The following is a 57671-nucleotide window of genomic DNA, read 5'->3' as shown; positions in this document are numbered from 1 at the left end:
TAAAAGGTCGTTTTTTCTCTTTAAAAGCTTACGATGTTTCCAACATTGGTTTCGATTTCGCTGTTTTAAAGAACTCAAATCGTCAGCTAAGTTTGGGAGGAAGAGTAAATAATCTTTTCGATAAAGCATATCAAAATATTGCATTCAGACCAATGCCTAATAGAAATTTCAATATTCAATTAAATTATAAATTCTAAAATTAAACACAATGAAAAACATTTTTTTACCTCTATTTGCTCTTTTGCTTTTAACCTTTTCGTGTTCTAGCGATGATGATGATGATACTATTTATGAAGAAGTAGCGCCATTAGGTGCATACGAGAATGGTATTTTAGTAAGTTCTGAAGGTGGGCCTTCATCAATTTCTTTTATTTCTGAAGATTTATCAGTTAGTGAAAATTCGATTTATTTTAATGTAAATAATGAAGATTTAGGCGTTTATTTACAATCTATCGGGTTCAATAATGATTTAGCTTATATTGTAACAGATTCGAATAATACAATTACTATTGTAAACCGTAATACGTTTGAAAAAATTGGAACAATCACAACGGGACTTGAGTTACCAAGATATATTTCGTTTTTAAATGGTAAAGGTTATGTTTCTAATTGGGGAGACCCTAATGATGCGACAGATGATTTCATCGCCGTAATTAACTTAACTACCAATGCTGTTGAAACAACTATTCCTGTAGTCGAAGGGCCAGAGAGAATTTTAGCAAACGGAGATAAATTATTCGTTTCTCATAAAGGAGGATATGGTTCGAATAATATTATTTCGATAGTAAATGCTATTTCTAATGTTGTTGAAACGATTACAGTTAATGATAATCCAGATGAGATGATTGTTAATACTGCCGGTGAATTAGTGGTGTTATGTGGAGGGAAGGAAGCTTGGACAGGAAATGAAACTGCTGGTTCAATCACAAAAATTAACACAACAAACCACTCGGTTATTTCTAGTTTTGATTTTGCTGATGGTGTTCATCCAAATTTAATGGATTACAGTAACGGTACATTATACTTCCAAACATCAAGTAATAAAATTTATAGTATGGCAGATAGTGATACTAGTTTACCAACAAATTCTATTTTAGATTTGACTACAAGTTACACTTACGGAATGGCTGTTAAAGACAATAGATTATTTGTAGCCGATGCCAGTTTTACAGCACAAAGTGAAATTTTAGTTTACGATTTATCTACAGCCACTGAAACACATTCTTTTAGCGCCGGAAGAGGAGCATCTAAAATTTACTTCAACTAAGAAATTAGAAAAATATTTTTTAAAAAAAAGCAGTAACTAATAATAGTTGCTGCTTTTTTTTATGAAGTTAAATCACAAAACCAAAAGCCGGTTTTCTCTCCTTCGGCATTGGGTGCATCGTATTCTCGATAGGTTTTTTCTCCAATAGTAAACTTAACGGGCGATTTAAAAATGGGCCCATCATAACAAAAGGTATGGAATTCACCATTTTCACCACAAGGATCTACATCGCTTGGTAGGCCTGCTATAAGGTCTTTAGTTAGTGTTTTACCTACAAAATCTTCATCGAAATATTTAGCGCTCGCGCAAATAACAACGGCTTTAAAGCCTAAGTCTAAAAACGTATTAATTACTGTTTTGGTATCTTTTTTCCACAAAGGGAATACGCCAGTTAATCCTACTTTTTCTAATTCTGTTTCGCGATACTGTTTTAAATCTTCCAAAAATATATCGCCAAACAAACTATGGGTATATCCTTCGTTTTGTAAACGCGTGGTGGTGCGTTTCATAATTTGGTTGTATTGATCCATTGATGGGTTTTCGGGCAACTCTATAGTCGTGCCTTTTATGCCAATAGCCTCCGTTTGTGCTTTTAGTAAATTTATAGGCAAGCCGTGCATTGTAACGCGTTGAAAATGCGAGTTCACAGAGGTCACTAGTTCTGTAACATCGTATTTGTTCTCTTTAAGCGTATAATGTAAAGCGAGCGCAGCATCTTTTCCGCTGCTCCAATTGCAATAAGTTTTATGTTTAGGCATATCGTGTTTGTAGTGTTAATCGATGTACATTTCTTTCGAAAAAGGCATTAAATCATTACTGTCTCCAACGGCTTCAAACGATTTACCTTCCGTTGTATTGGCGGTTCTGTTAGTATTTGAAATATGGTTTAAAGCTTCAGCTAAAAGGGGTTCGGTTTCAGTTCCTAGAATGCCTAAGTTATTTAGTTGCTCGTCATATTCTACTAAAGGAACTAATCCAGTTGATGGCACCCCTTCATCTAAAACATTGACCGTTGTTGCCACTAATGGTTGTAACGCATACGTATGTCTAGGATCGGCGTTGATACGACCAAAATCTGGAGAATCGTATAATGTTATTGAAGCTTGAGATTTCCCAGTTGTAATAGCCCCCACCTGCACTACGGTTATATAAGGTTTTAAACTATTAATCACCATTTCGCTTGCTGAAGCAGAGCTTTTAGAGGTTAACACATAGACTGTATTAAGATTTAAACTATTGCCTTGAGACGTAAAATTATAACTTGTGTTATTACTTTGTAATTGATAATTGTACTGTAGTTTAGAGAAAATATCACCATTAAAGTCTCCCGTAATAAGGCTCCCTAAAAGTGCAGCAGAAGTTACCGAGCCACCAGGGTTATACCGCAGATCGACAACCAGATGCTGCACTGCATTCCCTTTAAACACGCCAAAAGCAGCACTTAAAGCATCATTAAAATTAGCGACGAAACCATTGTACATTAAGTACCCCACGTTTTCACCTTCCACTTGCAAGACATCTGTTTTAAAAACGGGGTTTTCAGTGTAGGATACGGTATTTAAATCGATTGTATTTATTGTAGGATCAATAGTATCATCATCTGGAGTTGTGGTGGTGTTATCGTTGTATTCGGCTAAATTCAACGTAAACGAATATTGACCTAATAAACGTCTATAATTGGAGACCGTTAATGGTGTTCCGTTTACGGCATAAAACAAATCGCCACGCTGTAATCCAGCACTTTCGGCACTGGTATTGGGTAAAATATAACGCACGTAACCATAGATATCATTAGAACCTGAAGCATAACGCACTAAGCCAAATTCCATTCCAGTGGTTGTAGTGATACCGCTAAATTGTTGTTCTAATGCTAAATAATCGTCGGTTATCCAACTAAAACGGTCAATAGTAGTACGGTTGTAAATTAAACTTTCAAACAATTCTTGTGGCCGCGAATATTGCGATAAATAATTGTTGTAATCTGCACTCGACACTTTGTCTTCAACTAAAACAGGAACATCTTCTTTATAGAGATAATAGACATCCATTGCTTTGTATACGAAATCGTTAATATCGACGTTAGCAATAGGTTGGTCGTCTAAATCTTCAAAACAACTGGTTAATGCAATGGGTACTGCTAAATAGAGTAAGATTCTTGAGAGGGGTTTCATTATAATAGTTTTCTTTTTCAGTTTAAATGTACTTACTTTTATCGGGATTAAAAACAAATTGTAACAAAACCGAAAACCAATCGTCGTAATACTATAGAGCGATAAAAAGTGCTATAAACCAAACCACCAACCAAAGTAATATAATGACACAGTCAGATTTTTTAACTATTGTGACGCCTTTTAAAGACAAAGTGTTTCGTTTAGCAAAACGATTACTGGTGTCGACAGAAGAAGCTGAAGATGCCACACAAGAAATTTTAATGAAGCTGTGGAAGAATAAAAAAACTATAAAAAACTATAACAATGTTGAAGCGTTTTCGATGACGATGACAAAGAATTTTTGTTATGATAAATTGAAATCGAAACACGCTCAAAATTTAAAAATAGTTCATAATAATTACGAAGACACGCAAGTAGCCTTGCAAAAACAACTGGAAGTTAGTGACAGTTTAGAGTGGGTTGGAAAAATAATGAATACGTTACCCGAGCAACAAAAACTGATTGTCCAACTTCGAGATATCGAGCAATACGAGTTTAAAGAGATTGCAAAAATGCTGGATATGAATGAAACCGCCATACGCGTGAATTTATCTAGAGCCAGAAAAACAATTAGAGAACAATTAACTAGTACACATAATTATGGTATTAAATAATATAGAACAACTATTAGAAAAGTACGATAATGGGGAAACCACATTACAAGAAGAGCAGCAGTTAAAAGACTATTTTTCTCAAGAAACTGTAGCGCCGCATTTGGAAATGTATAGACCAATGTTTGCCTATTTTTCTAAGAGCAGCAAAGAACAATTTACCAAGCAAGTGCCATTAAAAACTAAAAGTGTTATACACTATAAATGGTTATCTGTAGCAGCGGTAGGCGTTTTAATGTTTGGGTTTTTCTTTAATTCATTTTTAAATGAGACCGACGACTATACCGAAACTGAGAAAGCACTCGCTTACCAACAAGTAAAAGAGTCGTTGCACTTTGTGTCTAAACAATTTAATAAAGGCACCGAAAAAGTAGGCTATCTAGAGGCTATAAACACAGCAGGAATACAAGTCGATTATTTAAAAGAATTTAATCACCCTTTAAGAAGAGTATTTAACAATTAAAAATAAAAAACATATGAAAACTATAAAAAACACCCCGTCAATCATAAAATTAAACACTATGAAAAATTCAATAATTTTATTTGCTTTAGCAGTTATTTTAATGCCATTAACCGCTTTAGCGCAAAACGATATATTTTCGAGATATAGCGATGATAGTAACGTAACTTACGTGTCTATTAAACCTAAAATGTTCCAGATGTTAGCCAAAATGGACATTAATTCAGATGATGCCGAAGCTAAAGAGTTTATGCAAATGGTAAATAGTATTACCAGTTTTAAAACGTTAGCAACCGATGATAAGGCAATAGCTGCTGATGTCTCTAAATGGGTGAAATCAAGATCTAATGTTTTAGAAGAATTGATGGAAGTAAAGGATAACGGAATGATCGTAAAGTTCTTCGTTAAGGAAGGTAAAGATGAAGACCATGTTGCAGAGCTGTTAATGTTCGTAAACGGATTGGACGCTGTAATGAATGATGCAGATATTAATATCAATGGGAAAAAGCGAAGCCTACAAACGGTTGTCGTTTCTTTTACGGGAGATATTAATCTGAATCAGATTTCTAAATTAACTAAGAAGTTTGACTTACCGGGAAGCGACGAATTAGAGAAGAAAAAGTAATTAAAGATTCTAAAAACCACCATCCATTATGAAACCATTAGTTAAACTATTTGCATTAAGCGCCTTATTTTTAGTAACACTTTTTAGTTGTACAAATGAAGAATCCATACAAACGTACTTTGTAGCGCATCAAGATGAGCCTGAGTTTTTAATGATTGATCTGTCTCCTAAAATGATAGATATTTCGCAAACCGAATGGGACGCCGAGCAACTAGAGGTTTACAATTCTTTTAAGAAGGTTAATATTTTAGGCTATAAAGTTGATAAAGCAAATAAAGCGTCTTATGTGTCAGAATTAGAGAAAGCCAAAACTGTTTTTAAAAATAAAGATTATAGCGAATTAATGGAGTTTAGCGATAATGGTATTAAATTTAGAGTAAGCACCATTGGAAATAATGATGAGATCGACGAGTTTATACTTTTAGCGAGCTCAGAAGCGGTCGGTTTCGCCGTGATTCGTGTTATTGGAGACAATATGCAACCCGAGAAATTAGTACACCTTATGGAAAAAATGAAAGATATGGATGTCGATGGCAACCAATTAGGTAAAGTTATGGACTATTTTAATAATTAAAGTTTATAGGTCATAAAACAAAAAAAGGATAGCGTGAGCTATCCTTTTTCTGCTTTAAAGGCTTTCTTGAAGGGTTTATAATTTAAACCGAACCGAAAATAAAAAATAACGTTCTAGCAATTTTTGCGACTGCAGTGTTGATGAATAATCGGAAGAATTTAATTCTATAAATTCTCTTTTATTAAGTAGATTATTAACCTGCAATGAATAGTCTATTTTTTCATTTTTTTGCTGATAATTAAAAGCAGCATCAATAAACGTAATGCTGTTATTGCGTGTTTTTAAATTGGGGTCGAAGTATTTTCCATCTACTGTAAAATAGAACCTGTTTTTAATATACTTTACAGAAAAGTGATTTTGAAAAATCGTAAATTGATTGCTATTATACCCTTTTGAAGAAAACGAATTATTTTGAAAAATCACTTTATTAGCAAAATTTAAATCCTTTTTAAACCCTGTTCTTACTTCTAATTGTAAATTTAAAGATTTGTTTTTGTTCTCCCGTATCTCTGTGTTATTAATAATATTCTTATAATTATTAATAGTATACGCTGTTTTTAAATCTAACGTAGATTTAATAAAATCAATATATTTTTCAGTGTCTATTCCTAGGCGATAATTGTTATTATCTAATTTTCGCAATTCAGAAATATTTAAGGTGTTATCATCGTCAATAAAAAGTGTGTTTAGATAATCATAGTCCACTTTAGAATAGTTGAAATAGGAATTAAATTGAAACAAATTATAAAAATCATTAATTCTGTAACCAAAAGAAGTATTTTTGTTTTGTATTAAGTTGAAATTAAATTTATTAGACAATAGATTTCGGTTATCCGTTTTAATTCGGCCAGAAAAGATTTTATTTAATTCTGGTAATTTGTTTACAATACTGTGTTTAGCATACAATACAGCGGCATTACTTAAACTGAAATTAACAGTAGCCGATGGATTATTTATAATTTTATGGGTCTTAAATAAAGCCGCATTATTATCAATTTTAATTGCAGATATTAACAACTCATTTTCTAGTATAAATTGCCAGCGATTCTTTTTAAACACATATTCTACATCCAAATACACCGAATTATCTTCAATAGTCGTAATATTTCTATTATATAAATTAGAAATAGTATCGAAGCTATTCGTTGAGGTTAGCGCGTTATTATGGTTGTAATATCCCAAAGCTATAGCGTAGTTCCCGTTTTTTAGTTTCGATAAAAATTTTGAAGCAACGTCTATAGTTTGGTGCTTAACTCTAATATCTTGTGCGGTAATAGTTGAGTTAATACTCGTAATATTATTAAAGTTTAAATATTGAGGAATGTCATTTTTCGAAAAATCTCCAGTAACCTGAAACACACTTTCCGTAGTTACTTTCTTTGTAAATTCTATCTGCTGCTTAATAAATAAGTCTTTACTGTTTTTATCCTCTTTAAAAAGCGAGTTGTTATTAGTGCTTAAAGCATCAATAGCAAGGGTGGTGTAATCTATTTTACCTTTAAAGCTTAAAGCAGATTTTAAACTTGGTTTTACTTTAAGTTCGTAGTCCAAAACAGTAACTACTGGCTTTTTCTCTAAATCGTAAGTGTTGCTAATTGTTAAATCACTTTCATCTAGATTATAAAGTGTTTGTGTGGCATTATTTAAATGCAATTTATCTCTAAAATGATTTAAATTAAGGCGTAGCGTTGTTTTATCTGATAGTTTATTTAAAGCATTTAAACTCCCGAAAAACGTATTGTTAGAGCCTGTGTATTTAGAAGGAAGGCTGGCGCTAAAAGTAGTGGCATCTGTAAAATTATAAGCTCTTTGTTTGCTTTCCTCAATTTTGGATAAATCGAAGGTGTTGGCATCAAAACGATACGGACTCATATTTTTGTTAACGTTATTATAGTTTACTAGAGCACATCCCTTTATTTTCTTCGATACCGAAAGCGCATTCCCATTTAAGCTATATACATTGTCAATGCCTAAACCCAAATCTAGATCTCCGGTAACGTCTGTTTCACCCTTTTTTAGTATTAAATTTAAAGCAACATCTTCAGAGTGTTTAACATCTTTTAATAGTGCGTTTTCTTGATACCCTTCAATAGCTTGGATTTCTTCAATAATCTCTGGATTGATATTTTTAGTACCAATAGTGTAATTATCATCAAACAAGTTATCGTTATCTAGCAATACGCGCGTTACTTGTTTTCCCTTAAACCTTATACTTCCGTTTTCGGCGATAGTTAGTCCTGGTAATTTTTTAAGAAAATCTTCTAAAACACGCTCCGTACCATCTTTAAAACTATTAGGCCTGTAAAATGTGGTGTCATTTTTAACTATAATGGGTTTTTTAGTTATAATGAAGACTTCCTCTAAGTCTGAAACTCTTAAGTCAAGTTTAAAATTTTGAATATAATTTTTATCTGAATCACTTTCTTTTGGAAGCTTAATTTTCTTTGAAATATGACTTATTATCGAGGTTTCAATAGTGCTATTTTTAACTGTATCTATAAACACAATAGAATAGTAACCATCTGTATTCGTCGTGTTAAAAGAGAGAATTGTATCGTCACTATCTCTTAAAAAAACACTTGCAAAGGCAATAGGTTCTTTGGTTTCGCTGTCTATAACCGTCCCTGAAATGGTGTTTTGTGAAAACACACTATTAAAACTACATGAATACAAAACTATAGCAAGTATGATTTTGAAATAAGTAGGGTTAATAACTATTTTCGATAGTTTTAAATTAGTTGTCGTCACTAATTATAGTTTCAATTAATTTTTTAGGAATGGAGAATCCACCACCATTTGGAGTTCTATAGTTTTTTAATTCGTTATATTTTTTATAATATATCTCTGTATATAAATTCCAGGATATAGGTTTTTCTTTAGATTCAGAAAAAGGGTTTGTTATATCAATCTGTTTCTTGCTTATGTTTATTTTATTAGCAATCATTTTAAATTCTCCATCATCCGATTCTACTTGTAATATAAGTCCTGGTAAACCGTAAAATTTCCAAGGCCCCGTTTGAAAAGGAATTTCGGTAGTAAAATAAGCTGTGTACTGTCTGCCGCGGTATTCAGTAGTCGCTTGCTGGCAAGTATAGCCTAGTATGTCTTTCTTCTCATTTTTAATGTTCCAGTTAAAAATATTCATCGAATCCTTCACTAAAAAAGGTTTCATACCAACCCGTTCTATACTATAAATATGTCTTGTTTTTGAGTCTTTATAAATGATTGGATTTTTTTTCGACTTTAAATTTAAAACAGAACCCCCGTTTACTCCAGCTTCTTCCTCAACAAGATTAAAGTTGCCTACAAAGTCCATTTCGTAATGCGAAAGCACACCGTTAGAAATTAAACGTGAATTTATTGTAGTTACTGAAGGAAGACTTTTAAACTGAATAGAATACGTGTAATCTGCAATTAATATGCTTTCTTGAGCGTGACCGAGACTTGCACAAAGTATGAATATTAAAAAGTAGAATTTATTTTTCATATAAGATATATTAAATTTATTTATGCTTGAGAATTAAATCCTATTTAAATAGTAATGCCCTAATAATCTTTTAAAAGAATGGATTCTGGATAGATTAATGTCTCTATTTTTTGTTTAGGTATAGATCGTCCCCCTCCATTTGGTCCTCTGTAACTTTGCAATTCTATATACTTTTTTTCATATTCTTTTATATAATCATCCCAAGACATCGGGTTTAATTCTAATGTAATAAGAGGGTTTTTAATAGTTACTTCTTCATTCTTCATACTAATAGCGTTTGCCATTAGTTTCAATACACCGTCATCCGATTCTACTTGTAATATAAGTCCTGGCAAGCCGTAAAATTTCCAAGGCCCCGTTTGAAAAGGAATTTCGGTAGTAAAATAAGCTGTTTATTGTCTGCCTCGGTATTCTGTAGTCGCTTGCTGGCAAGTATAGCCTAGTATGTCTTTCTTCTCATTTTTAATTTTCCAATTAAAAATATTCATAGAATCCTTTACCAAAAAAGGCTTCATACCAACCCGTTCGATACTATAAATATGTCTTGTTTTTGAGTCTTTATAAATTATAGGATTGTTTTTAGGTTTAATGGCGAGGATAGAGCCACCATTTTCCCCAGCTTGTTCTTCAATAAAATTAAAGTTGCCTACAAAGTCCATTTCGTAATGCGAAAGCACACCATTGGATGTTAATTTTGAATTTACTGTTGTTGTAGAAGGACTTGTTTTAGGCTGAATAGAGTACGTGTAATCGGCAATTAATATACTTTCTTGAGAGTGACCGAGACTTGCACAAAGTATGAGTATAAAAAAGTATAATTTATTTTTCATTTTGTAAATTTTAATCTGATTTTACAGCGAACGAAAGATCGTAATAGAAAGTTTAATATATGTTAAAATCCTCATCTGAATTATCTGCTATTTAATTATATAATGTTGCTAATATATTATTATTATTATTATTATTATTATTATGTTTTGAGGCGTAAATGCAAATAATTTTGAAAATAAAATAAATAGAAAGAGTTTTCTTTGGAACCCTAAAGTCATAAAACTAAAAAAGGATAGCGTGAGCTATCCTTTTTGTATTAAAAGAGTTTCTATACGAACTCACAATTTTATTTTTATATCCCAGTATAATTACTTGGTGTAATAGCTTTTAATTCTGTTTTAATAGCATCGCCAACTTCAAGCGTATCAATAAAATTAGCAATAGAAGTTTGCGTAATCGCTTCGTTAGTTCGTGTTAAACCTTTTAGAGCTTCATACGGGTTTGGGTATGCTTCACGACGCAATATTGTTTGGATCGCTTCGGCCACAACTGCCCAGTTGTTTTCTAGATCGGCAGCAAATTTACTTTCATTTAAAAGCAATTTATCCAATCCTTTTAATGTTGAAGCAAAACCAATTAATGTATGTCCAAAAGGCACACCAACATTACGTAACACCGTACTATCTGTTAAATCACGTTGTAAACGAGAAAGTGGTAATTTTGCCGATAAATGCTCGAAAATAGCATTAGCTAGTCCTAAGTTTCCTTCACTATTTTCAAAATCGATAGGGTTAACTTTGTGTGGCATTGCGCTACTTCCAACTTCACCAGCTTTAATTTTTTGTTTAAAATACTCCATAGACACATACGTCCAGATATCTCTATCTAAATCAATAAGTATCGTGTTTATACGTTTTAAACAATCAAACAAAGCCGCCATATGGTCGTAGTGCTCAATTTGAGTGGTTGGAAACGAGTGGTGTAATCCTAATTTATTATGGACAAAAGCACTTCCAAATGCCTTCCAGTCTATAGACGGGTAAGCCACTTTGTGCGCGTTATAATTTCCTGTTGCTCCACCAAATTTCGCAGCGCTTGGGATAGCGTTTAATAAATTAAATTGTTCCTGTAAACGCACAACAAAAACGTCTAACTCTTTGCCTAATCGAGTAGGCGAAGCGGGCTGGCCGTGAGTTCTAGCTAACATTGGTATGTCGGCCCATTCTGCAGCGAGTTCTTTTAAACGGTTTAATAATTTAGTGTATTCAGGAACGTAAGCCCCATTCATAGCGTCTTTAATACTTAACGGAATGGCTGTATTGTTAATATCTTGAGACGTTAAACCAAAATGGATAAACTCTTTAAACTTTGATAAATTTAAAGCATCAAATTTTTCTTTAATAAAATACTCAACAGCTTTAACATCATGGTTTGTTACACTTTCTATTTTTTTAATAGCTAGCGCGTCTTCCGTAGAGAAGTTTTTATATATAGCTCTTAATTCTTCAAAACGAGAGGAATCTACGCCGTCAAGTTGCGGTAATGGTTGTTCACAAAGTGCGATAAAATATTCTATCTCTACTAAAACACGGTATTTTATTAGTGCTTCTTCAGAAAAATAAAGAGTTAATTTATCAATTTTGTTTCTGTAACGGCCATCAATTGGAGAAATGGCATTTAATGTAGATAATAACATAGTGATTTTGTATTGTTTTTGAAAAAAAACAAAGATAGCTTTTTTGGACGATGATTACCGATTGTATTTTTAGGAATTTCTTAAAATATTGCTTTTTATAATTACTGTCTTTAACCCTTTTAACAGAACACGGTTTGTAACTTTATTAAAATAACACTTGGTGTTAAAAAAGTGATTTTAATGCGGTAGAAAGGACGCTTTTTAAATAAAGCATTGCTGTCTTTTAGAGTGTTACAATTAATTGTTGTTTCTTAATACTTAAAGTGAGGTGGCCTTATCGCACTTATCGGATAACAATTAATCGCTGCATTTTTTTTAGGATCTGTTGTGCTCTATCTTTAAAACCAATACTTTGCATTTGGTAATCGCGCTCTAAAATCAGTGAAGTTCCGGATGAAAGCAAGAGTATTCGTTACCAAATAAAAACAAACTATTCATAGTATAGGCTTTGGGTGCAATGCCGTCATCGTTTATCATCGAATCAAAACAAGACGCAATCATTTTTTCTTTGTGTGTTTCGTCTAAATGATGCTTGACTAGCGCATCGAGTTTAGAATAGTATGCCGTGTTATCTATGCGCCGACTTTTGCGGCAGGTCGCACAGCAGAATCAAGGTGCACAGTATGCATTTGGTTGATAAGCGTCTCTAAATAGGGGTGACAAGCCTCTAGTTTTTGCCCGCACTTAATAGCGGAAACCCACTCGGCTCGGCACGAAATAGGATCGTTTGGCGTAAACAGAATATTGAGTAATTGTGGGATTAAATTTGGGGTGTTAATGACCCGATTAGCATAATACAATTGTTTTTATCGCGCGTGATTTACCTAATTTAATTTGTCGTAGAGTTGCTGTAGTGTCCCTAGTTTTTTTACTTTTGAATTCTAATGTAATCAAAAACATGAAACTCCTAAAAAAAATACTAGTCGCTTTATTTATTTTATTTATTGTAGCTCAGTTTTTCCGACCAGAAAAAAATGACGGTAACTTAGAATCGGTCAACGCGTTTCTAGCTGAAACTAATCCGCCAGAAAACGTAAAAGCTATTTTGAAAGAATCGTGTTTCGATTGTCATACCAGCGCTTCACGATATCCTTGGTATAATGCGATTACGCCAGTTAATTACTGGTTAGCAGAACATATTAACGACGGAAAAAAGCATCTTGATCTCTCAAATTGGGAGGGTAATTCGGTAAAACGAAAAGACCATAAATTTGAAGAGATTATAGAAATGGTCGAACAAAAAGAGATGCCGTTACCCAGCTATATATGGACACATAGTGAAGCGCAATTAAGCGAGTCACAAATTCAAGCAGTTATAGATTGGGCAAACCAAGTGCGATTAGGCTATGCATTAGCGCCAAGGCCAGAATAGTATAATTATTTTAATGTGAAAAAAAACATACTTATTATCGGTTTTGTTTGGCCCGAGCCTAAAAGTTCGGCTGCTGGAAGTAGAATGATGCAATTAATTGCGGTGTTTCAAGCTCAAGAGTATACCGTTACATTTGCAACCGCGTGTGCTAAAAGTGCTAATGCTTTCGATTTAGAAAGTATTGGTGTTAAAACGGCCGCTATTGCAATAAACAGTGCGAGTTTCGACACGTTTATTTCAACTTTAAATCCTGAAATTGTGATGTTCGATCGGTTTAATGTCGAAGAACAATTTGGGTGGCGGGTTGCAGAACAGTGCCCAAAGGCGCTACGTGTTTTAGATACCGAAGATTTACATTCCTTACGACGCGGCCGTCATCAAGCCTATAAAGATAACGCTGAATTTAATACCCACTATTTGTTTAACGATACGGCAAAGCGTGAAATAGCGAGTATTTATCGCTGTGACCTTACCTTAGTTATTTCTGAAGCTGAAATGGCCTTATTAAAAGAGCAATTTAAAGTTAATGAGCGCCTACTGCTGTATTTGCCGTTTATGCTAGATTCCGTTTCGGTTGCTGCACAACAACAGCTTCCATCGTATTCTAAGCGCAAACATTTTGTAACCATAGGGAATTTTTTACACGAACCCAATTACAATTCTATTTTGTATTTAAAAGAAAGTATTTGGCCACTAATTAAACAACAATTACCAGCAGCCGAAATGCATATTTATGGTGCTTATGCCACTCAAAAAGTAACACAACTTCACAATGAAAAGGAGGGCTTTTTAATAACGGGATTTGCCGAGAATGTGGCTACAGTAATGCAAAATGCAAAAGTCTGTTTAGCGCCTTTACGGTTTGGCGCAGGGTTGAAAGGAAAGATCGTAGATGCAATGGTAAGCGGAACACCTTGTGTAACGACAAAAGTGGGAGCCGAAGGCCTTTTCGGAAATTTAAATCCCAATGCCTTTATTGAAGATACTCCAAACGCTTTTGCAAATAAGGCCATTGAGTTATACAGTACTGAATTTATTTGGAATACGTTTCAAAACAACGGATTTGAAGTGGTAAACCAGCGCTTTAATAAACTTCATTTTGGAGCGCTATTGGTACGTCGACTGAAATCTCTAATAACAGATTTAGAATCTCATAGATTACATAATTTTACCGGTCAGTTACTAATGCATCATACGTTGCAAAGCACAAAGTTTATGAGTAAATGGATTGAAGCCAAAAATAGAAAAGATTAAACTAAAGACAAGAATAGAAAGAATCTAACTCGCTTTTAAATAAAAACCCTCCTGCAATACGAAATTACAGGAGGATTTTTTGTGGTGTAAAACAGTTTTTTATTTACTGTTTTTGTGCTTATTCAATTCGTCTTGCAGTTGTCTGCGCACTTTTTGTTCACGTTCTAGAGCGACACGTCTGTGATCTTCAAATTCTTCTTCGGTTTCAGAAAGTGCTGTTCTCGCTTCTTTAGTAACCACATTACTATTTTTAAATCTATAAATGAAAAAAAGGAGTAAGGCTAATAAAGCGCCAATAATAGACCAAAGTAGGGTGTTATAACCCGATTTACTCATTTGTAAACCGAAAAGAGACATACTGTCTTTTTCTAAATTTGTCTTGTCTAAAGATTCCTGAGTGTTTGATAAACCAGATTTTAACTTCGAAATTTCTTGATTCTGATTGTCGCTAATAGCTTGCGTCGCATCTAGATTTTTATTAATGGCTTTTAATGAATCTAGTGTGTGTGCTTTAAGAGCATATAACCACGTTTTCTTTACAACTTTATACTCTTGGTAGTCGTTAGAGCGTTGTATAACAAACTCAAATTGATTGTCTAAAGTACCACTATTTAAAGATAGTTTTTCCTCTTCTTCGGTTACTTTGTTTTGAGCTTTAGTGTGATGTGATAAGTTGAAAATTATAAGAAATACAACTAGTATCTTGCAGTTATTCATTGTTAAAAATTAAAGTAGTTATAAATACCGAGAAGGTATAAAATAAAGTTTAGTGAGTAAATTTATAGATAATGAAAAGCCTCACTAAAAGTGAGGCTAATGTATATACGTTAAACATCTTTAAATTGGATGTTTTACTTATTAATAATACGTAAAACGTCTTACTTTAGCGATGTATTTTGCTAAGCGAATCACTTGGTGACTGTAACCGTACTCGTTATCGTACCATACGTAAAGGATAGCGTTTTTACCGTCTTCTCTTACTATGGTAGCTTTACTGTCGTAAATAGAAGGAGCGGAGCAACCAACGATATCGCTGGACACTAATTCATCGCTCATTTCGTATTTAATTTGCTCTACTAAATCGCCCTCTAAAGCGTATTTTTTTAAGGTTGCGTTAATGCTTTCTATGCTTGCTTCAGATTCTAACTCTAAGTTTAAAATAGCTAAGGAACCATTAGGAACAGGCACGCGAATAGCGTTTGAGGTTAGTTTACCTTCAAAACTAGGCAATGCTTTACTTACTGCTTTTCCAGCGCCAGTTTCTGTAATCACCATATTTAATGCTGCTGCACGGCCACGACGGTATTTACTATGGAAGTTATCTACTAAGTTTTGATCGTTAGTGTAGGCATGAATAGTCTCTAAGTGACCGCTTTTTACGCCGTACGTATCTTCGATCGCTTTTAAAATAGGAGTAATAGCATTTGTAGTACAAGACGCTGCCGAGAAAATATCGATTTCGTCTGGGTTGTGTTCTAAGTGGTTAACACCGTGAACAATGTTTGGTACTCCTTTTCCTGGTGCTGTTAATAACACTTTATCTGCGCCTTTAGAAGATAATAAACGACTTAACGCTTCTTTGTCTCTAAACACACCTGTGTTATCAATAATTAAAGCATTATTAATATCGTATTGTGTATAGTCGATATCTTCAGGTTGGTTTGCTGAAATAATTCTAACGGTTGTTCCGTTTATAATTAATGCTTGTTTTTCTAAATTTATTCCAACCGTTCCAGGGAAATCTCCGTGAACAGAATCGTTGCGTAATAAAGAGGCTCTTTTTTCTAAAATTGTAGCATTTATAGCACCACGTGTTACAATTGCTCGAAGACGTAATTGACTACCTTTTCCGGTTTTGGTCATTAACTCTCTCGCAACTAAACGCCCAATTCTACCAAAACCGTATAACACGACATCTTTAGGTGTAATCGCTTCGTAAGCATTAGCGCCTTTAAGTTTACTTGCAACAAAGGCGATAGCATTACTAAAGTTTTTTTCTTCTAGATGGTATTCGTACGTTAATTTACCGATATCTAACTTTGCTGGTGGAACATCTAAGGTTTGTATCGCTTCAGCTATTTCTACAGAATCAAAAACAGAGATTGGTTTTTGTACAAATTCTCCAGCGTATTCGTGAAGATTTAAAATTTCGCTTACATTTCTATCAATAAGTTGATTTCTAAAAAGAACTAACTCAATAGATTTGTCGTACCATAGGTCGCTTACAATTTTAATAAATTCTACAGTTGCTCTACGTCTGTCTGCTTGAAACGCTAATTCGCTTTCGTAAGTTTCGTTAACTGGCATCTTTTAAAGTGTTTAGTGTGTTGTTTAAGTTTGTGCAAAAGTATAGATTTTTAAGGTTTTTCTGAAACTTTTTAACTAAAAAAACAAAAGCACTTTATGGTCTATAAAGCACTTTCAATATTACTGTAACAAAAAGAGATTAACGCAATCCATATCGGGTTTTTTCGCCATTCGAATTAATGATTTCTATGTTTAATGGTTGGTACGGATTTCTATTTTTTATAATGGTTTGTACGTCTTCTATAGAGTTGACTTGGGTATTATTAATAGCTGTAATAATACTCCCTTCGGTAACACCATCACGCTTAAAATAATCGGCATATTGGCTATTCAGTTTTACTATTTTCACACCTTCTTTAACGTTGTAGGGACGTAAATCTTTGGGTTTAGCTTCTTTTATAACACCAATATTAGGAATAGTGTAAGTATCGTTTTTTAATAAAGTTACGCCCGCTTGTTTAGTAATGCCATTTCTTAAATACGTTACTACCACGACATCATTTGGACGCTTAGTATCTAATAAGCCCCTTAAATCCGAAAACTTAGAAATTTTAACTTGGTCTATACTCTTAATAATATCACCGTGTTGAAGTCCGGCAGCTTCGGCGCCGCTATCTTCTTCTATAGTATCAATATAAAATCCTTCTGTTTCATCAACGCCTAGCTTTTCGGCCACCATACTGTTTAATGCTCCTCCCGTAACACCCAAAATACCATTTTGGACATTTCCATATTCCATAATATCTTCCACTACTTTTCGAGCAATATTACTTGGCACCGCAAAAGAATACCCAATATACGATCCTGTTTGAGAGGTAATGGCCGTATTTATGCCAATAAGTTCCCCGAGCGTGTTAACAAGAGCGCCTCCAGAATTTCCGGGGTTTACAGCGGCATCGGTTTGTATAAACGACTGTTTGCTTTGTCCCGATAGATCTCTAGATTTTGCACTAATAATTCCAGCAGTAACGGTGGAGGTTAAATTAAAAGGGTTGCCAACTGCCAATACCCATTCACCAATTTTGACGTGATCACTATCGCCAAACGTTATGTAAGGTAAATTTTCATCGGTTTCTACTTTTAAAAGCGCAATGTCCGTTTTAGGATCTGTTCCTATAATTTTAGCCGGTAACGTTTTATTGTTGTTAAGCGTTACGCTTAATTTTTCAGAACCATCAATAACGTGGTTGTTGGTAATAATGTAGCCATCGGGCGAAATAATTACGCCACTACCAGTGCCTAATTGCATGCGTTGTGGGAGACGTCCCATAAACAAATCTTCAATAGTGGGTTGGCCCGTCTCTAGAGTAACGTTTTTAACGTGTACCACCGCGTGTACGGTGCGCTCTGCTGCTGAAGTAAAATCAATGTCTTCGGCGGCAGCCAAAGCGTTAGAGTTATTATCCGTATAATTTACCGGAGTAAACGCAGCGGTAAAGGGAGCGTTTTTAACCGTTGTAATTTCATCTTTTTCTAAAAAGGTTTTATAAGCTCCTAAAGTAATTGCCCCTCCTAATACTGAAACGAAGACCATTGTTAACACTTTTTTCATTAGTATATAGATTAATTAATAATTACTATGATAACGATTAAAAATAATTATTTATTGAGTCAATTTTTTAACTTTAACGTCCATTTAACACCCTGAATAATTTTCGAAAAGCCTATATTTGCCGTAATAACTAAGCAGAAATGGCGCATACATTTTATAAATATCAAGGCACGGGAAACGACTTTGTGTTTATTGATAATAGACAACAGACCTTTAATAAAAACAATACTAAATTAATCGCTAAATTATGCGACAGACGCTTTGGTATTGGTGGTGATGGCTTGATTTTGCTAGAAAATGATGACAATACCGATTTTAAAATGGTGTATTTTAATGCCGATGGAAACGAAAGTAGTATGTGTGGTAATGGCGGAAGATGTATAGTAGCTTTTGCTAAATTTCTTAATATTATTGAGGATAAAACAGTATTTATAGCTGTTGATGGCGTGCACGAAGCCATTGTTACCGCTGAAGCTATAGCACTCAAAATGCAAGATGTCGCTACTATTGAAGAGACGCCAACCCACACGTTCTTAAATACAGGGTCGCCACACCATGTAACTAATGTGGACGATGTAAACGCTTTTGATGTTAAACTAGAAGGCGCTAAAATACGATACGGCGCTCCTTATAATGAAGCAGGAACGAATGTAAATTTTGTCACCAAAGTTAATGAGAATACTTTTACTGTAAGAACATACGAGCGTGGGGTAGAAGACGAAACCTTGTCGTGCGGTACTGGCGTTACAGCCGTGGCTTTAGCAATGCACAAGCGAAATAAAACCAAGGCAACGACTATAACCTTACAAACCGAAGGAGGAATCTTGCAAGTTTCTTTTAAAAAACAAAACGATGGTTATACCGACATTTGGTTAAAGGGACCAACACAACAAGTCTTTAAAGGAGAAATAGAATGGTAACATTACACGGCGAACATATTTACTTACGTGCATTAGAGCCCGAGGATTTAGAATTTATCTACGCCATAGAAAACGATGAATCTATATGGGAGTTAAGTGCCACTGTTGCACCATATTCTCGCTATTTAATAAAACAGTATTTAGAAAATGCGCACCAAGATATTTATGAAGCTAAGCAATTACGATTGGTTATCTGTAATAAAGAAACGCTCGTTTTAGGATTAATCGATATATTCGATTTCGATGTTAAAAACAAACGTGCTGGTATTGGCATTTTATTACAACATAGTGAGAATCGACATAAAGGCTACGGCAAAGAAGCGCTAAATTTACTGTGTAATTACTGTTTTACACATTTAGATTTACATCAATTATATTGTAATATTTCTGAAGAGAATATAGCAAGCATTAAATTATTTTCAAATCAAGGATTCCAAGACGTCGGTTTAAAAAAAGACTGGAATTACAGCAACGGAAGTTTTAAAAACGAATATTTATACCAATTAATCAACACGAATGTACATTAAAAAAATCCTTTTAGCCATAGTAATCATTGGCCTTTTTGTAGCGGGTTACTTTTCTTATTTTGTTTATAACGCAATGTTTAAACCGAATACTAATTTCGAGCCCTCTGAAACGTACTTGTATGTTCCAACCAACGCACGGTATACGGAGGTTAGAGAACGTTTAAAACCACTTTTAAAAGATATTGATGGATTTGATGCTTTAGCGGTAAGAAAACAATACACCTCGAATATTAGAGCAGGGCGTTTCGTGATACAAAAAGGAATGAGTAATAACGATATTATTAATACCATTCGCAGTAAAAATACACCGTTACAATTGGCTTTTAATAATCAAGAGTCTATTGAAAAATTAGCGGGACGTATTGCCACCCAAATAGAACCGGATAGTTTAAGGTTGCTACAAGCAATGACCGATGCCCAATTCGAAACTCAAAATGGATTTACTACTAATAACCGATTGGGGATGTATATTCCTAATAGTTATGAGTTTTTCTGGAATACTTCTGCCGAAGAGTTTAGAGAGCGTATGTTAAAAGAATACAATCGGTTCTGGAACGCGTCTAGAACAAAAAAAGCGGAATCTTTAAATCTAAAACGCGATGAGGTGATGACTTTGGCTTCAATAGTTCATGAAGAATCTAAAGAAGCTAGCGAACAACCTCGTATCGCTGGTGTGTATTTAAACCGTATTCGTATAGGGATGCCTTTGCAAGCCGATCCGACGTTAAAATATGCCGCTTATCAATTGCCAGAGTATCAAAATACGGTTATTAAACGCGTATTGAATAAGCATAAAGATATCGATTCGCCATACAATACATATCAAAATCGAGGTTTGCCACCGGGGCTTATCGCTATGCCGGACGTTACTGCAATCGATGCTGTCTTGAACCCAGAAAAACACAGTTATCTTTATTTTGCTGCCGATGCTAGTCGTCTTGGGTTTCATAAATTTGCAAAAACCTTATCCCAACACAATAATAATGCCCGAGAATATCAAAGGTATTTGTCGGCTCAAGGTATTAATAGATAATGAAATGTTGTGTCGTAGTTTGTTTGTGTATCATATTACATTCGTTTTCTGTAGGTGCACAATCTGCGGTTCAATCCTTTTTAACGCCTAGCGATTCATTACATATTCCTCGACGAAATGCCGTGGTTATTGCCGAAGCTTCCATTGGAGGTTTAACATTAATCGGGTTAAATACCTTGTGGTATAGCGACTATAAGCGTTCCAAATTCCATACTATAAACGATAATCAAGAGTGGTTTCAACTCGATAAATTGGGGCACGCTTTTAGTGGATATCAATTAGGAAGACTAGGCGCTGAAACGTTAAAGTGGAGTGGAGTCCGTGAAAAAAATCGATTATTATACGGCGGAACTTTGGGGTTTTCATTTTTAACAGCTGTCGAAATTTTAGATAGTTTTTCTGAAGAGTGGGGCTTTTCTTGGGGTGATTTTACCGCCAATACTGCTGGTGCTGGATTATTTATAGGGCAGGAATTACTGTGGGACGAACAGCGTATCGCATTAAAATATTCCTTTCATCAAACTAAATATGCGGCTTTGAATCCTACTAAACTAGGACACGGATTGACCGAAGAGTTTTTAAAAGATTATAATGGGCAAACCTATTGGTTAAGTCTTAATTTATACTCCTTTTTTAAAGAGAGTACGCTTCCAGAATGGCTAAATCTAGCGGTTGGCTATGGTGCAGATGGAATGTTGGCAGGAACGAATAACGTTCAAGATTTAAAGGGGTTTCATCAAAAGCGCTACGCACAATATTACCTGAGTTTAGATCTTGATTTAACTAAAATAAAAACAAATTCGGCCTTGTTACGTACGCTTTTCAGTGTCTTTAACAGTGTTAAGGTACCCTTGCCAACTTTAGAGTTTACTAGCGAAAACGGACTCAAATGCTATCCGTTTTTCTTTTAACATACTTTAACACCTTGATTATCAGTATAATTAAAAAAGCTGTATATTTGCACTCGGAAATTTCAGGCACGCATTATAAATTTAAGTGTTTGAGAAAATCTAAAAAAATGAATAAAAAAAATAGTGTAAAGTTTTTATTATTAGCGATAACGATATGTGCATTAGCGGCATTTTCTGTATCTCCTAAAATAGATACAGAATTTGATATGACAGACCATTCTACAAAAGGATTAGATCTGGAGTATACGGTGTGTATAACCGACTCTGTTACTTTTGCCTTAGCTAATCCTAAAGAAAAAAAGTTTAGTCCTAAGCTAGGGAAATCGTTTTTAGGTTTTAAAGAAGCCTTAGGCTTTAAAGAATCTCAAAACAATTACTTCACAGTAAACTCTCTGGGATATCTAGGAAAGTATCAATTTGGAAGAAGCACTTTAGCGCTAATTGGTATTAATAACACGACAGAGTTTTTAAATACTCCAGAATTACAGGAAAATGCTTTTATAGCACTAACATCGCGTAATAAATGGGTATTGAGAAAAGACATTAAACGTTTTGTTGGAAAAAGTATCAATGGTATTAGAGTGACCGAATCTGGTATATTAGCTGCGGCGCATTTAGCAGGCCCAGGAGGTGTGAAAAAATACTTGAGAAGTTATGGTGCTTCAGGATTTTCTGATGCCTACGGAACCTCTATTGGTTCGTATATGAAACGTTTTTCAGGTTACGATACGTCGGTAATTAAGCCTAATAAAGCAGCTAAAGTACGATTACAAGCGTAATTGTTAACTTTTATGAATTATAAATAACGTTGGTCTTTTATGAAGGTCAACGTTATTTTTTTTCCATTCATTTACCGTTAAAGTTCTAATGTATTCGGTAGGTAAAGTAATATCGCAAGCCACACAAACCGAAGTGTTTCCGGTTAAATAGGCGCATAGATCTTCTAATAATTTATTGTTGCGATACGGTGTTTCTATAAACGATTGTGATTGATTGTGCTCGAAAGACAATCGTTCTAAGCGTTTAATCTCTTTTTTACGATCTCCCTTATCTATTGGTAAATAGCCGTTAAAAGCAAAGCTTTGTCCATTCATTCCAGAGCTCATCATAGCCAGTAAAATAGACGATGGCCCAACCAGTGGAATCACTTTCAAATTATTTTGGTGTGCAATGTTTACAATATCCGCACCCGGATCGGCAACGCCAGGGCATCCTGCTTCCGAGAGTAAGCCTACGTGCTCTCCTTTTTCGCAAGGCAATAAATAACTTGGTAAATCGGTACTATCTGTAAATTTGTTTAAAGGAAAGAGTTGTAAGGTAGACAGATCTTTTTCCGGACAAATCTTTTTAATGAAGCGTCTCGCCGTTTTTTCATTTTCAACAATAAAAATAGAAAGTGCTTCTATTTTATTTTTAACTGTTATTGGTAAGACATTAAGTGGTTCGGTATCTCCTAGGGTAGTTGGAATGAGGTAAAGTGATCCTTTTTGCATAGTTAGTCGTTCTAATAATTGGTTAAAAGGTGCTAAAAAGTAGCGGAATAAAGAGATGTGATTTATAATTAAAGGAGTCTAAACCTTTAATTTTTCGGCAATAGCATTACAAGCCACGTCTAATAAATTATATACATCTAAAAAACCAGAATCTCCTCCGAAATAGGGATCTGGAACATCTAAATTTTTATTGGGGTGACTTTCGTTTAAAATAAGTTTTACTTTCGAAATGTCTTTAGGATTACGAGCGCACTTTATAATGTTTTCGTAATTAGAACTATCCATTGCATAAATAGTGTCGAAGGTATCAAAATCGTCAACGTTAAACTGTCGTCCGCTTTGCTTAGAAATATCTAAGCCAAACTTTTTGGCAATCGCAATGGATCTTGGGTCTGGCGGGCTACCAATATGGTAATTACTAGTCGCGGCAGAATCCACTATAAAAGGAGTATCTAGTTTAGATTCTAAGATACCTTGAGCTAGTGGTGAGCGACAGATATTTCCGAGGCAAACCATTAGTATTTTAGTCATAATTTTTACGGTGAAACCCGATAGTTTAAATTAAACAGATAATTTTTTAGTAAGATCTTCGACGTACTTTTTAAATTGTTTGTCGGTAGCCGATAAATTATCTACAGTTTTGCAAGCGTGTAATACCGTAGCGTGATCTCTTTTTCCTATTTGTGAACCAATACTTGCTAACGATGCTTTCGTTAATTTCTTAGCAAAAAACATAGCTAATTGTCTCGCTTGTACAATATGGCGCTTTCGTGTTTTAGATTGTAGGGTATCGACATCCATTTGGAAATAATCTGAAACTATTTTTTGAATATAATCTATAGATACTTCCCGTTTGGTGTTCTTTACAAATTTCTCGACAACCTGTTTCGCTAATTCAATATTAATTTCTTTTTTGTTAAAAGAGGATTGAGCGATTAGAGATATAATAGCGCCCTCTAGCTCGCGAATATTAGATTTAATGTGTTTAGCAACGTATTCTATAATATCGTCTGGCATTTCCACCCCATCGCGATACAATTTGTTTTTAAGTATAGACACACGTGTTTCAAAATCTGGCGTTTGTAACTCGGCCGACAGACCCCATTTAAAACGCGAGAGTAAACGTTGTTCAATATCTTGCATATCAACAGGTGCTTTATCACTTGTTAAAATAACCTGTTTACCATTTTGGTGCAAGTGGTTAAAAATATGGAAGAAAACATCTTGTGTTCCGGATTTTCCAGAAAGAAACTGCACATCATCAATTACCAAAACATCAATTAACTGGTAAAAGTGAATGAAATCATTTCTATTATTTTTCTTAACAGAGTCTATGTATTGTTGCGTGAATTTTTCAGCAGAAATATAGAGAACGGTTTTTTCTGGGTATTTATCTTTAATATCAACACCAATAGCGTGCGCTAAATGCGTTTTACCTAAACCAACACCTCCAAAAATTAATAAGGGGTTAAAAGACGTTCCGCCTGGTTTTGCAGAAACAGCTAAGCCGGCACTACGCGCTAATCTATTCGAGTCACCTTCTAAGAAGTTCTCGAAGTTGTAATTAGGATTGAGTTGAGATTCTATTTTTACATTACGAATTCCAGGAATAACAAATGGATTGCGTAATTGTGGGTTTTTATTATTTAACGGCACATCAATATCTTGCGATTTAACAGCCGAGCGATTAGAACTTGGAATGCGTTCTGTAAACGGTTGTTTATTACCGTAAGTGTTTTCCATTTTAATAATGTAAACCAGTTTTGCATTTTCACCGAGCTCTTTTCTAAGTGCTACTTTTAATATTTTAACGTAATGTTCTTCTAGCCATTCATAGAAGAATTTACTAGGTACTTGAACACTCAAAGCATTATCACTTAGTTTTACCGCCACGATAGGTTCAAACCATGTTTTATATGCTTGTGGTTGAATGTTGTCTTGAATAAAGTTGAGACAGTTAGTCCAGACCGATTGCGCAGTAGTACTCATTATTGATTAAAAGGTTTATTAATATTAGATAATATAGACCATTATATTTGAAAAATAGGGTCTGTTTTAAAGCGTGACAAATATGTGAACAAATTTCTAAAAAAAAAAATCATTTACTATTGATTATTTAGTTTTTTTTCCCCATGTTGAGGAGGGATTCTAAACTACAAAAAATTTTCTAAATATGAGTGTTAAAAGCAATGAAATTAAAATAAAAGTACGTTATGCAGAAACAGATCAAATGGGAGTGGTACACCACGGAAATTATGCGTTATATCTGGAAATAGCGAGAATTGAGTGGTTGCGAGAATTAGGGATTTCTTACAAAAAAATGGAGCAAGATGGTATCGGCTTGCCAGTCATTTCATTACAAGTAAATTACAAAAAATCGGCGTATTATGATGACCTCTTAACCGTTAAAACTACACTTGCTAAACCACCAAGTGCAAGGGTAGAATTTGACTATATAATTGTTAATAATTCGGGCGAAATTATAGCTACAGCAAAAACAGTTTTAGCTTTTGTAGATATGAAAAAAAATAGACCAACGCGACCGCCTCAATTTTTTATAGAGGCGTTACATAATTAATCTTCTAGTTCTTTTACAGACACTTCATAAATACTATTAAAAGAAGTCTCCACTTTCGAGGCTTCTTTTTGTCGTACCGAAATAGTGATTTTGCAATCGAGTTCTAATTTTTGATCGACGATGTTTAAATTCTTCTCTTTAATAATACGCATCACTTTATTCATGTTTTTATATTCGAAAGAAATTAAATATAAAACATTAATTGTTTTGGTTTTAATATTAGAGCCATCGAGAGCCATTTGTGCTCCCGTGCGGTAGGCGCTAATTAAACCCCCAACCCCCAGTTTTACGCCTCCAAAATAACGCACCACTACAATTAGTATATTTGTAACGGCATACGACTGTATTTGACCGTAAATTGGCATTCCGGCGCTATTATTTGGCTCACCATCGTCGTTAGCTCTGTATTTTATTTTATCGGTTTGCGTTCCTATTTGATAAGCGTAACAAAAATGCCCTGCCGAGCTGTGTTGTTTTCGAAGTGATTCAAGTGCTATTTTTACATCCTCTTCGTTCTTTATCGGAAAGGCATAGCTAAAAAATTTACTATGTTTTTCTTTAAATAGTGTTTCTTTCGAAGGTTTTGTAATCGTTTTATAAGTGTCTGAAGTACGCAATGGTTTGGATCTTTAAGTAGTTTGCAATGTACTAAACACAATACAAACGGTGTTGCACTCTTGGCGCTATTCTATTTATAATCTATTAACTATTTACAATTAAAATAATACTTAGAAGTGCTAAACCAATACCAATCCAGTTCTTTGTTATAAGTTTTTCTTTAAATAATAAAAGGCCTAATAAAGTAGACGTTGCAACGATAGCAACATTATTAATGGTAAAAACTATCGAGCTCTCAAGATGTTTAGACTGTAAGGCTAGTAAAATATAGTGAATGGAATAGTAATTGGCAACGCCTAAGAAAAAACCTCCTACCACACTTTTATAACTCAAATTCAATGGAGGTTTCGTTGATTTCACAAGTATTAAAAGCGTTCCAATAAGTCCTGCAAAGCAGAAAATAGTAGCCGAAAATATAGGAATACTATCAGGCTCTAAGTAGGTGTTTTCTATATAATTAATAAAGGTATCTATAATTCCAGCACCCAAAAACAAACTTAGGGGAAGCCATAAACCTTTACTGTTAAACACCACTTTTTTCTCCTTAATGGATGTGAGATATACCGCAATTAAAGCGAAGACAATACCAACTATTTTTAAAACACCTAGTTTTTCGTGGTATAAATATATGCCGAAAACTATAGGAATCACCACACTCATTTTACTAGCAACAGAAGCCACGGACAATCCGTTTTTTTGAACAGTTAATGCCATAATATTAAAAACGGTTATAAATAACACACCTAAAACTATAGCTCCAATAAGCCATTTTGCGTTTAAAATAGTAGTGATGTTAACAGGCGTTTTATAATGTAACAGACCAAATGCACAAGCCGTATAGTAATTAAAAACAATAGCGTGTAAGGTATTGACTTGGTATTTCTTAAAAAGTTTAAAAATAACAAATATAAAAGTGGAAGATAATATGCTAAATATTAATGCTATCAAAAGAATTCTCTTTTTAGGGTGAAAACATCTATAATATCTTCGGTTTTCGGGTTGTTATTCCATACATTAAACCCAAGCGTGCTGGCGGCTTCAGTATTTTCTGTAGTGTCGTCAATAAACAAACACTCTTCAGGTTTTAAATTATTTTCAGAAAGTACAAAATCGAAAATGGTAGCGTCTGGCTTACGCATCATAACTTCGTGAGATAGATAGAATTTATCAAAACACGCTTTAAAATCTTCGTAAAAGGAGAGGTGTTTGTCTATAGATTCAATATGCAAAGCGTTGGTATTACTTAATAAAATAAGTTGGTATTTTTTGTCTCTAGCCAATTGCTGTATAAACTCTAAACGGCGTACAGGGAAATCGCACAAAATATGATTCCAAGCGTCAATAATATCGCTTTTACTCAATTCTGGAAAATTCGAGCTATAAAAATCAACAAACTCTTCAGTAGATAATAATCCTTGTTCGTAAAGTGCATTCATAGCAACAAGTTCTTCAGGGAATTCTTCAATCTTAAATAATTCTAAAGCATTTGCCATTGCGCCCTCTTTATCTAAGTTAATAAAGACATTTCCAAAATCGAAAATAAGTGTTTTAATCATAAAATAGGGTAGTGTTTTTCTGTTGAAATGAACAGAGTGTATTGTGGTTTTATCTTTTATTGTAACGGATGATACGTCGTTAATTTATCGATTCCTAAGTGTTCTATGGATGCTGTTTTACCTTGAAATTGTGGTGCTTTTACACCGTAGTTAAATGTAATGTTTCCAGTAAATACTCGTGCTTCATCCCATATATTTTCGTTTATAAATAACTGAAGCGTTTTCGCGCCCCCCTCAATAATAACCGATGTTATATTGTGCTTATACAGTGCATCACAAATTGTTTTTGCACGCGTTTCTTTAAGACGCAGTGTTTCTGCATCAGCGTTAAAAATAGTATGTGAGTGGCCTAAGATAGTATTTTTGTCAAGAACAATTCTTGTAGGGTTCTGTCCCGTCCAATCACGCACCGTTAAACTCGGGTTATCTTGTAAAACGGTTTGTGTACCCACTAAAATAGCTTGTTCTTCGGCTCTCCACTTGTGTACTAACTGGCGAGATAGTGCAGTGGTAATCCATACTGGTTTTTTCTCGTCTCTGTGTTTCGGTGCTATAAAACCGTCGCTAGTTTCTGCCCATTTTAAAATAACGTATGGTCGTTTTTTGTTATGAAACGTAAAAAAACGCTTATGGTGCGTTTTACACGCGTCTTCTAATACACCAATTTTAACCTGTCTTCCTGCTTCCAATAATTTTTGAATACCTCTTCCGGCCACTTGGGGATTGTCGTCCAAGCAACCAATTACAATATTGGGGATATTATAATGTATAATAAGATCGCTGCACGGTGGCGTTTTTCCGTAATGGGAGCATGGCTCTAAGGTAACATATAAAGTGGCGTGCTTTAAAAGCGATTTATCTTGTACAGAATCGATAGCATTAACCTCGGCGTGATTGCCGCCGTAAGGGCTCGTGAAACCTTCTCCAATTATGGTGTCGTTGTACGTAATTACAGCGCCCACCATTGGATTAGGACGCGTATAGCCTAAACCATTTTTAGCGATTTGTAAACACCGTTTTATGTGCCTTTCGTGTGTATTCAATAGATTAGAGTTTAATTTTTACATCTTGAATTTCGTTAACCGAATAGGTGTGCGAAAAACCATAAACTTGATATGAAATAGTACCTAAATACTGTACCTTAACCGTTTTGTTAAGATAACTATCTAGCAAACTGCTTAAATTATTTAAGTTTAAAATACGTTTGGTAGGAATATTAGCTTGTAACGGAATGGAGAACTCTTGTTTTGCGGGTACTTTGAATTTTTTAGACGATATATTAGCTACTTCAAGGTTGTTAACAAGTACTTTAAGACTATCGGTCTTTAAATAGCCACTCACAGTATTCGGGTTATTGAAAAAAGCATCGGCACTTAAAATAATGAATTCCGAATTAGAATCTACCACATTTATATTTTCAACTTTTAAAAATTCCGGCTTTTTATTAATGCCGCAACTTAGCATTGAAATTAGTATTGTTGATAAGATTATAAGTTTCTTCATATCTATTTTTTGCAAATTCTTGTATCTTCACGTTCGTAAAAATAATGTTTTAACGTGAGCAAAGATACTATTGTTATTAGAGAAATAGAAGTTAAAGATAATGCCGAAATGGAAGCGGTGATAAGAGACTGTTTTATAGAGTATAAGTTGCCGTTGGAAGGAACTGCTTACGCCGATAAGGAAACTACTATGATGTTTGAGTCGTACCAAAATGCGCGTAGTGTGTATTATGTTATCGAGCAAAATGGTGTTGTTTTAGGTGGAGGCGGTATTAAAGCGTTGCCTAATTATGAAACTGAGGTTTGCGAAATTCAAAAAATGTATTTTGCACCAGAAATAAGAGGCAAAGGTTACGGTAAACTTCTTTTTGAGCAATGCTTAAAAGCGGCAGTCGATAATCACTTTAAACAGATTTATATTGAAACAGTGTCATCATTAGAAGCGGCTATTCATATTTATGAAATCTATAATTTTAAACATTTAAAGGCCCCTTACGGCGATACTGGTCATTATTCTTGCGATATTTGGCTTCTAAAAGACCTTTAATAAAAATTTAAACAGTGTTATTAAAAGATTTAAAAAAAATATTCCATAACGAATTGGATGCTATTTATGGTGAAAACGAAGTCCGTAGTTTATTCTTTATTTTAATAGAAAGCTATTTCGGTATCTCGCGTTTAGAGTTAGCGTTGCAGCCCGAATTGGCAATTACAACGAATGAGCACCCCAAAATTATGGAAGCCTTAAGTCAGTTAAAATCGCAATACCCAATTCAATATATTTTAAAGGAAACAGAATTTTATGGTTTTCCATTTAAAGTCACTGCCAACACACTAATACCACGTCCGGAAACGGAAGAATTAGTCACTTGGGTTTACGATTCTGTTAAGGCTTTTGCTACTAAAACCGAGCACCCAAAACTAGTCGATATTGGTACAGGTTCTGGCTGTATAGCAATTTCGTTGGCTAAATTATTACCGAAAGCACAGGTTTCTGCCATCGATGTTTCTAAAGCGGCTTTGCAAGTCGCAAAACAAAATGCGAAGCGCAACAACGTAAAAATAAATTTTATAGAAGCTAGTGTTTTAGAGCCCCAGCCAGAGGTGTTTTCCGAAGGTTTAGATATTATTGTTTCTAACCCGCCGTATGTTCGCGAATTAGAAAAACAAGAAATGAAACCCAATGTTTTAGATAACGAACCGCATTTGGCGCTATTTGTTGAAAACGATAACGCTTTACAGTTTTATACAGCAATTATAGACTTTTCTAAATTACATTTAAAAGAAAACGGTCTGTTGTTTTTTGAGATTAACGAGTCTTTGGGGCAAGAAATGATCGCCTTACTAAAAGAGAATGACTTTACAGATATTGAACTGAGAAAGGATATGTTTGGTAAAGATAGAATGATAAAAGGAGTAAAAAGTTAAAATGAATACACACGAGTATATACAACAATTACGCACGGAGTTACGCGAACATAATTATAATTACTACGTTTTAGATAATGCGACTATTAGTGATTATGATTTTGATGTAAAACTGAAAGAACTCCAGGATTTAGAAGAAAAACATCCTGAGTTTGACGACGCCAATTCGCCAACGCATCGCGTAGGGGGGCAAGTCACTAAAAACTTCAATACGGTTGTACATAATCACAGAATGTACTCTTTAGATAATTCGTATTCTCTAGAAGATTTGCAAGATTGGGAAACCCGAATTAAAAAAATGATTGATGGTGATATTGAATACACCTGCGAATTAAAATACGACGGCGCCTCAATAAGTATAACGTACGAAAATGGAGCGATAGTTCGTGCTGTTACGCGCGGCGATGGTTTTCAGGGTGATGACGTAACAACGAATATAAAAACTATTAAATCGGTACCGTTACTGTTAAAAGGTGATTACCCGCCAAAATTCGATATTCGTGGCGAAATTGTTTTGCCGTTTGAAGGCTTCATGAAAATGAATGAAGAACGCATTGCAAACGACGAAGAACCGTATAGAAATCCAAGAAACACAGCGTCTGGAAGTTTAAAATTACAAGATAGCGGTGAGGTTGCAAAACGCCCATTAGACTGTCTATTATATAATATTACAGGAGAGAATTTGGGTATAGCAACGCAATTTGAAAGCTTAGAAAAAGCGAGAGCAATGGGGTTTAAAGTACCCGAAGCTTCCAAGTTAGTAGCTTCTATAGATGGTGTTTTTGAATTTATAAATTACTGGGACACGGCACGACATAATTTGCCCTACGAAACTGATGGGGTCGTTGTAAAAGTGAATAATTTATACCAACAAGACGAGTTGGGGTATACGTCGAAATCGCCCCGTTGGGCAATGGCTTTTAAGTTTAAAGCCGAACAAGTCTCTACGCGATTAAACGACATTACGTATCAAGTAGGGCGAACGGGAGCAATCACTCCAGTCGCCAATTTAGAACCCATAGAATTGGCAGGAACGACGGTTAAAAGAGCATCGTTGCATAATGCCGACCAAATTGAAAAGTTAGATATTAGGGTAGGAGATGCGGTTTTTGTAGAAAAAGGAGGTGAGATCATTCCTAAAATTATCGCTGTCGATTTAAGTCAGCGACCCGTAAACGCAAAACTGACGCAGTATATTTTAAACTGTCCGGTTTGCGAAACGCCGTTGGTGCGAATTGAAGGTGAAGCAAAACATTATTGCCCTAATTATAACGGTTGTACACCACAAGTGGTAGGTAGAATTCAACATTTTATCTCTAGAAAAGCAATGGATATTGAAGGCCTTGGCGGGGAAACTGTCGCCTTGTTAGTTAAGGAAGGGTTAATTACCAATTACTCAGATTTATATACATTACAAAAAGAAGATGTGCTGCCTTTAGAGCGTATGGCAGAAAAAAGCGCTGATAATTTAATTCAGGGGATTTTAGCATCGAAAACCATTCCTTTTGAGCGTGTTTTATTTGCTATCGGTATACGTTTTGTAGGTGAAACTGTGGCTAAAAAATTAGCGAAACACTACAAAAGTATCGATGCTATCGCTTTAGCATCACTAGAAGATTTGGAGAAAGTAGATGAAATAGGGGTTAAAATAGCCGAAAGTGTGGTAGCTTTTTTTGCTTCGGAAGAAAAAATTATCACTATCGAAAGATTACGATTATTTGGTGTTCAGTTGGAAATTTCAGCTGAAAAATTAGCTAATCAAACAAACAAATTAGAAGGTAAAGCTTTTGTCGTTTCTGGGGTGTTTGTAGAAGTCTCGCGAACCGAACTTAAAAAACGGATTGAAGATAATGGTGGTAAAAACGTATCGTCCATTTCCTCAAAAACGGACTATGTGATTGCCGGTGATAAAATGGGACCGAGTAAAAAGGAGAAAGCAGAAAAATTAGGAGTCTCAATTATTTCAGAATTTGAGTTTTTAGAGATGATTAATTAAGTAGTAACTATTTATACATTCTTATGTGGTGATAGGATTTATGACTATTAGTAATTTAAGATGACTTTAATTAGAACAAATTTTGTGTTTTTGATCCTTTTATACATTATTAAAAGACTACTTATAAGAAGAAGTACTAATTATTTTTTGATTCAATGCTAATTAAATAATGGTAATTAATCGATAAAATTAATCGTTTCGTCGGTTATGAATGTATTTTTATTTATATTTGGTGATAAATCAGCGTGATGAATATATCAAAATCTCAAATCATATCGGTAATATTAGCTATACTAGCTGTCGCTTATGTTTTGAGTGTGGTTTTTAAATTAAAAGAAATCCCAATATTTTCCAGGGCGTTAATTTTCCCATTGTTTGCGGTCCATTATTTTTTACAGTCTAAAAAGACGGACTATTTCTTTCTAGGATTTTTAGTGCTCTTTTCGATGTCTGAGATTTTAATCATTTTTGATGCTGTAGATAGTTTTCCGTCGTACTATGTGGGTAATGGGATGTGCATTCTAGCTTATTTCAGTTTAGCCCTATTTTTTATAAAAAAAATAAGCTTTCTAGTGCTTTTTAATCGATTTAAGACTTTTGTAACTGTTTTATTGGTATTGAGTTCCTATATCGTTTATGTGTTAAATAGTATAGTTTTAGATGAATCTGGGATACACGTTTGGTCGATTGACTTTTTCTTAGAAAGTTTCTATAATCTTTCTATTACAATGGTGTTGTCCTTGTCTTTGTTAAATTATTTATGCCGCGATTCTAAAGACGATTTATTATTGTTTTTGGCTACGGCTTGTATTGTGTTTTCAGAAATGGTTCACTTAGCGAGTTTCTATATTTCTGAGGTTTATATATTAGGACTTACTAATGCTATATTACTTACTGCAGGTTTCTCGCTAGTGCATTTTTACATCACTTCAAAAGTGAACACCTATTACCGCGTATTATTTTAGAGGTTTTAAAATGTAGAAGAATAAGATCTGTTATTCTTTATACAATAATCGATGTACCGTTTGCCGTTTTATTTTTATCATTATCGAAGTAAAAGTCTATGCGCCCTAAATTGATGCCGTAACAACCTACCTGATTGACTAATACATTTTTACCTTCTTTATTTTGAGCCACTGTTGGTTTTGGTAAGAAAGTGTGTGTGTGGCCCCCTATTATTAAGTCTATATCTTTGGTCGCTTTTGCTAGATTTAAATCGCTAATCCTGTCTGGTAGGTTCTTGTAGTGATATCCTAAGTGCGATAAACAGATAATTAAATCGCATTGCTCTTCAGTTTTTAAGCGGCGTGTCATTTCCTGAGACATTTCTATAGGATCAAGATATTCGGTTTCTTTAGACATTTTTCTATCGACTAAACCATCTAGAGCGATGCCTAAACCAAAGATTCCAATTTTTAATCCGTCTTTTTTAAATACTTTATATGGTTTAACATGGGTATCTAAAACCGTGTTTTTAAAATCGTAGTTGGCCGAAATAAAATCAAACTTCGCGTGCGGTAATTGTGCATAAAGACCGTCGACACCATTATCAAAATCGTGATTTCCTATAGTCGCGGCATCGTATTTTAATTTAGACATTAATCTAAATTCTAATTCACCTCCATAATAATTAAAATAGGGAGTGCCTTGAAAAATATCTCCGGCGTCTAGTAGTAATGTGTTTGGGGTTTCTTTACGAATACTTTCAATCAAACTGGCACGTCTCGCCACACCACCTTGATTGGCATTACGCCCGTCCTCAGGACCAAAGGCGTCAATATGACTGTGCACATCGTTGGTATGCAATATTGTAATTTGCTTTACTCGTGGCGCTGCATTAAAGGATTGCAACCCAAAACCACCTAAAGTAACTAACGTTGTTGCGGCTACAGATTGTTGTATAAAATGTCTACGTTTCATAGGGTGTTGTTATTAAATTTGGATGAATCTATCATCAATGATGGGGTTAATGGTATCTACTTTTTTGAAATAATCAATTAATGCATTTCTAATTTTATAGTCTAAAGGATATTCACCTTCATTATCAGCAAAAAAGCGCATATTATCACCACCGGTTACTAGATAATCGTTCGTTGCTACATAGTACGTTTTTGCGGTATCAATAGCTTTTCCGTTAACGGAAGACGCTACAATATTATACTCTTGGTCAATACTTAATTTAAAACCCTGAATGGGGTGTGCACGCTTAAAACGGGCTAAATACTGCATCATACTATCAATTTGTCGTCCTTTTAATGCAACGACGACAATGCTATTTTCAAAAGGCATAATTTCGAAAGCCGTTTTGGTCGTAATATCGCCTTTAGAAATAATCGAGCGAATTCCACCGTGATTTAAGATAACACCGTCCAACTCAAAATTGGTCCGGGATTTAAAAACGCCTTTAGATTGTTCAAAAATAATATCGGCCATTAAATTTCCTATAGCGGTATTAAAAGCACCGTTAGATTTCGAGTACGTTTCTGGAGCATACGACAAAACCGTATTCATATCCTCGTTTAATCGGTCTCTGTACGGTTTAATAATCGAATCGAAAGCGGGATCAATTTCTAAGCTATCTGTAACAGGTATTAGTTTACCTTCAATTTTAGAAAGCGTAAATTTTTCATCTTTACAACTTGTAAAACAAAGAAGAATAAGTACTATAAGTAGTATTTTGAATTTCATCGTGTAAATGTGTTATATTTTATCTTACAATTAGTATGCTTTAGCTACTTTTGTAATAAAGGAGTAAATATAAATGTTTTTAAAAAGATTTAGAGAGAAAATACATAAAAAGCATATTAATTCTGAGTTAAGAAGGCGTGAAATTTTAAAGCCTAAGACTCCAGTACAACGTGTAGGAATTATTGTAAATAGCGAAGAGTGCTTCAATTTAGATTGGAATACTGAATTAAGTTCACTTTTTCCTATGGCCAAGCCAAAGATAGATATTATCTTATTTTCGGAGGCCAGTAAAAAAAACGAAACTGCTGAAGCAGTAATTTATAACGCGAGTGATATAGGTTGGAACGGCACTATAAAAAATGAAGAATTAAAAACATTTATAGATACCAAGTTTAGCCTTTTAATAAGTTATTACACAACAAACCATACGCTTTTAAGGTTACTAACCGCAAGCTCTAAAGCAGCATTTAAAGTAGGGCTTTTAAAAGAAGATCAGCGCCTTAACGATTTAATAATACATACAGAGTTACCGGCGTTTACCACATTTAACACCGAATTGATTAAATACTTAAAGATTTTAAAACGACTATAAATAATGAATAACCCTTTTTTAGGAACAGGAATAGCGATAGTAACACCTTTTAAACACGATGGAAGCATAGATCACAGTGCGCTGACTAATATTGTAAATTACACTATAAATAACGGTGTTAATTATATTGTAATTAGTGGTACAACTGGCGAAAACGGAACTTTGACGACTACAGAAAAAAAAGCAATTATAATAACGATTGTTGAAACGAACGCCAATAAAGTGCCTTTAGTTTTAGGAATTGGAGGTAACAATACTGCTTCTGTAATTGAAGAAATTAAAACCACCGATTTGTCACCATTTGCTGGGGTTCTTTCAGTATCACCGGCCTACAGTAAGCCCACTCAAGAAGGGATTTACCAACATTTTAAAGCAATTGCACAAGCGAGTCCGGTACCCCTTATTTTGTACAATGTCCCAGGGCGTACAGGTGTAAATATGACTCCAGAAACGATTTTGCGCTTGGCTAACGATTTCCTAAATATTGTAGGCGTAAAGGAAGCAGGTGCTAATATGAGTCAGTATTACAAACTAATACACAATAAACCAGCACATTTTAATGTTATCTCTGGTGATGATGATTTGGCTTTAGCCATAACATTGGCCGGTGGAGCAGGGGTGATTTCGGTAATTGCTCAGGGATTGCCAAAGCAGTTTTCTAAAATGATTCAATTAGGATTAGAAGGTAAATCCGAAGAAGCTTACGCTATACATTATCAAATAATTGATGCTATTGATCTTATTTTTGAAGAAAATAATCCGGCCGGAATTAAAGCGGTTTTAGAAGGATTGCAATTATGTGAAGCTACCGTAAGATTACCTTTGGTAGACGCGAGTAAAACATCTAAAGAAAAAATTAATGCTTTTTTAAAGCAGAACAATTAGTTAAATATAACCTAAACCACCTATTAATCTGAATTTAACAATTATTTTCGCTTAGAGAAATATTTTTAAAATCAATATAATTAGTGTATTTTTGCATCTTGTTAAAAAATTATGAAGAACCTTTTTTACATATTAATAACATTTCTAGTTTTAAGCTCTTGTAGTGAGTATCAAAAGGCTTTAAAGTCTGAAGATATCGCCGTAAAATTTAAAAAAGGAGAAGAACTTTACAATGCCGGTAAATACTCTAAAGCTAACAAATTGTTTGAGCAAATAATACCTAGTTATAGAGGGAAACCACAAGCAGAAAAATTAATGTATCTAAACGCTAATGCTTCTTACGAAATGGAAGATTATTACGTGTCTAGTTATCATTTTGAGCGTTTTGTTTCGGCGTATCCCACGAGTGAGAAAATAGAAGAAGCGACTTTTAAAAGTGCAAAAAGTTACTATAAATTATCGCCAGCATATTCTAAAGACCAATCGGAAACAATAACAGCAATTGAGAAGTTGCAAGAGTTTGTAAATATTTTTCCTGAATCAGAGGATCTTTCTGAAGCGAATCAATTGGTAAAAGAATTGGTTTTTAAATTAGAGAAAAAAGCTTTCGAAATTGCTAAACAATACAATCATATTTCAGATTTTAAAGCATCAATGGCATCATTCGATACTTTTATTATCGACTTTCCAGGCGCGCAATTAAGAGAGGATGCCTTGTACTACAGATTTGATTCTGCGTACCAATTGGCTATGAAGAGTGTGGAGTACAAAAAGAAAGACCGTTTAGAAACCGCGAAAAAATATTATATGTCATTTAAACAAGGATATGCTAACTCACAGTATCTAGAGAAAGCTACCGATAAATTAAATGATATTGAAGAAGAATTAGAAAACTACAGTACTAAAAGTTAATATAACTATGGATTTAAAAAAGATTGATGCGCCTTTAAGTACAACTACTTATGACAGAAATATAATTGAAGCGCCTACGGAAAATATCTACGAAGCGATTTCTATTATTTCTAGAAGAGCAGACCAAATTAACTCTGAAATTAAAAAAGAATTAATCGAGAAGTTAGAGGAATTTGCAACTTACAATGATAGTTTAGAAGAGGTTTTCGAAAACAAAGAACAAATTGAGGTGTCTAAATTTTACGAAAAATTACCAAAACCACACGCTTTGGCAGTACAGGAATGGTTAGAAGATAAAATTTATTACAGAAACACAGAGGAAGACAACAAAGACTAAATTCTATGTCTATATTAAGTGGCAAAAATATACTGTTAGGCATAAGTGCTGGTATAGCCGCTTATAAAACAGCTTCACTCGTAAGAGAATTTATAAAAGCAGGCGCTAATGTGCAAGTCGTAATGACGCCTGCTTCTAAAGACTTCGTTACACCTCTTACGTTATCTACCTTATCTAAAAATCCAGTCTATTCATCCTTTTACAATGAAGACGATGATAACGCAGAATGGAATAATCACGTCGAATTAGGGCTGTGGGCAGATCTTGTATTAATCGCACCAGCAACCGCAAATACTTTATCTAAAATGGCTAATGGCCTTTGCGATAATTTGTTATTGGCAACCTATTTATCTGCAAAATGTCCGGTTTATTTTGCTCCAGCGATGGATTTAGATATGTACAAACATCCCACGACTTTAGAGACGTTTAAAAAATTAAAAACTTTTGGTAACACAATAATCCCTGCCGCTACTGGAGAATTAGCCAGCGGATTGGTGGGCGAAGGACGATTGGCCGAACCTGAAGATATCGTGACGTTTATCGAGCAAGATATTTTAAATCAACTGCCACTAAAAAATAAACACGTTTTAATTACGGCTGGACCAACTTACGAAGCTATCGACCCTGTGCGCTTTATAGGAAATCATTCTAGTGGAAAAATGGGTTTCGAAATAGCGAGAGCAGCGGCAAATTTAGGTGCTAAAGTAACTTTAATTTCAGGACCTACCCAGCAAAAATTAGCCCATAAATCTGTAGAGATTGTACCTGTTATTAGTGCTCAAGAGATGTATGATGCCGTACACGCGCATTTTAAAGATTGCGACATCGCCATTTTATCTGCTGCCGTTGCCGATTATAAACCTAAAGATGTAGCCACGCAGAAAATTAAAAAGAAAACGAGTACCTTATCTATAGACTTAATAAAAACTAAGGATATTTTAGCTTCTTTGGGTGCTATAAAAACAAGTCAGTTTTTAGTCGGTTTTGCCTTAGAAACACAGAACGAATTAGAAAATGCAAAAGGAAAATTAAAAAAGAAGAATTTAGATTTAATTGTATTAAATTCGTTACAAGATAAAGGCGCAGGTTTCAAAACCGAAACTAATAAAGTCACTTTTATAGCAAAAGATACTACGGTGACGGCATTCGATTTAAAATTAAAATCTGAAGTTGCTGTTGATTTAATAAATGAAATAATAAAAAAAATAGATGCGTAACTCAATACTTCTTTTCTTACTTTGTTTTACTACTGTTGGTTTTGCGCAAGAGTTAAACTGCAATGTTGCCGTAAACGCACAATTAACGGGTAACGAAAATTTGCAAGTTTTTAAAACCTTAGAAAATGAGTTAAAAGAATTTGTTACGAAAACGCAGTGGACAAAAAGAACATTCGAACCTCAAGAACGTATAGATTGTAATATAGCAATAACTATTAAGAGCTATAGCGGCGATAGTTTTTCGGGAACGATTCAGGTACAATCATCAAGACCTGTATACGGTTCCTCTTACACCACGCCCGTTTACAATATGAACGATAAGGAGTTTTCTTTTAATTATATAGAGTATCAAAACTTAATTTATAATCCAAACCAGTACGAATCTAACTTGGTTTCTGTGGTTGCTTTTCACGTGTATATGATTTTAGGTATGGATGCCGAAACTTTCGAAAAGAATGGTGGCGATCCGTATTTTAAACAAGCACAGCGTGTTGTTAATTTTTCACAGCAAGAAAAGTTTAAAGGCTGGAAATTAGAAGACGGTTTACAAAGTCGTTTTGCTTTAATAGATAATATTTTATCACCTACTTTTGCCGACTTTAGAACGGTAATGCATAATTATCATATTCGCGGTTTGGATGTCATGAGTAGCGATATTAAAGCAGGGAAAAAAGAAATAGCTCTGGCTATAGACTACTTTAAAGAAATGAGTACCCGAAGACCAAACTCGTACTTGTCTCGTGTGTTTTTCGATGCAAAAGCCGAAGAAATCGGTCAGATTTTTTCAGACGGACCAACTGTAGACGTTAGCAATTTAGTCGATGTTTTAAACCGCGTCGCTCCAACACACTCCGATAAATGGAGAACTATAAAATACTAAAATAGTCTTCGAACTTCTGTATTTTACAACACATATTAATAGGTTAAACTTGAAATAAAATATGTTATCCGCACTTACTATAAAAAATTACGCTTTAATAGATCATCTGCAAGTGGATTTTACCGATGGGTTTACTATTATAACAGGAGAAACAGGTGCAGGAAAATCTATTCTTTTAGGTGGTTTATCTTTAATTTTAGGAAAAAGAGCCGATTTATCTAGTCTTCGCGACACCACCAAAAAGTGTGTTATCGAAGCGCAGTTTAATATTGTAAACTACAATTTAGAAGGTCTTTTTACAAAAAATGATATAGATTTTGAACCGCTAACAATTATAAGACGCGAAATTTTACCATCCGGTAAATCGCGTGCATTCATAAATGATTCACCAGTAAATTTAAACGTTTTACAACTATTAGGAAGTCAGTTAATCGATATTCACTCGCAAAACGAAACCCTTCAGTTGGTAGACGATGCTTTTCAGTTTCAAGTAATTGATGCTTTAGCTGAAAACACAAAAGATTTACACCTGTATAGCGAAAGACTTTCGGCCTATAAAAAATTAAAAAAGGAGCTTTTAAAACTCAAAGAATTTCAAGCGGAAGCCTTAAAAGAACACGACTATAATTCCTATTTACTGAAAGAATTACTGGAAGCTAAATTAAAGGAAGGGGAATTAGAAGCGTTAGAAGAAGAATTTGAAAGCCTTAACAATGTCGAGCAAATACAAGAAAGACTAACCATAGCTCAGGCCTTATTTAATGAAGAAAATATTGGTATTTTGACCAGTTTGACGGAGTTGAAAAATACGTTTGTTAAATTATCTGGTCTAGCTTCAAAATACAAACCCGTTTCAGATCGTGTTACAAGTAGCTTAATTGACTTAGACGATATTTTTGGCGAAGTTGAAGAGTTTCAAGAGCAATTGGACGCTAATCCAAACCGATTAGAAGAAGTCAACGCTAAATTAATGGTGTTGAATAATCTATTTAAGAAACATTTTGTAAAAGATGTTGCAGAATTAATAATCCTTAGAGAAGCTCTAGATTTAAAAGTCTCCGACACAGAGAATGTAGAAGCCAATATCGTTAAAAAAGAAGAAGAGATTTCAGTTGTACAAGCCACGTTAGATAAAGCGGCGCAGCAAGTACACAAAAAACGATTGTCTGTTATACCAAAACTTAAAAAAGAACTCGAAACTATTTTAGTGAGTTTAGGAATGCCAAACGCCCAGTTTAATATTGCATTAAAATTTGGTGAAACATACTTTAGTAACGGAAGAGAGGAATTGTCATTCTTGTTTTCTGCGAATAAAGGGGGGCAATTTAATATCTTGAAAAAAGCGGCGTCGGGTGGAGAATTGTCGCGTATTATGTTAGCGATTAAATCAATTTTAACGCAATACGTAAAGCTGCCAACTATTATGTTCGATGAAATTGATACCGGAGTTTCTGGAGAGATTTCTAACAAAATGGCCGATATTATGGCACAAATGAGTACAACTATGCAAGTGTTTAGTATTACGCATTTACCACAGATCGCTGCCAAAGGTGAGACGCATTTTAAAGTCTTTAAAGAGGACGTAAATGAAGTGACTACTACTAATTTGGTAAAATTGAATCCAGACGATAGAGTGATTGAAATAGCACAAATGTTAGGCGGAATCGAAGTGTCGACTTCGGCATTGGCACACGCGAAACAACTACTTAATTAAGTAGCGTATAAAATAAGAGTTTAAATAATATAAAGAAAATATAGAATGTCTTACAACTTACTAAAAGGAAAAAGGGGAATTATTTTTGGCGCACTCGATGAAAACTCTATTGCTTGGAAAACGGCCGAACGTGTTCATGAAGAAGGTGGTATTTTTGTGTTATCTAATGCGCCAATAGGTATGCGAATGGGTAATATAGATCAATTAGCAGCTAAAACAGGATCTCAGATTATACCAGCCGATGCGACGTCGGAAGAAGATTTACAAAACTTAATAGAGAAATCTATGGAGATTTTAGGTGGTAAAATTGACTTTGTATTGCATTCTATCGGGATGTCTGTAAATGTTAGAAAAGGAAAAGCGTATACAGATCAAAAATACGATTGGACACAGAAAGGAACCGATGTGTCTGCAATGTCATTTCATAAAGTGATGCAGACCTTGTACAAAAATGAAGCAATGAACGAGTGGGGAAGTATCGTGGCCTTAACTTATATGGCAGCGCAACGTGTATTTCCAGATTATAATGATATGGCAGATAATAAAGCCTACTTAGAAAGTGTAGCGCGTAGTTTTGGTTACTTTTTTGGACGTGATCATAAAGTACGTGTTAATACAATTTCTCAATCTCCAACCGCTACAACTGCCGGTCAAGGTGTAAAAGGATTTGACGGTTTTATTAACTATGCCGAAAAAATGTCTCCTTTAGGAAACGCATCTGCCTTAGATTGTGCAAACTATACGGTAAGTTTATTTAGTGACTTGACACGTAAAGTAACCCTTCAAAATTTATTTCACGACGGAGGATTTAGTAATATGGGCGTGAGTGATGCAGTAATGGAAGCTTTTGAAAAAGGACAAGACAAATAAAAATATGATTTTATACATAAAGAGCCTCAAACTAGTAGTAGTTTGCGGCTTTTTATGTAAAAGAGTCTTAGTATCTTTTAATGACTATACATTTATTTAAAATTGTAATATGCATTATGTCGGCGTTTTATTCTTTTAGTCTATTCTAATGAAAGTTAATTGCTTATTTGTTAATTTTAGTTAACTTCGTTCTTTAAGAAAATATTAACTAAACTAATTGAATATGAGAAAAATTACTTTTTTAATGTGTTTTGTGTTGTTTAGTGCCTTGAGCGCTTCAGCACAATTTACATTTCCAACAATCGTGGGACCTACTAATGCAGGAAATTCGGGAACAACTTTAAATATTAATGATTCCGGTAATTCGCAGAGTGTAACGACAGGATTTTATTCGTCTTTTACAATGTCTGCTGACTGGGTCGGAGGGACAGGAAATCCGTGGTCAAATGAGGCAGGATTACAATTTATAACTACTGCAGGTTCAGTAGTTGTTAATCCACCAACTACTGGTGGAGGTATGGGCGGACCAACGTCTTTAACTTTTTCTGCGGATTTAGCAGGTATTTACGACCCATCGGTAGATGGTACTATAGATATCCTTTTAAGTCAATCGTTTAATAATTCTGATGCAGATTTCTCAAACATTGTTATTACTCTAAACGCAGCGCCAACATGTCCAGATCCGACGGCATTAACTGCGCTTAATTTTACAACGACAAGTGCCGATTTAGATTGGACACCAGGAAGTTCTGAGGCAGCTTGGAATGTAGAATATGGAACAATAGGTTTCACGCAAGGAACTGGTGATTTAGTATCTCAAACTTCTGTTAAACCTTATAACATTTCAGGCTTAACGTCAGGAACATCTTACGAGTTTTATGTTCAAGCATATTGCGGAACAGGTGATGAAAGTTCTTGGGTAGGACCTTATAGTTTTTCAACTTTATGTGAATCAGTCTCAACTTTTCCTATGTTAGAGTCTTTTGAAACTATAACTTCAGGACAACCAAATTGTTGGGAGATTCAAGGTACAACAACCAATGCTTCCTACGACTGGAATAGCTATTTCGAAGGTTATGCAGGGAGAGGCATGAGGTTTGATTCTTATTTAAATCCGAATGGAAATACGTCGGAATTAATTTCGCCAACATACGATTTATCAGGATTACCTACAGCACAATTAAGTTTTTGGTACAAGAATCCTACAGGCGGAAATTTTGAAATTTTAATTTCTACAGATGCAGGTGCAAGCTACACCTCTTTAGAAACAGGACTTATTGGTCAAACTGACTGGACATTAAAAATGTATAATATTTCAACTAGTATTAGTGCAGATACAAGAGTTAAGTTTGTTGGTACTAGTAATTATGCCAATGGTGATGCAAGAATATATTTAGACGAGGTGGCTATTAAAGAGGTACCAAGTTGTCCAGATCCTCAAAATTTAATAGTAAGTAACATAGGAGTATCAACGGCAGATTTTAACTGGATAGCCGGAGATACTGAAACGCAATGGGAGTATGCATTATTAGTAGCAACTGAGCCAGCACCTACTACAGGAACAACAATAGCTGCGAACGTTTATTTAGCATCAGGGTTAACAACAGCGACTGATTATGTTTTTTATGTTAGAGCAAATTGTGCTAGTGGAGATAGTAGTCCGTTTATCTCAATTCCTTTCTCAACTGTTTCATATGGGGAAACGTGTGAGGCAGCTATTGATGTAACATTATTACCTTATAACACCTCAGATGATACTGTAAATTATGGCGATAATTATTCAGGAAGTCCAGGGACATCTTGCGGTACAACAGGTACTTATTTAGATGGTGATGATGTCGTTTATGCTTACACGGCGATAGCTGATGGTGTAATTAACATCGCTATGTCAGGGTTAAATGTAGGGTACTCAGGAGTATTTGTTTATACTGACTGTGCAGATATAGGAACGGCTTGCGTAGGCGGTGCAACTAATACGTCTACAACAGATTATGATTTTGATTTATCTGTAACTACGGGGACAACATATTATATTTTAATATCGACGTGGCCATCACCACAAAGTGTCGCTTATACTTTAGATATTACTGAGGTTTTATGTGCAGATCCAACAGGATTAGGAATAGCAAATGTATCTGATGTAAGTACTGATTTTACTTGGACCAATGGATCTACGGAAACTGAATGGAATATTGAATATGGTATCGTTGGGTTTACTCAAGGAACAGACGGTACATTGATCTCGGGAGCAACTACAAATCCGTATGCAATAACCGGATTAACGGCTAGTACATCGTATGACTTTTATGTTCAGGCAGTATGTGTTTCTGGCGACTTAAGTGCATGGGTTGGTCCATACAACTTTACAACATCTTGTGATGTTACTCCTTCAAACGTTCCTTTTGCTCAAGATTTTCAGGGGACGGTTTGCGGTACTATAATTAATGAAGGAACAGGGAATGCATGGTCTGTTTCTAGTAACGCTTTTAGTGGTTTTACTGCAAGTCATTTGCGTTATTCTTATAACGGTTCGAATGCTGCTAATACGTGGTACTTTACTCAAGGTATTACTTTAGATGCTGGCGAGGAGTACTTTATTTCGTACGATTATGGCTCTGCAAATTTCTTGGAAAAATTGAAAGTAGCGTATGGTACAGATAATACGGCTGCTGCAATGACAAGTGTTTTGGCAGATTACCCCGCTGTTATTAATAATTCACCTCAAAATGCTGTTGTTACGTTTACAGCTTCTGCTGCTGGCGTGTATTATTTTGGTTTTCAAGCGTACTCAGAATCGAACCAAAATCAATTAATGGTAGATAATATTATTATAGATAAAACATTATCAACGTCTCAATTTGTTAGTGATAACTTATTTAGTTATTACCCAAATCCTGTGAACGATAAGTTAACGTTAAAAGGACAGAAGGAAATTGCTACTGTTTCTGTATTCAATATGTTAGGACAAGAGGTTATTACTGTAGCGCCCAATGCTATGCAAAGTGAGGTAGATATGTCTACTTTACAAGCAGGTGCTTATTTTGTTAAAGTAATTATAGAGAATACTACTAAGACAATAAAGATTATTAAAGAGTAACTCTCCTTAATCCTTATAGCCTTAAAAACCCGTTACACTTGTAACGGGTTTTTTGTGTTTACAACGCTTTTGTTGGCTTTGATAGTGGTTTTTGGTTATATTCGGGTATAATTCTTTTTTTTAACTTTTTTTTAGTATTTTTAGATATCAATTAACTAAAATAATAACTAATTATGAAAAAAATTACTTTAATGCTAGCTTTTATATTGCTTGCCTGTTGGCAATCAATAGGGCAAGTGCAAGTGGGGACGGGCACCACCACAGCGAACACACATCCAATATCTTCATGTTATGGATACAGCTATAGTCAGCAAATTTATTTAGCCTCCGATATTGACGCATCAGGAAGTATTACTTCATTGTCTTTCTATTTGGATGCTTCAACTTCCACAGCTGATTTTAACGATAGCAATGCTTGGACTGTTTTTATTGGTCACACGACTAAAACTGAATTTAGTTCGACTACCGATTGGGAAACTTTAGCAAATTTAAGTCAAGTTTTCACTGGAACTGTAACATTTCCAGCTGAAGATAACTGGTTTTTATTAACTCTAGATACACCTTTTGCTTATAACGGTACAGATAACCTAGTTGTTGGGGTAGACGAAAATCAAGACAGTTATGATTGTACTATGAACTGGAGAAAAACAGACGTTACTGGAGACCGCGCTATAAGTTATAGTAGTGATAGTGTTAATCCAGACCCTACGACTCCACCCGCTGGAGCTCTTGTTAGCTTAAATAATAATATTATATTTGGTGGTATACAACAGGCTTGTCCTGTGCCAACGGCATTAACAGCGTCTAATATTACAACAACTAATGTAGATTTAGGTTGGACAGTAGGGAATACTGAAACAGCTTGGAATGTAGAATATGGTGAGGCTGGATTTGTTCAAGGATCGGGCACAATTTTTTCTCAAACACCAGACAACCCATATAATTTAACAGGATTAAACTCTGGAACTTCGTATCAGTTCTATGTACAAGCTTATTGTGGCGCAGGAGATGAAAGTTCTTGGGTAGGGCCTTTCGATTTTGCAACACTTTGCGATACGGCTTTAACACCTTATATCCAAAATTTTGAAAATGCAGGATCAATTCCTAACTGTTGGAGTAGCACAAGTTCTACAACACAAAATTGGAGTTTCGCCACAGTACCAACTAATGGTAATTCTTATTCTGATCATACATCTGGTTCTGGTTATTTTGCTTTTGTTGATGGTTCGACGACCACGACAACTACAGATGCTACTTTAGAATCTGGAGAGATTGATGCTTCAGGGTTAACAACACCTTATCTTCAGTTTTATGTTTATCATTTTATGTCAAGTGGAACAGCTTCTAATAAAATAACTGTTGAAGTTTGGGATGGTGCTTTATGGAATGAAGTGTATATGGACGACAATGGAGATGTTGATGATTGGGAATTAGTAGGTGTAGATTTATCTACGTTAACTATAACAGGAAATATAAAAGTAAGATTCGTTGTAGATACCCTAGTGGGATCTAATTTTTATAATGATATTGGTTTAGATGATTTTTCAATTTCAGAATTACCTTTATGCTTTGCACCGGTAAATGTGAGTGCTTCAAATATCACTCTTGATACTGCTGATCTTTCTTGGTCCTCGGGGGGAACAGAAACGGATTGGGAATATTCTCTATTATTAGCTTCAGATCCAGCACCAACAACGGGTACAGCAAGCACAGTTACAACGTTTTCTGCATCAGGATTGACACCAAACACGGATTATGTGTTTTACGTAAAATCAATTTGTGGAGGAGATAGTACTAATTTTTCCGCGTTACCATTCTCAACACTGGCTTATGGTGAAATATGTGAATCAGCTATTGAAGTAACGGCTTTACCTTATACTACAACTGATGATACAGCAAACTATGGCGATAATTATTCTGGTTCTCCAGGTGCATCGGGTTGTGGTACAACTTCTACTTATTTAAATGGTGACGATGTTGTGTATTCCTATACAGCTACTGCAGATGGAACAATTAATGTTGCATTATCTGCTTTAGGCTCTACATATTCTGGAGCATTCGTGTATACAGATTGTGCAGATATAGGTTCTGCTTGTGCGGTAGGATTTGGTAATGGAAGTAGTTCTGCAGATTATAATTTTGACGTCGCTGTAACAGCAGGGACAACATACTATGTGGTTATTTCTACATGGGCAACACCACAAAGTACTACCTATACTTTAGATATTACCGAAATTTTATGTGCAAATCCAAGTGGTTTAGCGGTAAGTAATTTAGGATTAACATCAGCAGATTTTAACTGGGTAGCTGGTGGAGCAGAAACTAATTGGGAATATGCCTTATTGTTAGCAACAGATCCTGCACCTACAACAGGTACAGCGATAGCTGCAACTACTTATTCGGATACTGGTCTTACAGCATCAACAGATTATGTGTTTTACGTAAGAGCAGATTGTACTGGAGGAACTTTTAGTGATTTTATTTCAATTCCTTTTACAACATTATCTAGTGGGTCTACTTGTGAAGTAGCTATAGACGTACCAGCATTGCCTTATACTACAACTGATGATACAGCAAACTATGGCGATAATTATTCTGGTTCTCCAGGTACATCGGGTTGTGGTACGACTTCTAGTTATTTAAATGGTGACGATGTCGTGTATTCCTATACAGCTACTGTAGATGGAACAATTAATGTTGCATTATCTGCTTTAGGCTCTACATATTCTGGAGCATTTGTGTATACAGATTGTGCAGATATAGGAATTGCTTGTACGGCAGGATTTGGAAATGGAAGTAGTACCTCAGATTATGATTTTGATGTCTCAGTAGCTTCAGGTACAACTTATTATGTAGTAATTTCTACATATGCAACACCTCAAAGTACTACATACACTTTAGATATTACTGAAGTTTTATGTGCAGATCCAACGACTTTAGCAGTAAGTAATGTAACAACTACATCTGCAGATTTAGAATGGACGGGAGGTACTGAAACGATTTGGAACATTGAGTTAGTTGATGTAACCGCTGGTGGTACGCAAACAATGATAGCTACTTATCCTGGTGTAACAACAAATCCTTTTTCCGTTTCTGGCTTAGTTGCTGAAAATGATTATGAATTTTATGTACAAGCAGATTGTGGTACTGCTAACGGTGTTTCTATGTGGACTGGGCCTTTTGCCTTTACAACGCCTTGTGAGGCTATAAACACATATCCTTCTACAACAGACTTTACAAATAATCCAGCAACAGCATGTTGGACAGAAGCAGGTTCTGGTGAAGTTGCAGATGGACCAACAGGCGCGTCTTCAGATTGGAGAGACGGTAGAGCTTATGAAGATTTTGATGGAAATACCATCAACTCAAATGCTATTAACTTGTATTTTAATACAGATAGAGAATGGTTAATTTCTCCTGTCTATGATTTATCAACAAGTACAGACCAAATGTTAAAAGTTAATGTTGCTGTCACCAATTATAGTTCTTCTAGTACGCCAACAACTGTAGGAGATACAATGGGTAGTGATGACGAAGTTCAATTATTAATGACAATTGATAATGGAGCAACATGGACAAACCTTACCACTTGGAATGTGGGTAATCAGCCGTCTGTTAATGGAACAGAGTTTCTTGCAGATTTAGCAGCGGTTAGTGGTAATGTTCAATTTGCTTTATGGGCAAGTGATGGAACTGTAAATGATTCGGAAGATTATGATTTCCACGTTGGTGAGTTTGAAATTACTGATTCTACATTATCAACATCAAGTTTCAATACAGAAAACAACTTCTCTTACTATCCAAACCCAGTAGAGAATACATTATCTCTAAAAGGTATTAAGAACATCCAGAATATAGCAGTGTTAAACATGTTAGGACAAGAAGTTTTACGTGTTGCGCCTAATGCTATTAATAGTGAAGTAGATATGTCTAACTTACAATCGGGCGCTTATTTTGTTAAAGTGACTATTGAAAATGCGACTAAAACTATTAAAATTATTAAAGAGTAAGAATAAAAGTAAAAACTTAATTCTTTAAATTTTAAAGTCCCGCTGCATCTGTAGCGGGACTTTTTTATACCGTAATTTCATTTGAAAAGGTTAGAAAAGTATCTTTTTTATTACCCCAATCTTAAACCGTATTTTAAGTACATTTGTGCTATGCAACTTATGTACTCTTTTATCATACCAGTTTTCAACCGACCAAATGAAATTCAAGAATTATTAGATAGTTTTTTAGAACTGAAAACTGCTTGTACTTTTGAAATTATTATTGTGGAAGATGGGTCTACTAAATCTTCAAAACAAGTGGTGGATAGCTATACGTCTAAATTAGATATTTCTTATTTTTTTAAAGAAAACTCAGGCCCAGGCGCTTCTAGAAATTATGGAATGGAACGTGCTAATGGACATTATTTTATTATTTTAGATAGCGATTGTATTTTACCATCGCAATATCTAAATGCAGTTAATAATAGTTTACAGCACAATTATGTAGACTGTTTTGGCGGTCCAGATGCCGCTCATGCATCTTTTTCTAATCTGCAAAAAGCGATTAATTTTAGTATGACTTCGTTTTTAACTACGGGAGGAATACGCGGACATAAAAAAAGTGTGGATACCTTTCAGCCTAGAAGTTTTAATATGGGCTTGTCTAAAAAAGCCTTTCACGAAACACAAGGTTTTGGCAGAATACATCCAGGTGAAGATCCCGATTTAACGATAAGGTTGTGGACTAAAGGGTTTAAAACTAATTTAATACCAGAAGCTTATGTTTTTCATAAACGCAGAATTTCGTGGTCTAAATTTTACACACAAGTCAATAAGTTTGGTATGGTAAGACCAATTTTAAATTATTGGCATCCAGAAACAAAAAAAATAACCTATTGGTTTCCTTTTCTCTTTAGTTTTTCTTGTATATTATCGCTACTACTTACGGTTTTTGGTATATTATGGCCTTTATATTGTGTTTTTTTGTATTATATTTTAGTTTTAGTTTCAGCAACTATTCAGAATAAAAGTATAATTATAGGGTTTCAATCATTAATAGCAACAACAATCCAGTTTTTTGGTTACGGTTACGGTTTTATAAAATCAACATTGACCTTAACGCTTTTTAACAAAAAGCCAGAAGAGGCTTTTCCAAAATTATTTTTTAAAATTAAATAATGACAACATTAAAGTCAAAAATACTAACAGTAATTAAAACGAGAAAAATTAATATTTTCTTCTTGTTTTTCATTTTGGCATTCGCCATATTAGTATTAACAAAACTCTCTAAAACATATACCGATACCATCGCTTTTACGGTATTACCAAAAAATATTCCCGATGAGGTTATTATTTTAAACGATTCTTCGCATCAACTTAAAGTAACTTTAAAAGCGCAAGGATTTAAATGGTTAAAATATTATTTGAAACAGCCTTATTTATCTATCGATTTTAATACCGATGTGAATAAAGCTGATTCCACTTACGTTTGGATGCGAACAAAAGGGTTTTCAAATCTAATCGAACAATTCAGTAAAGAAATTGAAATCGAAAGTATAAATCCTGAAACACTAACCTTTTATTTTGATGAAAACGCGGTAAAATATGTACCCGTTCGACCTCAAATGACCATTGCTTATGCTCCTGGTTATGATGTTATGGAAGAAGAGTCAACAACTCCTGATTCTATAAAAGTTATTGGACCGGAATCCTTATTAAGGGAGTTGGAATTTATTAAAACACATAATATTGAATTGACCAATATTAATAAGCCTGTGCACCAAATTTTGAAGTTAAATCTCGATTCTTTAAATACTAAAATGAGTGTATCGCAAAAGGAAGTGTTATTAGCATTAGATGTTAAAAAGTTTACCGAAGGCACAAAAGAAATTCCTGTTGAGGTAATTAATGTTCCTAAAGACCTCACATTAAAATTTTTTCCAAAAAGCATTTATGTAAGTTATTACACAAGTCTGGAGAATTTTAATGCTATTAAAAAAACAGATTTTCAGATAATTTGTAATTATAAGGATTTAAAAGAAACCAGTACCTTTTTAACGCCCATACTTACTAAAAGGAGTGAAAAAGCAAAATCTATAAGGTTACATCACGAAAAAGTCGAATTTATTATAACAGAATGAAAACAGTAGTGTTAACAGGCGGTATTGGTAGTGGCAAAACGACGGTTGCAAAAATGTTCGCCGAGCTAGGCGTGCCTATTTATATTGCAGACGACGAAGCCAAGAAATTAATGGTATATTCTAAAGTTATTAAGCTTAAGCTAATAAAACTGTTTGGGGAGAAAGCTTATATAAATAATACACTGAACAGACCCTTTTTAGCAGAATCAATTTTTAATAATAAAGAATTATTAGAGCAGATGAATGCCATAGTGCATCCAGAAGTTAAAAATCATTTTGAAAATTGGAAATCGCGGCAAGAAGCGCCTTATGTTATTAAGGAAGCTGCTATTATTTTCGAAAACGGAAGTTATAAAAATTATGATCATATTATAACTGTACACGCACCCGAAACAGTGAAAATAGAACGCGTGTTACAGCGAGACTCGACAACTGTAGACAGAATAAAAGCCATTATGAAAAACCAATGGTCCGATTCAGAGAAAATAAAACGATCAAATTACGTTATCGAGAATCTAGATCTCGATAGAACACGAAAACAAGTCCTTCAAATCCACACAAACCTTCTAGAAATTAAGTAGATAAACCTACAATGTTTTTTTTGTTAATGTAAGGTTAAATGGTACGATTACTCATTGTTAAAATGTTAATTTTGAATAATGAGGAAGAAAATTTTTCTTGTGTTAATCATTTTAATGAGCTTATCTCTTGGTGGGATAATCTTCGTTCAGAGTTATTATATCACAAATTCTGTTAAAAATGAGGAAGATCAATTCAAATTTAACGTAAAAAAGGCATTACGTTATGTTACTAATAAAATTGAGAACGAGGAATTTAAAGACCATATTTACAAAATATCGCGCTTAATAGAGAAAGGGGAATTGGTTAATATAAACGAGAACTCCATTTCTAATTTATACATTAAACAGTACGACGAAAACACCAACGAAACATTAGTATATAGAAATGGTATCCTAGAGGAGAATTATAAATTATCATCATCGCTCTTTGACATTGGTTTAGATAGTACAAGCATAAAACGTATTATAAACCAGAATGAAACGAAGGTTTATAAATCCAGTGAGATTGATGGTAAGGATAATGTTGAAATGATTCAATTTGGAGACCTTACTAGAACTGATAATTTGGTGTACGAAACGCATTACAATAATACAGCCTACAGACGGCCTATTCATAAGCGGGTGTCGATAGAGCAAATAAACAAACTTTTAAAGTTGCGTTTATTGCAAGATGATATTGATATCGATTACGAATTTGCTATCTATAGTAACGGTTTAGCTACAAAGATACAAACAGAAAATTTCGAACTTCAAGGATTAGAAACTATAGGTATTCCTGTTTTTTATAATGAGAAAGATTCTAATAACTATAAATTATTAATCAATTTCCCCGATCAGCAGAAATTTATTTTTTCAACGCTTATAGGAATGATTTTGCTTTCGGTAGTTTTTACATTAATAATTATATTAACTTATGGAAGCGCTATTTTTCAACTCGTTAAGCAACGCCAAATTTCTGAAATCAAAACCGATTTCATTAATAATATGACGCACGAATTTAAAACGCCAATAGCAACTATAAATTTAGCGTTAGATTCTATAAGGAATCCTAAAATAATTAACGATCAAGAAAAGGTATTGCGTTACCTTACAATGATTAGAGAAGAAAATAAGCGAATGCACGCTCAGGTAGAAAATGTATTACGTATATCTAAACTTGAAAAAAACGAATTAAATATAAGTAAGGATAGGGTAAGATTGCACGACTTAATAGAAGATGCTATCTCGCATGTTGAATTAATTGTAGAAGATAGAGGTGGTTTTATTGAAACCGATTTAAAAGCCGATAAGTCCTCTATTTTAGCAAATGAAACCCATTTTACAAACGTTCTGGTAAATATTCTAGATAATGCTGTGAAGTATTCTCCAGAGGCACCAAAAATTATTATTGAAACGGTAAATGTTGGAAACAATATATTAGTAAAAATTAAAGACAACGGAAGCGGAATGAGTAAAGCCGTACAAAAACGTGTATTCGAAAAATTTTATAGGGAACACACGGGCAATATTCATAATGTTAAAGGACACGGTTTGGGCTTAGCTTACGTAAAAAGAATAGTAGAAGATCACGAGGGTCATATCTCGGTAGAAAGTGAAAAAGAAAAAGGAAGTACTTTTATAATAAAGCTTCCCCTAATATCATAAAGTTATGGAAGAACAACAAAAAAAAATATTATTAGTAGAGGATGATCCAAATTTTGGAACGGTACTAAAAGATTATTTAATGATGAATGATTACGAAGTTGTTCATGCTAAAAATGGTATGGAAGGTTTCGAAAAATTCAAAAAGGACGATTACGATCTATGTATTTTAGATGTAATGATGCCGTATAAAGATGGTTTTACATTAGCAAAAGAAATTAGAGAAAAAAATTCTGATATTCCTATTGTCTTCTTAACCGCGAAAGCAATGAAAGAAGATGTGCTTAAAGGGTATAAAGTAGGGGCAGACGATTACCTAAATAAACCTTTTGATAGTGAAGTGCTATTAATGAAGATTAAAGCAATAATGCAGCGTAAGGCTACAGAGACTGTTGCCGATAGCAAACAATTTGAATTTAAAATTGGAGGTTTCGATTTAAACTCTAAACTAAGATTTTTAAAATATAAAGATAATGAACCGGTAAAATTATCGCCAAAAGAAAACGAATTATTACGTCTATTAGCGTTACATGAAAACGATTTAATGCCTAGAGAGTTGGCATTAACAAAAATATGGAGAGATGATAATTATTTTACATCTCGAAGTATGGACGTGTACATAGCAAAGCTACGTAAGTATTTAAAAGTAGATGATAAAGTCGAAATTTTAAATATTCACGGCGAAGGCTTTAGATTAGTTGTAAACCCGGAACAGTAGAATACAGTGATATGATAAATATAAAAAACCAGCTCCAAAGCTGGTTTTTTTATACATTAAAGTTTTCGGAAGCTATTAGCGCTAAATCGCGTTCGTTTTTAATAGAATGGCTTGCATCTGTTTTTAGATTTTCAATTTCTTCTGTAATGCTTTTTGTATAAGCTTCTACCGTACTTAAACGTTTTAAATTATTTAGCATAGTTAATAAACGTTTTACTAATATCACATCGTGCTTGCAATACGTTCGTAAAGACGCCATAGCTTCGTATAGTAGTGAGCTAAAATTAACTGTTGAGATAAAAACCCAAGGAATATCGTCTATATAAGTGAAGCTAATATCATTTTTCTTAAGCCTTAACACGTATAATTGCGATAAGTAATCTATAGCATTAAGCGCGGTTCCAGGGTCGTTAATACCAGGAGACATCGCTTTAACTGCGATCTCGGTTAATTGTTTAAAAGCTAATACATAATTATCTTCTATAAGTTCGCTTTTTGCAAAGTCGAAGTTTGTATGCAAACCTCCAAGAGTCTCTTCATCTAATTCTATTTCTGTTTTAAATAAGATGTCCTTTTCTAAAAGAAACGCTCCTTTATTAGCACTAATCTCTATTTTACACTCGTGCTTTTTTGCAATTTCTGCGATATTTTCTAAGGATATATTTTGAAGATATCCCGTTTTATACGATTTGTAGCTATTCCAATTATCAGACGACTTAAAAGATTCTTTATTGTCCTTTTCAGAGTCTATGAGGTGTAATAATCTGTTACTTGATTTTTTAAAAATTTTATCCATTATATTGTTTATTTGAATGGATTGAGAAATCGAGTGTATGAAATAAATAAATGCACCTAACGATACGACCATAAACACAATGGCTAATAGTACCGAAAATCCGGGTAATTGATATTCGTTACCGCTGGGGCGAATAGAAATTAATGTAAAGATGCAATAGAGTATTGTGGCTACATAAATACCTAAGATAACTTGATGTCGTCTGTTCGAAATTAAACCCGGTAATAAACGTGGTGAAAAATTACTCGATGCTTGGTTTAAAAGCACCATTACCATAGAGAAACTAAAAACCATAATTGAAATAGAACCCGCGGTTATTGTTGTTAGTAAAGTACGTGCCGTATCGGTGTTATTAATAACCAAGTCTGGTACAATATCTAATAAATATTTAGAGATGCCTTGACTTTCTAAATAAAACATTAAATAGGCAAAAGCACTACCAGCAAAGGCAATTAGAGTGGGGAAAAAAGCGATTTTATCTTTTAGTTTAAAAATACTTCTTAAAATAAACAGAAACTTTTCTTTCATAAACAGTTTGGTTTTATTTCACGTTAAATAAATGTACTACTTTTTATTTTGAATGGCTTTCAGTACTGTTTTAAAATCGGTATTAAAATCGAACCACGAGGTTTCTGGATCTCTTTTAAACCAAGTAAGTTGTCGTTTTGCGAAACGACGGGTGTTTTTTTTAATTTCCGAAATGGCAAATTCTAAAGTCCATTCTCCATCTATATATTTAAATAATTCTTTATAGCCAACGGTATTTAGCGCATTTAAATCTTTATAATCTAAAAGTGATTGGACTTCTTCTAGTTGACCGTGGTCAATCATACTATCTACGCGGGCGTTAATGCGGTCGTAAATAATGGCTCTTTCAGCGGTTAAACCAATACTAACGGTTGTAAAAGAACGATTGTTTTTATCTTTATTTAAAAAGGAAGAATACGGTTTACCCGAACCGATACTTATTTCTAAAGCGCGAATTACACGCTGCGGGTTTTGAAGCGCTATCCTATTATACGATTCTAAATCTAAGTCTTTTAATTGGCGTTGTAACGACGCTAAGCCTTCGGTTTCGAGTTGCTGATTCAGTATTTCGCGAATATTTTTATCGACTTCCGGAAAGTGATCTAATCCTGTTGTAACCGCATCCACATATAAACCGGAACCACCAACCATAACGACATAGTCGTGTGTTTTAAAAAGTATATCCAATTTCGCAATGGCGTCTTTTTCGAAAGCGCCAACATTATAGTTTTCTAAAATCGATTTGTGCTGAATAAAATGATGTGGTGCTGCAGCGCGCTCAGATTTTGTAGGCGCCGCAGTGCCAATGTGCATTTCTTTAAAAAACTGTCTAGAATCGGCTGATATAATTTCGGTATTAAAATAATTAGCTAGTGTAATACCAAGACTGGTTTTACCAATGGCAGTTGGGCCAATAATAGAGATAAGATATTTGTTTTCTGTTTTCAAAATAAAATGACTTATGGTAAAGGTGTAACGTGCGTTAAGGATAGTAGCGGCATCCTTTTTTTATTCCTAAAAAAGATATAGCGAATAGCCTGACTTTAATAGCTAAATGCTATTAAAGTAACGCCCAAATATTATTTAATATGCAATGGTTGCCCGCAGTTGTAACAATACTCGGCTTTGTCCTTATGGTTTTCAGCTAAACAATTTTGGCACGATTGTGTGTTCAGGGCTACGGTGTTAGATTGCTCTTTTTTCAGTTTCTGCTCTTCTTCGTTATTGGTACTTCTTGTGTATTCGGCAGACACAATTCCTGTAGGCACGGCAATAATACCGTACCCTAAAACCATTATTATTGTGGCTATAAATTGACCTAAGGGTGTTTGTGGTGC

Annotated in this window: 54 protein-coding genes and 1 pseudogene (2 of these 55 running past the window's edge); 33 read left to right on the top strand and 22 right to left on the bottom strand. The window is 34.4% G+C overall.

What is annotated here, in order from left to right; translation table 11 throughout:
- Nucleotides 1-197, top strand: the 3' end of a protein-coding gene (locus ES676_RS03730; RefSeq protein ID WP_148368704.1) for a TonB-dependent receptor plug domain-containing protein. 1654 nt of this gene lie to the left of the window's left edge; only the last 197 of its 1851 coding nucleotides appear in the window; its start codon lies off the left edge, out of view; its stop codon occupies nucleotides 195-197.
- 11 nt (nucleotides 198-208) lie between these two features.
- Nucleotides 209-1267 (top strand): YncE family protein, encoded by a 1059-nt coding sequence (locus tag ES676_RS03725; protein WP_148368703.1) that lies wholly within the window; start codon nucleotides 209-211, stop codon nucleotides 1265-1267.
- 59 nt (nucleotides 1268-1326) lie between these two features.
- Here the strand turns inward: ES676_RS03725 and ES676_RS03720 are convergent, their stop codons facing one another.
- Both ES676_RS03720 and ES676_RS03715 read right to left on the bottom strand, forming a co-directional pair.
- Nucleotides 1327-2025, bottom strand: a complete 699-nt coding sequence (locus ES676_RS03720) for an adenine nucleotide alpha hydrolase (RefSeq protein ID WP_148368702.1) — start codon at nucleotides 2023-2025, stop codon at nucleotides 1327-1329.
- 15 nt (nucleotides 2026-2040) lie between these two features.
- The gene (locus tag ES676_RS03715) at nucleotides 2041-3438 is read right to left on the bottom strand and encodes a S41 family peptidase (RefSeq protein ID WP_148368701.1); all 1398 of its coding nucleotides are present in this window, start codon (nucleotides 3436-3438) and stop codon (nucleotides 2041-2043) included.
- 143 nt (nucleotides 3439-3581) lie between these two features.
- Here ES676_RS03715 and ES676_RS03710 point away from each other — a divergent pair, with 143 nt between their 5' ends.
- The 4 genes from ES676_RS03710 to ES676_RS03695 are packed head-to-tail and all read left to right on the top strand — an operon-like array spanning nucleotide 3582 to nucleotide 5747.
- A complete protein-coding gene (locus ES676_RS03710; protein WP_148368700.1) occupies nucleotides 3582-4091 on the top strand; it encodes an RNA polymerase sigma factor in 510 nt (169 codons plus the stop codon).
- A complete protein-coding gene (locus ES676_RS03705) occupies nucleotides 4078-4551 on the top strand; it encodes a hypothetical protein (protein WP_148368699.1) in 474 nt (157 codons plus the stop codon). Before ES676_RS03710 ends, ES676_RS03705 begins: the two co-directional genes overlap by 14 nt.
- A gap of 58 nt (nucleotides 4552-4609) precedes the next feature.
- Nucleotides 4610-5173 carry a DUF4252 domain-containing protein gene (locus ES676_RS03700; protein WP_148368698.1) on the top strand — a complete coding sequence of 188 codons (564 nt, stop codon included), beginning with the start codon at nucleotides 4610-4612 and terminating at the stop codon, nucleotides 5171-5173.
- A gap of 28 nt (nucleotides 5174-5201) precedes the next feature.
- Nucleotides 5202-5747, top strand: coding sequence for a DUF4252 domain-containing protein (locus ES676_RS03695; protein ID WP_148368697.1), 546 nt, complete (start codon nucleotides 5202-5204; stop codon nucleotides 5745-5747).
- A 75-nt stretch (nucleotides 5748-5822) separates the two neighbouring features.
- Here ES676_RS03695 and ES676_RS03690 read toward each other — a convergent pair whose 3' ends face one another.
- From ES676_RS03690 to purB, 4 genes and pseudogenes are all read right to left on the bottom strand, one after another.
- Nucleotides 5823-8396, bottom strand: a complete 2574-nt coding sequence (locus ES676_RS03690; protein ID WP_170234418.1) for a TonB-dependent receptor — start codon at nucleotides 8394-8396, stop codon at nucleotides 5823-5825.
- An 85-nt stretch (nucleotides 8397-8481) separates the two neighbouring features.
- Entirely contained in the window at nucleotides 8482-9234 is a 753-nt protein-coding gene (locus ES676_RS03685; RefSeq protein ID WP_148368695.1) for a GLPGLI family protein, read from the bottom strand.
- A 59-nt stretch (nucleotides 9235-9293) separates the two neighbouring features.
- Nucleotides 9294-10064, bottom strand: a pseudogene (locus ES676_RS15040) (GLPGLI family protein).
- 293 nt (nucleotides 10065-10357) lie between these two features.
- Entirely contained in the window at nucleotides 10358-11701 is a 1344-nt protein-coding gene (purB, locus tag ES676_RS03670) for an adenylosuccinate lyase (protein ID WP_148368692.1), read from the bottom strand.
- Between the two features lie 898 nt (nucleotides 11702-12599).
- Between purB and ES676_RS03660 the strand changes: the two genes are divergently transcribed.
- Both ES676_RS03660 and ES676_RS03655 read left to right on the top strand, forming a co-directional pair.
- Entirely contained in the window at nucleotides 12600-13073 is a 474-nt protein-coding gene (locus ES676_RS03660; RefSeq protein ID WP_148368691.1) for a heme-binding domain-containing protein, read from the top strand.
- A 15-nt stretch (nucleotides 13074-13088) separates the two neighbouring features.
- Nucleotides 13089-14327: a glycosyltransferase gene (locus ES676_RS03655; RefSeq protein WP_148368690.1), complete on the top strand. Its 1239-nt coding sequence runs from the start codon at nucleotides 13089-13091 to the stop codon at nucleotides 14325-14327.
- A 99-nt stretch (nucleotides 14328-14426) separates the two neighbouring features.
- Here the strand turns inward: ES676_RS03655 and ES676_RS03650 are convergent, their stop codons facing one another.
- From ES676_RS03650 to ES676_RS03640, 3 genes are all read right to left on the bottom strand, one after another.
- Nucleotides 14427-15044 (bottom strand): tRNA (guanine-N1)-methyltransferase, encoded by a 618-nt coding sequence (locus tag ES676_RS03650; protein ID WP_148368689.1) that lies wholly within the window; start codon nucleotides 15042-15044, stop codon nucleotides 14427-14429.
- Between the two features lie 141 nt (nucleotides 15045-15185).
- On the bottom strand, nucleotides 15186-16634 hold the full coding sequence (locus tag ES676_RS03645) for a glyceraldehyde-3-phosphate dehydrogenase (RefSeq protein ID WP_148368688.1): 1449 nt from the start codon (nucleotides 16632-16634) through the stop codon (nucleotides 15186-15188).
- A 139-nt stretch (nucleotides 16635-16773) separates the two neighbouring features.
- A complete protein-coding gene (locus ES676_RS03640) occupies nucleotides 16774-18186 on the bottom strand; it encodes a trypsin-like peptidase domain-containing protein (RefSeq protein ID WP_148368687.1) in 1413 nt (470 codons plus the stop codon).
- A 140-nt stretch (nucleotides 18187-18326) separates the two neighbouring features.
- Here ES676_RS03640 and dapF point away from each other — a divergent pair, with 140 nt between their 5' ends.
- From dapF to ES676_RS03615, 5 genes are all read left to right on the top strand, one after another.
- Nucleotides 18327-19106, top strand: a complete 780-nt coding sequence (gene dapF, locus ES676_RS03635; protein WP_148368686.1) for a diaminopimelate epimerase — start codon at nucleotides 18327-18329, stop codon at nucleotides 19104-19106.
- Entirely contained in the window at nucleotides 19100-19633 is a 534-nt protein-coding gene (locus ES676_RS03630; RefSeq protein ID WP_148368685.1) for a GNAT family N-acetyltransferase, read from the top strand. The genes dapF and ES676_RS03630 overlap by 7 nt, the downstream gene beginning before the upstream one ends.
- On the top strand, nucleotides 19623-20666 hold the full coding sequence (gene mltG, locus ES676_RS03625; protein ID WP_148368684.1) for an endolytic transglycosylase MltG: 1044 nt from the start codon (nucleotides 19623-19625) through the stop codon (nucleotides 20664-20666). Before ES676_RS03630 ends, mltG begins: the two co-directional genes overlap by 11 nt.
- 23 nt (nucleotides 20667-20689) lie before the next feature.
- Nucleotides 20690-21577 carry a DUF2279 domain-containing protein gene (locus tag ES676_RS03620; RefSeq protein WP_317130596.1) on the top strand — a complete coding sequence of 296 codons (888 nt, stop codon included), beginning with the start codon at nucleotides 20690-20692 and terminating at the stop codon, nucleotides 21575-21577.
- A gap of 107 nt (nucleotides 21578-21684) precedes the next feature.
- Entirely contained in the window at nucleotides 21685-22356 is a 672-nt protein-coding gene (locus ES676_RS03615) for a peptidoglycan-binding protein LysM (protein ID WP_148368682.1), read from the top strand.
- A 3-nt stretch (nucleotides 22357-22359) separates the two neighbouring features.
- On the opposite strand, the gene ES676_RS03610 is transcribed toward ES676_RS03615, so the two are convergent.
- From ES676_RS03610 to dnaA, 3 genes are all read right to left on the bottom strand, one after another.
- The gene (locus ES676_RS03610; protein WP_148368681.1) at nucleotides 22360-23070 is read right to left on the bottom strand and encodes an SAM-dependent methyltransferase; all 711 of its coding nucleotides are present in this window, start codon (nucleotides 23068-23070) and stop codon (nucleotides 22360-22362) included.
- 78 nt (nucleotides 23071-23148) lie between these two features.
- Complete coding sequence (locus tag ES676_RS03605; RefSeq protein WP_148368680.1) at nucleotides 23149-23601, bottom strand: low molecular weight protein-tyrosine-phosphatase; 453 nt, start codon at nucleotides 23599-23601, stop codon at nucleotides 23149-23151.
- Nucleotides 23602-23631: 30 nt separating this feature from the next.
- Nucleotides 23632-25059: a chromosomal replication initiator protein DnaA gene (gene dnaA / locus ES676_RS03600; RefSeq protein ID WP_148368679.1), complete on the bottom strand. Its 1428-nt coding sequence runs from the start codon at nucleotides 25057-25059 to the stop codon at nucleotides 23632-23634.
- A 184-nt stretch (nucleotides 25060-25243) separates the two neighbouring features.
- Between dnaA and ES676_RS03595 the strand changes: the two genes are divergently transcribed.
- The gene (locus ES676_RS03595) at nucleotides 25244-25648 is read left to right on the top strand and encodes an acyl-CoA thioesterase (RefSeq protein WP_148368678.1); all 405 of its coding nucleotides are present in this window, start codon (nucleotides 25244-25246) and stop codon (nucleotides 25646-25648) included.
- Here the strand turns inward: ES676_RS03595 and ES676_RS03590 are convergent.
- From ES676_RS03590 to ES676_RS03570, 5 genes are all read right to left on the bottom strand, one after another.
- Complete coding sequence (locus ES676_RS03590) at nucleotides 25645-26265, bottom strand: IMPACT family protein (protein ID WP_148368677.1); 621 nt, start codon at nucleotides 26263-26265, stop codon at nucleotides 25645-25647. The two genes, ES676_RS03595 and ES676_RS03590, sit on opposite strands and share 4 nt — an antisense overlap.
- An 85-nt stretch (nucleotides 26266-26350) precedes the next feature.
- Nucleotides 26351-27214: a DMT family transporter gene (locus tag ES676_RS03585; protein WP_148368676.1), complete on the bottom strand. Its 864-nt coding sequence runs from the start codon at nucleotides 27212-27214 to the stop codon at nucleotides 26351-26353.
- The gene (locus tag ES676_RS03580; RefSeq protein WP_148368675.1) at nucleotides 27211-27822 is read right to left on the bottom strand and encodes an HAD family hydrolase; all 612 of its coding nucleotides are present in this window, start codon (nucleotides 27820-27822) and stop codon (nucleotides 27211-27213) included. Before ES676_RS03580 ends, ES676_RS03585 begins: the two co-directional genes overlap by 4 nt.
- A gap of 56 nt (nucleotides 27823-27878) precedes the next feature.
- On the bottom strand, nucleotides 27879-28865 hold the full coding sequence (gene ribD, locus ES676_RS03575) for a bifunctional diaminohydroxyphosphoribosylaminopyrimidine deaminase/5-amino-6-(5-phosphoribosylamino)uracil reductase RibD (protein WP_148368674.1): 987 nt from the start codon (nucleotides 28863-28865) through the stop codon (nucleotides 27879-27881).
- A gap of 4 nt (nucleotides 28866-28869) precedes the next feature.
- Complete coding sequence (locus ES676_RS03570; protein WP_148368673.1) at nucleotides 28870-29325, bottom strand: hypothetical protein; 456 nt, start codon at nucleotides 29323-29325, stop codon at nucleotides 28870-28872.
- Between the two features lie 54 nt (nucleotides 29326-29379).
- On the opposite strand from ES676_RS03570, the gene ES676_RS03565 reads away from it, so the two are divergent.
- The 4 genes from ES676_RS03565 (at nucleotide 29380) to ES676_RS03550 (ending at nucleotide 33713) form a co-directional block, all read left to right on the top strand.
- On the top strand, nucleotides 29380-29871 hold the full coding sequence (locus ES676_RS03565; protein WP_148368672.1) for a GNAT family N-acetyltransferase: 492 nt from the start codon (nucleotides 29380-29382) through the stop codon (nucleotides 29869-29871).
- 14 nt (nucleotides 29872-29885) lie between these two features.
- Nucleotides 29886-30752: a peptide chain release factor N(5)-glutamine methyltransferase gene (gene prmC, locus ES676_RS03560; RefSeq protein ID WP_148368671.1), complete on the top strand. Its 867-nt coding sequence runs from the start codon at nucleotides 29886-29888 to the stop codon at nucleotides 30750-30752.
- Between the two features lies 1 nt (nucleotide 30753).
- Nucleotides 30754-32748, top strand: coding sequence for an NAD-dependent DNA ligase LigA (ligA, locus tag ES676_RS03555; RefSeq protein WP_148368670.1), 1995 nt, complete (start codon nucleotides 30754-30756; stop codon nucleotides 32746-32748).
- A gap of 248 nt (nucleotides 32749-32996) precedes the next feature.
- Complete coding sequence (locus tag ES676_RS03550; protein WP_148368669.1) at nucleotides 32997-33713, top strand: hypothetical protein; 717 nt, start codon at nucleotides 32997-32999, stop codon at nucleotides 33711-33713.
- A 37-nt stretch (nucleotides 33714-33750) separates the two neighbouring features.
- Here ES676_RS03550 and ES676_RS03545 read toward each other — a convergent pair whose 3' ends face one another.
- Both ES676_RS03545 and ES676_RS03540 read right to left on the bottom strand, forming a co-directional pair.
- Complete coding sequence (locus ES676_RS03545) at nucleotides 33751-34668, bottom strand: bifunctional metallophosphatase/5'-nucleotidase (protein WP_148368668.1); 918 nt, start codon at nucleotides 34666-34668, stop codon at nucleotides 33751-33753.
- Nucleotides 34669-34680: 12 nt separating this feature from the next.
- Nucleotides 34681-35436 carry a 5'-nucleotidase C-terminal domain-containing protein gene (locus ES676_RS03540; RefSeq protein WP_148368667.1) on the bottom strand — a complete coding sequence of 252 codons (756 nt, stop codon included), beginning with the start codon at nucleotides 35434-35436 and terminating at the stop codon, nucleotides 34681-34683.
- 73 nt (nucleotides 35437-35509) lie between these two features.
- Here ES676_RS03540 and ES676_RS03535 point away from each other — a divergent pair, with 73 nt between their 5' ends.
- The 15 genes from ES676_RS03535 (at nucleotide 35510) to ES676_RS03465 (ending at nucleotide 55010) form a co-directional block, all read left to right on the top strand.
- Nucleotides 35510-36028, top strand: coding sequence for a DUF6913 domain-containing protein (locus ES676_RS03535; RefSeq protein ID WP_148368666.1), 519 nt, complete (start codon nucleotides 35510-35512; stop codon nucleotides 36026-36028).
- Between the two features lie 3 nt (nucleotides 36029-36031).
- Nucleotides 36032-36913, top strand: coding sequence for a 4-hydroxy-tetrahydrodipicolinate synthase (gene dapA, locus ES676_RS03530; protein ID WP_148368665.1), 882 nt, complete (start codon nucleotides 36032-36034; stop codon nucleotides 36911-36913).
- 111 nt (nucleotides 36914-37024) lie between these two features.
- Entirely contained in the window at nucleotides 37025-37825 is an 801-nt protein-coding gene (locus tag ES676_RS03525; RefSeq protein ID WP_148368664.1) for an outer membrane protein assembly factor BamD, read from the top strand.
- A gap of 7 nt (nucleotides 37826-37832) precedes the next feature.
- Nucleotides 37833-38162 carry a DNA-directed RNA polymerase subunit omega gene (locus ES676_RS03520; protein WP_148368663.1) on the top strand — a complete coding sequence of 110 codons (330 nt, stop codon included), beginning with the start codon at nucleotides 37833-37835 and terminating at the stop codon, nucleotides 38160-38162.
- Between the two features lie 5 nt (nucleotides 38163-38167).
- On the top strand, nucleotides 38168-39379 hold the full coding sequence (gene coaBC, locus ES676_RS03515; RefSeq protein WP_148368662.1) for a bifunctional phosphopantothenoylcysteine decarboxylase/phosphopantothenate--cysteine ligase CoaBC: 1212 nt from the start codon (nucleotides 38168-38170) through the stop codon (nucleotides 39377-39379).
- Complete coding sequence (gene porD, locus ES676_RS03510) at nucleotides 39372-40259, top strand: type IX secretion system protein PorD (RefSeq protein WP_148368661.1); 888 nt, start codon at nucleotides 39372-39374, stop codon at nucleotides 40257-40259. Before coaBC ends, porD begins: the two co-directional genes overlap by 8 nt.
- 61 nt (nucleotides 40260-40320) lie before the next feature.
- Entirely contained in the window at nucleotides 40321-41973 is a 1653-nt protein-coding gene (gene recN / locus ES676_RS03505; protein WP_148368660.1) for a DNA repair protein RecN, read from the top strand.
- A 45-nt stretch (nucleotides 41974-42018) separates the two neighbouring features.
- Nucleotides 42019-42843, top strand: coding sequence for an enoyl-ACP reductase FabI (locus ES676_RS03500; RefSeq protein ID WP_148368659.1), 825 nt, complete (start codon nucleotides 42019-42021; stop codon nucleotides 42841-42843).
- A gap of 223 nt (nucleotides 42844-43066) precedes the next feature.
- A complete protein-coding gene (locus ES676_RS03495; protein ID WP_148368658.1) occupies nucleotides 43067-45940 on the top strand; it encodes a fibronectin type III domain-containing protein in 2874 nt (957 codons plus the stop codon).
- A 173-nt stretch (nucleotides 45941-46113) separates the two neighbouring features.
- Nucleotides 46114-49950: a fibronectin type III domain-containing protein gene (locus ES676_RS03490; protein ID WP_148368657.1), complete on the top strand. Its 3837-nt coding sequence runs from the start codon at nucleotides 46114-46116 to the stop codon at nucleotides 49948-49950.
- Between the two features lie 150 nt (nucleotides 49951-50100).
- The gene (locus ES676_RS03485; RefSeq protein ID WP_148368656.1) at nucleotides 50101-51108 is read left to right on the top strand and encodes a glycosyltransferase; all 1008 of its coding nucleotides are present in this window, start codon (nucleotides 50101-50103) and stop codon (nucleotides 51106-51108) included.
- A complete protein-coding gene (locus tag ES676_RS03480; protein WP_148368655.1) occupies nucleotides 51108-52070 on the top strand; it encodes a CdaR family protein in 963 nt (320 codons plus the stop codon). The genes ES676_RS03485 and ES676_RS03480 overlap by 1 nt, the downstream gene beginning before the upstream one ends.
- Nucleotides 52067-52651, top strand: a complete 585-nt coding sequence (gene coaE, locus ES676_RS03475) for a dephospho-CoA kinase (RefSeq protein WP_148368654.1) — start codon at nucleotides 52067-52069, stop codon at nucleotides 52649-52651. Before ES676_RS03480 ends, coaE begins: the two co-directional genes overlap by 4 nt.
- Nucleotides 52652-52729: 78 nt before the next feature.
- On the top strand, nucleotides 52730-54295 hold the full coding sequence (locus ES676_RS03470) for a sensor histidine kinase (RefSeq protein ID WP_148368653.1): 1566 nt from the start codon (nucleotides 52730-52732) through the stop codon (nucleotides 54293-54295).
- Nucleotides 54296-54299: 4 nt separating this feature from the next.
- Entirely contained in the window at nucleotides 54300-55010 is a 711-nt protein-coding gene (locus ES676_RS03465) for a response regulator transcription factor (RefSeq protein WP_148368652.1), read from the top strand.
- A gap of 49 nt (nucleotides 55011-55059) precedes the next feature.
- Here the strand turns inward: ES676_RS03465 and ES676_RS03460 are convergent, their stop codons facing one another.
- The 3 genes from ES676_RS03460 to ES676_RS03450 form a co-directional block, all read right to left on the bottom strand.
- Nucleotides 55060-56334 carry a DUF2254 domain-containing protein gene (locus tag ES676_RS03460; RefSeq protein WP_148368651.1) on the bottom strand — a complete coding sequence of 425 codons (1275 nt, stop codon included), beginning with the start codon at nucleotides 56332-56334 and terminating at the stop codon, nucleotides 55060-55062.
- Between the two features lie 36 nt (nucleotides 56335-56370).
- Nucleotides 56371-57282, bottom strand: a complete 912-nt coding sequence (gene miaA / locus ES676_RS03455) for a tRNA (adenosine(37)-N6)-dimethylallyltransferase MiaA (protein ID WP_148368650.1) — start codon at nucleotides 57280-57282, stop codon at nucleotides 56371-56373.
- Between the two features lie 131 nt (nucleotides 57283-57413).
- A protein-coding gene (locus ES676_RS03450) for an ion transporter (protein ID WP_148368649.1) crosses the window boundary here: on the bottom strand, nucleotides 57414-57671 show its end. The gene runs 618 nt beyond the window's last position; the window shows 258 of its 876 coding nt (coding positions 619-876); its start codon lies beyond the right edge, outside the window — the gene reads right to left on this strand; it ends in the stop codon at nucleotides 57414-57416.

The organism is Bizionia saleffrena, assembly GCF_008086175.1.
GTDB lineage: Bacteria > Bacteroidota > Bacteroidia > Flavobacteriales > Flavobacteriaceae > Bizionia > Bizionia saleffrena.
This window is presented reverse-complemented; position numbering and strand designations above follow the sequence as displayed.

What these genes read in the sequence shown, in the direction of transcription:
- ES676_RS03715 (WP_148368701.1), bottom strand. Translation starts at nt 3,438, where the DNA reads ATGAAACCCCTCTCAAGAATCTTACTCTATTTAGCAGTACCCATTGCA.
- ES676_RS03610 (WP_148368681.1), bottom strand. Translation starts at nt 23,070, where the DNA reads ATGCAAAAAGGATCACTTTACCTCATTCCAACTACCCTAGGAGATACC.
- ES676_RS03660 (WP_148368691.1), top strand. Translation starts at nt 12,600, where the DNA reads ATGAAACTCCTAAAAAAAATACTAGTCGCTTTATTTATTTTATTTATT.
- purB (WP_148368692.1), bottom strand. Translation starts at nt 11,701, where the DNA reads ATGTTATTATCTACATTAAATGCCATTTCTCCAATTGATGGCCGTTAC.
- ES676_RS03595 (WP_148368678.1), top strand. Translation starts at nt 25,244, where the DNA reads ATGAGTGTTAAAAGCAATGAAATTAAAATAAAAGTACGTTATGCAGAA.
- ES676_RS03525 (WP_148368664.1), top strand. Translation starts at nt 37,025, where the DNA reads ATGAAGAACCTTTTTTACATATTAATAACATTTCTAGTTTTAAGCTCT.
- ES676_RS03570 (WP_148368673.1), bottom strand. Translation starts at nt 29,325, where the DNA reads ATGAAGAAACTTATAATCTTATCAACAATACTAATTTCAATGCTAAGT.
- ES676_RS03460 (WP_148368651.1), bottom strand. Translation starts at nt 56,334, where the DNA reads ATGAAAGAAAAGTTTCTGTTTATTTTAAGAAGTATTTTTAAACTAAAA.
- dapF (WP_148368686.1), top strand. Translation starts at nt 18,327, where the DNA reads ATGGCGCATACATTTTATAAATATCAAGGCACGGGAAACGACTTTGTG.
- mltG (WP_148368684.1), top strand. Translation starts at nt 19,623, where the DNA reads ATGTACATTAAAAAAATCCTTTTAGCCATAGTAATCATTGGCCTTTTT.
- ES676_RS03490 (WP_148368657.1), top strand. Translation starts at nt 46,114, where the DNA reads ATGAAAAAAATTACTTTAATGCTAGCTTTTATATTGCTTGCCTGTTGG.
- ES676_RS03465 (WP_148368652.1), top strand. Translation starts at nt 54,300, where the DNA reads ATGGAAGAACAACAAAAAAAAATATTATTAGTAGAGGATGATCCAAAT.
- ES676_RS03650 (WP_148368689.1), bottom strand. Translation starts at nt 15,044, where the DNA reads ATGAATAACTGCAAGATACTAGTTGTATTTCTTATAATTTTCAACTTA.
- ES676_RS03705 (WP_148368699.1), top strand. Translation starts at nt 4,078, where the DNA reads ATGGTATTAAATAATATAGAACAACTATTAGAAAAGTACGATAATGGG.
- ES676_RS03495 (WP_148368658.1), top strand. Translation starts at nt 43,067, where the DNA reads ATGAGAAAAATTACTTTTTTAATGTGTTTTGTGTTGTTTAGTGCCTTG.
- ligA (WP_148368670.1), top strand. Translation starts at nt 30,754, where the DNA reads ATGAATACACACGAGTATATACAACAATTACGCACGGAGTTACGCGAA.
- recN (WP_148368660.1), top strand. Translation starts at nt 40,321, where the DNA reads ATGTTATCCGCACTTACTATAAAAAATTACGCTTTAATAGATCATCTG.
- ES676_RS03695 (WP_148368697.1), top strand. Translation starts at nt 5,202, where the DNA reads ATGAAACCATTAGTTAAACTATTTGCATTAAGCGCCTTATTTTTAGTA.
- porD (WP_148368661.1), top strand. Translation starts at nt 39,372, where the DNA reads ATGCGTAACTCAATACTTCTTTTCTTACTTTGTTTTACTACTGTTGGT.
- ES676_RS03720 (WP_148368702.1), bottom strand. Translation starts at nt 2,025, where the DNA reads ATGCCTAAACATAAAACTTATTGCAATTGGAGCAGCGGAAAAGATGCT.
- ES676_RS03540 (WP_148368667.1), bottom strand. Translation starts at nt 35,436, where the DNA reads ATGAAATTCAAAATACTACTTATAGTACTTATTCTTCTTTGTTTTACA.
- ES676_RS03580 (WP_148368675.1), bottom strand. Translation starts at nt 27,822, where the DNA reads ATGATTAAAACACTTATTTTCGATTTTGGAAATGTCTTTATTAACTTA.
- ES676_RS03500 (WP_148368659.1), top strand. Translation starts at nt 42,019, where the DNA reads ATGTCTTACAACTTACTAAAAGGAAAAAGGGGAATTATTTTTGGCGCA.
- ES676_RS03725 (WP_148368703.1), top strand. Translation starts at nt 209, where the DNA reads ATGAAAAACATTTTTTTACCTCTATTTGCTCTTTTGCTTTTAACCTTT.
- ES676_RS03630 (WP_148368685.1), top strand. Translation starts at nt 19,100, where the DNA reads ATGGTAACATTACACGGCGAACATATTTACTTACGTGCATTAGAGCCC.
- ES676_RS03520 (WP_148368663.1), top strand. Translation starts at nt 37,833, where the DNA reads ATGGATTTAAAAAAGATTGATGCGCCTTTAAGTACAACTACTTATGAC.
- dapA (WP_148368665.1), top strand. Translation starts at nt 36,032, where the DNA reads ATGAATAACCCTTTTTTAGGAACAGGAATAGCGATAGTAACACCTTTT.
- ES676_RS03605 (WP_148368680.1), bottom strand. Translation starts at nt 23,601, where the DNA reads ATGACTAAAATACTAATGGTTTGCCTCGGAAATATCTGTCGCTCACCA.
- ES676_RS03550 (WP_148368669.1), top strand. Translation starts at nt 32,997, where the DNA reads ATGAATATATCAAAATCTCAAATCATATCGGTAATATTAGCTATACTA.
- ES676_RS03640 (WP_148368687.1), bottom strand. Translation starts at nt 18,186, where the DNA reads ATGAAAAAAGTGTTAACAATGGTCTTCGTTTCAGTATTAGGAGGGGCA.
- ES676_RS03710 (WP_148368700.1), top strand. Translation starts at nt 3,582, where the DNA reads ATGACACAGTCAGATTTTTTAACTATTGTGACGCCTTTTAAAGACAAA.
- ES676_RS03480 (WP_148368655.1), top strand. Translation starts at nt 51,108, where the DNA reads ATGACAACATTAAAGTCAAAAATACTAACAGTAATTAAAACGAGAAAA.
- ES676_RS03615 (WP_148368682.1), top strand. Translation starts at nt 21,685, where the DNA reads ATGAATAAAAAAAATAGTGTAAAGTTTTTATTATTAGCGATAACGATA.
- ES676_RS03485 (WP_148368656.1), top strand. Translation starts at nt 50,101, where the DNA reads ATGCAACTTATGTACTCTTTTATCATACCAGTTTTCAACCGACCAAAT.
- dnaA (WP_148368679.1), bottom strand. Translation starts at nt 25,059, where the DNA reads ATGAGTACTACTGCGCAATCGGTCTGGACTAACTGTCTCAACTTTATT.
- ES676_RS03535 (WP_148368666.1), top strand. Translation starts at nt 35,510, where the DNA reads ATGTTTTTAAAAAGATTTAGAGAGAAAATACATAAAAAGCATATTAAT.
- ES676_RS03685 (WP_148368695.1), bottom strand. Translation starts at nt 9,234, where the DNA reads ATGAAAAATAAATTCTACTTTTTAATATTCATACTTTGTGCAAGTCTC.
- coaBC (WP_148368662.1), top strand. Translation starts at nt 38,168, where the DNA reads ATGTCTATATTAAGTGGCAAAAATATACTGTTAGGCATAAGTGCTGGT.
- coaE (WP_148368654.1), top strand. Translation starts at nt 52,067, where the DNA reads ATGAAAACAGTAGTGTTAACAGGCGGTATTGGTAGTGGCAAAACGACG.
- ES676_RS03470 (WP_148368653.1), top strand. Translation starts at nt 52,730, where the DNA reads ATGAGGAAGAAAATTTTTCTTGTGTTAATCATTTTAATGAGCTTATCT.
- ES676_RS03645 (WP_148368688.1), bottom strand. Translation starts at nt 16,634, where the DNA reads ATGCCAGTTAACGAAACTTACGAAAGCGAATTAGCGTTTCAAGCAGAC.
- ES676_RS03700 (WP_148368698.1), top strand. Translation starts at nt 4,610, where the DNA reads ATGAAAAATTCAATAATTTTATTTGCTTTAGCAGTTATTTTAATGCCA.
- ES676_RS03545 (WP_148368668.1), bottom strand. Translation starts at nt 34,668, where the DNA reads ATGAAACGTAGACATTTTATACAACAATCTGTAGCCGCAACAACGTTA.